The organism is Streptomyces misionensis (assembly GCF_007896895.1).
In the GTDB taxonomy this organism is placed as follows: domain Bacteria; phylum Actinomycetota; class Actinomycetes; order Streptomycetales; family Streptomycetaceae; genus Streptomyces; species Streptomyces misionensis_A.
The window spans coordinates 10002-66103 of the sequence record NZ_VOGW01000177.1; the positions used below are offsets into that span (position 1 = coordinate 10002).

Consider the following 56102-nt stretch of genomic DNA (forward strand, 5'->3'; position numbering starts at 1 on the left):
CCGACCCTCCCCGCCCTGTTGCCCCCCCCAGCCCCGCCCACCCCCGCCCCCCGCCCCCCCCCCCCGCCCCCCCCCCCCCGCCCGCCCCCCCCTCCCCCCCGCCCCCCCCCCCCGCCGCCCGCCCCCCCCCCGCCCGCGCCGCCGCAGACGGCCGCCGGCGCCCCGACGGACGCGGGGCCCGCGCTGTAGGGGCGCTCGGCCGGGCGGGGCCGCCGCCCGGCCGGTCAGGGGCGCCAGCCGCCGTCCGGGAAGCGGACGGTGAAGGCGCCCGCGGAGAAGGAGAGGCCGAAGGCGATCGCCAGCCCCTCCCCGGCCGGACGCGGGGTGTCCTCCGCGAACATCAACGGCACCGAACAGCCGAGGGTGTTGGCGTGGTCGCGCAGCACCCGGTACGACGACGCCGCCTTCGCGCCGTGCGGGTCGACGCCGAACCCGGCGCACAGCGAGTCCAGGATGCGGGTGCTGCCGGTGTGCATCAGCAGCACCGACGCGTCCGCCGCCGACGCCAGCGAGGAGCCCGCGAGGGCGGCCGCGGCGGTGGTGGTGGCGTAGTGGCCGCCGCGTGGGGTGACGTCGGGGGAGAGGGTGTAGAGGCGGCGGCCGTGGTCGGCGATGACCACGGGGATGTCGGAGCCGCCGTCGGGGACCGTGCCCAGCTCGGTGTCCTCGGGCAGGTCGTTGGTCAGGTTGGCGACCGGCCCGAACACCGGGCCCTCGCCCTCGTCGCCGAGGACCATGGCCACGGAGGCGTCGGCGAACAGGAACGAGTGCAGCGCGTCGACCGTGCGCTGCCGCTCGGCGGGCGCGGTCTCGGAGAAGTGCCGGTACAGGGTGCCGTCCAGCGGCGGGGACAGCGGCGTGATGGCCTCGGTGAACACCGCGAGCACCCGGCGGCCCGGGTTGGCGGTCAGGTACCAGCGGGCGGTGTCCACCACCTTGGCCATGGCCGAGCAGCCCATGTACTCGATCGCGAGGTTGGCGCAGTCGCGCGGGAGTTCGGGCATTTTGGCGATCACGTCGCACACCAGCGAGGGCAGCAGGCGGCCGGGGCTGGAGGTGACGCCGAGGACGAGCCCGATGCCGGCCGGGTCGGTGCCCGCCTTGCCGAGGGCGGCCCGCGCCGACGCGACGGCGAGGTCCGCGGTGAGGACGCCGGTCTCGGGTTCGGCGCCCTTGAAGACGACGTCGGGGTAGTTGACGAGGACCGAGTGCCGCTTGTCGATGCCCAGGGTGGTGAGCATGGCGGCGAGTCGGTCGGACATCAGGTGACGGCTGGAATCCAGGAGTTCGTCCGTGGTGAAGGCGGACGCGGGCAGTTCGGCGGCGATGCCCAGCAGGACCGGGTCGGCCTGCGCCGTGCGCGTCACCGGAGTTCCCCTTCCGTGCCGGTGGCGGCCAGCAGGGCGCCCGAGCGGATGAGCGCGACGACCTCGGCGATGTCGCCGTCCATCCGCCGGTCGGCGTCCACGAACGGCACCCGCGTGCGGACCAGGGCGTGGACGGCCCTGGTGCGCGGGGCCATCTCGGCGGTGCCGCGCAGATCGAGGGCCTGGCAGGCGGCCAGGATCTGGATCGCGGCGACCTCCTGGGTGAGTTCCACGATGCGGCGGGCGTCGCGGGCGGCTATCGGCGCCATGGACACCTTGTCCTGGTTGTGGGCCTCGGTGGAGCGGGAGAACACGGTCGCGGGCCCGGCGTGTTTGAGCGCCTCGGCGGTCAGCGCGGAGCAGGCGATCTGCATGCCCTTGAAGCCGTGGTGCAGGCCCTTCTCCCAGGCGTCGCCCGCGGTGTGGGGGATGAGGTTCTCGGTCAGGCCGTTGTTGTACTTGGCGTCGACCAGGAGCTGGAGCTGGCGGTCCAGCAGGTCGGCGACGGAGGCGACGGCGACCTTCAGCGCGTCCATGGCCTGCACGACATGGCCGGCGTAGAAGTTCCCGCCCGAGTGCACCCGGCCGTTCTCGGCGTCGAAGAGCGGATTGTCGGTGGAGGCGTTGATCTCCGTCTCCAGCCAGCCGTCCACCCACTCGATCGTGTCCCGCAGCACCCCGGCGACATGGGGGGCGCAGCGCAGCGAGTAGCGGTCCTGGATGGAGCGCTTGAGCTTCCCGTGGCCCTTGCCGTCGAGCGGGTCGTTGGAGCCGACGACCTGGTCGTGCGGGAGGGACAGGCCGGAGCCGTCGAGGAGCCGGCCGAGGTGGGCGGCCGAGGCGAGCTGCCCGCGGTGGGGGCGCTGCTCGTGGATGAAGGAGTCGAAGTGCCCGCGGTTGCCCAGGAGGGCCTCGCTGGCCAGGGCGGTGGCGAGATCGGCGACCCGCGCGAGCTGCGCGGCGTCCTGGGTGGCGAGGACGGCGAACGCGGCCGAGAAACTGGTGCCGTTGATCAGGCCGAGGCCGTCCTTGGCCTCGGGCACGACGGGCGTGAGCCCCAGCTCCGCCAGGACGTCGGCCGCGGGCCGGACCTCGCCCCGGTACTCGACCTCGCCCTCCCCGAACAGGGTGTTGGCGACGTAGCAGAGAGGAACGAGGTCGCCGGAGGCGCCGACCGAGCCGCGCTCGGGCACCCGGGGGAGGATGTCGTGGCGCAGGAAGTCCAGCAGCAGGCCGATGACGTCCGGCTGGACGCCGGAGTTGCCGCGGGCCAGGCAGTTGGCGCGGATGAGGAGGGTGGCGCGGACGACCTCGGCCGGCGCCAGCGGACCCGTGCCGTTGAGGTGGTAGGTGACCAGGTGCCGCTGGAGTTCGGCGGCCTTCTGCGGGGCGATCTGGTTGACCACGCTGTCGCCGAAGCCGGTGGTGACGCCGTAGATCGGCTGGCCGGTGGCGATGAGGTCCAGCTTGAGGTCGCGGGAGCGCTTGACCGCCTTCTGCGCGACATCGGTGTGGACGAGGCCGAGTGCACGGCCCGGGCGGGCGACGGCCGCCACGTCGTCCAGCGTGAGGGACTTTCCGTCGATGATGACGTCCTTCACAAGGGTGCCTTTCCGCTTGCGGACACGCTGATGAGTGCCAGGACTCAAGTGGGTGCGAACGACACTACGTTCGACCGTCGGCCGGGAGCCAACAGTGACTGCTTATCGGCCCGATAAGGGCCGGCGATCGCATCCGGCGGCGTCATCCGCATAAGGTTCCGTATGCGCACCCGCGCCTTTCAGCGGCCCACGGAGGCCTTCATTCCTCTTGCCGACAGGGAGAACAGGTGACGCTCGATCATGTGACGATCGTGGGAATCGGAGGCTCCACTCGGCCCGGCTCCTCCACCGAACAGGCGCTCCGGGCAGCCCTGAAGGAGATCGAGCGGCTCGGCGCCCGCACCGTGTGCCTGAGCGGGCACGACCTCGACCTGCCCCACTACACCCCGGACGACACCGGCCACCCCCGGCGGCGGCGCCTGGTGGACCTCATGGCCTCGGCCGACGGCCTGGTCATCGCCACCCCCGCGTACCACGGGGGCATGTCGGGCCTGGTGAAGAACGCCCTCGACCACGCAGAAGACCTCCGCCGGCGGCCGCAGCCGTACTTCAGCGCACGCCCCGTCGGCTGTCTCGCCACCGCCTACGGAGCCCAGGGGGCCGCCTCGGCGCTCGCCTCCCTGCGCGCCACCGTCCACGCGCTGCGCGGCTGGCCCACCCCGCTCGGGGTCGCCGTCGACAGCTCGCGCGTCCGCTTCGGCCCGGCCGGGGCGTGCCAGGACCCGCACACCCAGAGCCATTTGGAGATCATGGCCCGGCACATCACCGAATTCGCCGGGGTCAGGGTTCCCGGATATCGACAGGAAAAGGCATCATGACGGCCAGTGAATTCGCCCCTCCGGCACAGGAAGACAAGATCGGGGGGCCGTCCACCACCGAACTCGACGGCATGTCCGTCGAATACGTGTACTCCACCGGAAACCATTACCGGATGGAATTCGGAGCGGACACCCTCACCTTCCGCTTACTGGCGGGCTCCGCCCCGCCGCACACCGTCACCCTGCCCTACCGGGCCCGGCTGATCCGCTCCGGTCTGTATCTGGTGACCTGGACCGTCAAGCCCGGCATCCACGTCACCCTCCTCCTCGACCTCGCCGAGCGGACGATCCACGTCAGCGCGATGATGCCGCCCAACCAGTGGGAGTTCTTCGACATCGGGCGCCTGCTGTCCGTCGAGGGCCGGCCCGGGGAAGACGCCCGGTGAGCGACCAGGGAACCGGGAGCTGGCCGTACCGCCGCTCCCGTATCGACCCCACCGCTCCCGCGCTCGGCGGCGACGGGGACCCGATCGGCTACGGCGAACTCGCCGCCCGCGTCGACCGGCTCGCCTCCACGGGCATCCGGCACGGCGACCGGGTCGCCTACCTCGGCTGGAACCGGCCGGAGGCGTTCGAGCTGTTCTTCGCCGTCTGCCGCCTCGGCGCCGTGTTCGTGCCGGTCAGCCCGCGCCTGGCCTTCCCCGAACTCCTCGACGTCCTCAAGGACTGCGCCCCGGCCGCCCTGTTCCACGACGACGACCAGCGCACCACCGCCGAGGTCGCCTCGGGGGGCATCGCACTCGTCTGCGGCCCCGGCGGCCAGCACGCCATGACCGAGGCCGGGGACACCCCGCCGCGCCGCGACGTCACCCTGGAGGACCCCGCCGTCATCCTCTACACCAGCGGCACCACCGGCATGCCCAAGGGCGCCGTCCTCTCCCACGGCAGCCTGCTCTTCAACACCGTCAACCAACTCGCCCACGTCGACGTCCTGTCCACCGACCGGGCGCTGGTCATCGCCCCCCTCTTCCACGCCACCGGGCTCGGACAGGTCGGCCTGCCCACCCTGTTCAAGGGCGGCAGCCTGCTGGTCCAGCGGTTCTCGGCCGGCAAGGCGCTGAAGACCATCGAGGAGCGGCGGATCACCGCGTTCACGGCCGTGCCGACCATGCTGCGGATGATGAGCGCCGACCCCGCCTTCGAGAAGGCGGACCTGTCCGCGCTGCGCTACGTCGTCCACGGCGGCTCCCCGGCCGACCCGCGGGTGGTCGACGCCTGGCGGGCCAAGGGCGTCACCCTCCTCCAGGGCTACGGCATGACCGAGGCCGCCCCGGGCGTCACCCTCGCCACGGAGCGCACGGCGGCCGCCGAGCCCCGGTCCGCGGGCGTCCCGCACTTCTTCACCGACCTGAGCGTGCGCACCGCCCGGGGCGGGGCGGGCGAGCTGTGGGTGCGCGGCCCGCACCTGTTCACCGGCTACCACGGACAGCCCGAGGCGACCGCCGAGGCCATGGACGACGGCTGGTTCCGAACCGGCGACGCGGTGCGCCTGGAGAACGGCCAGGTGTACGTGGTCGACCGGGTCAAGGACATGTTCATCTCGGGCGGCGAGAACGTGTACCCGGCCGAGGTCGAGGCCCGTCTCGACGCCCTGGAAGGGGTCCGGGAGAGCGTCGTGGTCGGTGTGGACGACGCCGAGTGGGGGCAGGTCGGGGCCGCCTTCGTCGTCCTGGAGGAGGGCGCCCGGCTGACCGGGGAGCAGATCAGGGAGCGGCTGCGCGGCGAGCTGGCCGCGTTCAAGGTGCCCCGGTCGGTGCGCTTCGTGCCCCGGCTGCCGCGCACCCCCACCGGGAAGATCCGGCGCACCGACCTCGTCGCCCGGCTGGCGCGTGAGGCGCCGTCGGACACGTCGGACACCTGACCGGGGGGGGCCGTCCGTCGTGCGCCGGTCCCGCGCTCCGGGCGCGGGGCCGGCGCACTGTCTCAGGGACGGCGTCCCGCGACGGTCCAGTGCCTGTGCACCAGGGCCTGCCGCTCCACCTCGTCGGCGAGGGCGAGCGCCAGGTCCGGCAGGTCGATCCCGGCCGGCACGCCCTGGTCGAACAGCATGAAGTCGACGCCCAGGCGGTAGTCGCCCGTCCCCGGGCCGGGCCGGTACAGCCACGGCGGCGACAGGAACGACCAGCGCAGGTCGCGCCGGTGCTCGAACAGGTCCAGGGCGATCCGGCAGCCCTCCAGGAGCGGCACGCGGCTCCAGTTCCCGACCCGCTCCTCCAGCTCGGGATCGGTCGCCCCCGCAGGTATCGCGCCGCTCAGCTTGCGGCGGGCGGCCTCGTGGAAGAACGACTCCTTGGTGATCTCGCCCAGCCAGGTGAGGTGCTCGGCGGGCATCACGCCGAAGTACCAGGAGGGGAACCGGGGATCGTCGAACATCTGGAGCCCGGGCTCGACGTACAGGCTGGCCGCGCCGCCGACGTACATCAGGTAGCCGGCGCCGGAGCGGACATGCGCCTGGAGGATGCGCCGGGTGCCCTCGGCCTGCCGGTAGTAGACCTCCAGATCGACCTCGTGGCCGCCGGAGAAGCACGAGACGACGACGTCGTGCCCGCGCAGCCGCTCGGTGAGGGCCGGTACGTCGAACACGTCGCAGGCGGCCTCGGCGAGCTGCCCGGCGGGCCCGGCGAGCCGGCCGCGGGAGACCCCGGTGACCCGGTGCCCGCGGCGCAGCAGCACCTCGGTCAGGGCCCGGCCGGTCATCCCGGTGTGCCCGATCACGGCGACCTTCACGGCGCCTCCTCCCCGGCGGCCGGGAGGGACACGGCGAGGGCGGGGTTGACGGGGTTCGGCGGCTCGCCCCCCAGGGCGATGACCCCGGCCATCTGGAGCACGGCGTCCTGCGCGACGGCGTGCTGGCACATGGTGGTGACGTCCCGCAGCCAGCGGTCCAGCGGGCTCGTGCGGTAGACCGCCGAGCCGCCGACGAGGTCGTACAGCCGCTGGACGATCCGCCGGGCGGTCTGGAAGGCGTACGTGCGCGCCAGCGCGGTGCCGACGCGCGCGGCCCGCAGATCGCCGCCGCCGGAGTCGAGCAGCTCCCACTGGACGCGCAGCGTCTCGTAGACGCCGGCCCGGGCGGCGGCCAGCTCCATCTCGCTGCGGCCGATCGCCTCGTGCACCCGCGGATCGTCGAGCCAGGGGACGCCGGTCTCCCGGTCGCGGCGGCCGTCCGCGAGGCCGATGACATGGTCGAGGGCGGCGCGGGCCAGGCCGAGCGGGATGCCGGGCATCTTGCGCTGCACCGCGTCCGGGGTGCGCAGCAGGACGCGGTCCCGGCGGGGCCGGGCGAGCGTGAAGACGTGGTCGTTGGGGACGAACAGGTCCTCGGTCCGGTAGTCGTGGCTGCCGGAACCGGCCAGCCCGGTGGTGTGCCAGGTGTCGAGGACCTCGAACTGCTCGGGGCGGGCGGCGAAGACCCGCCACTGCCGGGGCTCGCCGGTCAGCGGGTCCGGCACGGGCCGCCCCCGCTCCTGGACCGTGCAGGAGGCCATGAGCACCTGGCAGTGGCTGACGCAGGAGGCGAACCGCCACCTGCCGCCGATCCGGTAGCCGCCGTCCGTCTTCTCGGCGGTGCCGGTCGGCAGCAGCGCCCCCGCGGTGATCGTGTCCAGGTCCGCGTACAGGGTGCGGGCCGTCGCGTCCGGCAGGTAGCCGGCGTAGATGCCGGAGTCCATGCCGATCATCGCGCACCAGGCGGCCGAGGCGTCGCCCTGGGCGAGGATCTCCAGCAGCCGCGCCTGCTGCGCGGAGGTGAGGTCGGGGCCGCCCCGGTCGGCGGGCATGGCCGCCCGCCACACCCCCGCCCCCCGGAGCAGCTCGACGACGTGGTCGGGCAGCCGGCGCCCCTCCTCGATCTCGTCGGCGGCCCGCCGCAGCCACGGCACGGTCCGCCGGGCCCGGTCGAGGACGTCGGCCGCCGAGGCGGGCGGGGTGTCCCAGGGCGGTGGTGCGGCGCTGTCCGTGCGGGTCTCGGTGACGGTCATGAGCGGTTCCCCCTGTGAGTCGTGCGGCGAGTCGTGCCGGGCTCAGTGCACGGTGGCGGCGCTCTGCGGCGCCTGCCCGCCGAGGACGGTGTTCTCGCCGTGGCGCTGCCACGGACGGGCGATGAGGACGAGGCACAGGAACGCGCACCCGAACCCGATGACCATCAGGGCGGCCATGGGCTTGTCGCTGCCGGTGCCCAGCGCGCCGACGACGGGCGCGGCGATGCCGCCGAAGAGGCACTGCCCGGCGCCGATGACGCCCGAGGCGGCGCCGCCGGCCCGGCGGCCGATCTCCTGGCCGATGGTCATGATGGAGGGGATGGTCAGCCCCATCGCGAACATGCACAGGAACATGAAGACCAGCGAGGTGGTCAGGGTGTTGCCCGCGGTCACGGCGACGATCGCGTGGCCGGCCGAGGCCACCAGGCCGACGGTGACGCCGATGGTGAGCAGCCGGTTCAGCCCGGCCTTGGCGGCGAGGTTGCCGACCATCGCGCCGCCGATCAGGATGCCGACCGCGGTGACCGCGAAGGACAGGCTGTACTTGGTCGCCGACAGCTTGTAGACGTCCTGGAAGACGAAGCTGGAGCCGGAGATGTACGAGAACAGGGCGACGTTGGCGAAGGAGAACACCAGTACGTAGCCGAGGAACGGGCGCTCGGCGAGCAGGCCCCGCATGGACCGGAACGCCGTCGCGACGCCGCCGGAGTGGCGCCGCTCGGGCGGGAGGGACTCCGGCAGGGCGGCGGCGACCGCGATCAGCAGGACCACGCTGAGGGCGGCCAGGACGACGAACAGGGCCCGCCAGGAGAAGACGTTGGTGATCAGACCGCCGAGCACGGGCGCGATGATCGGGGCCACGGCGAAGATGACCGACAGGATCGAGAACCGCTTCGCCGCCTCCTGGCCCCGGTACCAGTCGCCGACCACGGCGCGGGCGAGGACCATGCCGGCCGAGCCGGAGACGCCCTCCAGGACGCGGGCCGCATTCAGCAGTTCCGTGCTGGTGGCGACGGCACACAGCACCGAGAACACGGCGAACAGCGCGGAGCCCCACATCAGCAGCCTGCGGCGGCCGGTGGAGTCGCTGACCGGGCCGATCAGGAGCTGTCCGACCAGCATGCCCAGCAGGTAGGCCGTCAGGCTCAGCTGGATGCTGGAATCGGCGGCGTGCAGGTCGCGGCCCATGTCCGGGAACGCCGGTAAGAGCATGTCGGTGGCCAGGGGAGTGATCGCGGTCAGCGACGCCAGCAGCAGGATCACGGCCCCGCCCCGGGCCGGAGGCGTGCCGTGGAGCGGACGAGCTTGCATCCGACGAGCCTTTCGTGGTGTGGGTTGCCGGTCCCGCGGGCCGCCGGTTCTCGGTCGGCCCCGAGATAGTTACACTATGGTTCAGTGATTAACAATATGGAGGTCTCTGTGATCCCGTCCACCCCCAGCGACCAAGTCACCCTGTGGTGGCGGCAGGCCCGTCCGGATCTCGACACCCATTCCATGGATGTCTTCGGACGCCTGCGCCGCCTCCAGGTCCTGGTGGAACTGGAGGCCTCCACGACCCTCGCCGGAGTCCAGCTCACCTCGAGCGAACTCGACGTGATGGTCACCCTGCGGCACGCCGACACACCGCTCATCGCCCGCAACATCGCCGCCCTGCGCGGCTGTTCGCGCGCCGCGATGAGCAACATCCTCGCCAAGATGGAGAAGCGCGGCCTCGTCGTGCGGGAGCCCAACCCCGCCGACCGCCGCGCCGTCCTGGTGCGCCTCACCGACGCCGGGGAGCAGCTGACGGATACCGTCTTCCCCAAGCGCCTCGCCCTGGAGGCGGACCTTCTCTCCCAGCTTTCCGAAGCCGAGCAGCACCAGGTCGCCGACGCCCTGGACCTGCTCGTGAACGCGATGCTGCGCCGTTCACCGCTGCCTCCGGACCCGGAGGCGGTCTAGGTACGCAGACGGCGGCGCCCCCCTGGCGGGGTGCCGCCTCTGACGCAACAGCACAACGGGGGAAACACTGTGCGACGCGATCTCGACATACGTCCGTTACGCACGCTCGTCACCATCGTGGACGTCGGAGGCTTCCGCCGGGCCTCCCGGGTCCTCAGCATCTCCCAGCCCGCGGTCAGCCAGCACATCCGCCGCCTGGACGCCCTGATCGGGGAGCCCGTCTTCCGCGAGACCGGACCGAGCCTGGTCCTGTCCGCCGGCGGCGAGGAACTGCTGCGCTTCGCCCGTCAGCTCGTGCGCACCAACGACGAACTCGTCACCCGGCTGTCCGCCCACCGCTCCACCGGACGCCTGGCGCTCGGCGTCTGCGAGACCCTGGTCGGCGTGATCCCGACCCTGCTCGCCGAGCTGAAGGCCCATGTCTCCCTGGTGGACACGAGCGTGCTCGCGGGACCGGGCGACGAGCTGACCGACCAGCTCGCCGAGGGTGCCATCGACATGCTCCTCAAGGTCGGGGAGCCCGGCAAGGACGCGGACCGGGTCATCGGCGCCATCGAGTGCGCCTGGTTCGGCGAGAGGGCCCTGCTCGACGACGCCTCCCTGCCCCTCGCCGTCTTCGCGGGCCGCACCACGCCGCTGCGGCAGCTCGCCGAGGAGACCCTCACCTGCGCGTCCCGCCCCTGGCACGTGGTCTACAAGGGGGTCGGCGTGGAGGACGTCGTCGGCGTCTGCCGGTCCGGCGTCGGCGTCAGCCTGCTGTTCGCCGCGGCCGAGGACCGCTGGAACCTGCCCGTCGTCCCGCGTGGGCGGCTGCCCGAGCCCGCCCGGCATCTGCCGGTGATCGTCGCCGCGGGGCCGCGGCTCGCGCCCGGGCTCGCCGGCCAGGCGCGGGAGGCCGTCGAGGAGGCGATGGGCGACTACACCTGCACGGCCGCGGAACCGGGCCACATGGCCAGGCGGGCGTCCTGAAGCCGTACTAGAACAGCCTCAGCTTGTCGTCCTCGATGCCGCGCAGGGCGTCGTAGTCCATGATGTGGCAGTCGATGCCCCGGTCGGTGGCGAGCACCCGCGCCTGGGGCTTGATCTCCTGGGCGGCGAAGATCCCGCGGACCGGGGCGAGGTGCGGGTCGCGGTTCAACAGGTCGAGATACCGGGTGAGTTGCTCCACGCCGTCGATCTCGCCCCGGCGCTTGATCTCGATCGCGACCGTCTGCCCGCTCGCGTCCCGGCACAGGATGTCCACCGGGCCGATGGCCGTCATGTACTCGCGGCGGATGAGCGTGTAGCCCTCGCCGAGCGTCTCGATGCGGTCGGCGAGCAGCTCCTGGAGGTGCGCTTCCACGCCGTCCTTGATCAGACCGGGGTCCACGCCCAGTTCGTGCGAGGAGTCGTGGAGGATCTCCTCCATCGTGATGATCAGTTTCTCGCCCGCCTTGTTGACGACGGTCCACACGCCCTCGTCGGCGCCCGTGCCCTCCTTCAGCGTGCAGGGCGGCGACATCCAGTTGAGGGGCTTGTAGGCCCGGTCGTCGGCGTGGATGGAGACGCTGCCGTCCGCCTTGACCAGGATCAGGCGCGGCGCCGAGGGGAGGTGGGCGGTGAGCCGGCCGGCGTAGTCGACCGAGCACCGGGCAATGACGAGACGCATGGTCCGCAACGCTACTCGACACCCGTCGCCCCACGCGATTCGCAGGTCCCGCCGGTAGCGGATCGCCCCACTTGCCCCTGCTTTGTCCCTGGAAACTCTTGTTCGTCCTTGGCCGATTGTGGGCACAACCCGACCGTTCCATATACCCATTCTGGTGGTGTGGTCACCGACCGTTGCCTACCGTAGGAACGGGAGGTCGCGGTCCATGTACTCAGCGTGTTTGACGGCCGAACTCCCTTTGTCCGTCCGGCAACCCCTGTTCATCGGGGGTGCGAGAGGAGAACCCATGTCGCTCGACGTCTCACCGGCCCTACTCGAAGCGGCCGAGCGAGGCGAGGTCGACGAAGCAGAATTCGTCGACTGCGTCCGGACCTCCCTGCCCTACGCGTGGGAGATGATCAGCTCCCTGGTGGCCCAGCTGAAGGTGGACGGCGGGCCCTTCGCCGACAACCAGACGCCGCCGCCGGACGAGCAGGCGCGCGGCCAGTTGCTGCGTGCGCTCGCCAGTGACGCCATCCGCGGCGCGCTGCAACGGCACTTCGGTGTGCGGCTTGCCTTCCAGAACTGCCACCGGGTGGCGGTGTTCCCGCTGGACCCCTCGGTGGACGAGAGGCTGGCCCGGTTCACCTCGGTGCGGGCCCAGCTGCTCAACCAGTCGCCGGAACTCCGGGACTGCTGACCCGCGGCTCCGGCACGTCCGGGGCAGCGCGTCGCCTGCTTGCCGCTCCACCCGCGGGAGGTGCATCCGGTGCTGGGGCGGCAAGCCCCCCAGGCGGCTCGCCCCTTGTCCACGTCCGTCGGTCAGCGCAGCCCGGGCAGCACCTCGGCGCCCAGGCGGCGCAGCGTCTCCTCCGTCGCCGCGAGATCGCCCGAGCCCTCGACCAGCAGGGCGAAGCGGGAGATGCCCGTGCGCTCCGCCGTGGCCGCGAGCCGGTCGCCGGCCAGCCGCGGGGTGCCCACCGGGTGCAGCCCGCAGAGCAGTTCCGTGTAGGCGTGCGGATCGCGCATCACGCGCCTGCGGCCGTCGACCGTCACATGCGCGTCGAGCCCCTGTTTCAGCCAACCCGGCATCGCCTTCAGCAGGGTCTCCACCGCGTCCTGCCGGCGGTCGGCGAGCTGGCAGACCCCGGCCGCGACATGTCCGGCGTCCGCGATCTCCTCGGGTGGCCGGCCCGCCGCGCGGGCGCAGCGCCGCCACAGGGCGACCATCTCGGCTTTCTCCTCGTCCCCCGCGTGCATCCCGAGCAGCATCGGCAGCCCGCGCTCGGCGGCCAGCCGCACGGTCGCCGGGGAGGTGCAGGCGACGACGACCTCGGGGCCCGGGGCGTCGGTCAGCGCCTCGGCGGGGCGGGGTACGACCGGGACCTCGCGGAAGCTGAACCGCTCGCCGCAGGCCGCCACGGCCGGCTCGCGCAGCCAGCGCAGCAGCAGATCGAGCGACTCCGGGAACCCGTGTTCGTACGCGTCCAGTCCCTTGCCGAACACCTCCAGGTCCACCCAGGGGCCGCCGCGGCCCACCCCGAGGGTGAACCGCCCGCCGCTCGTCAGGTGCAGCAGCGCGGCCTGCTCGCCCAGGGCGACCGGGTGGGCGGTGGGCAGTACGCTGACCGCCGTGCCCACCCGGATGCGGCGGGTGCGGCCGAGCAGCAGGGCGGCCAGGGTGACGGCCGACGGACAGGTGCCGTACGGCACGAAGTGGTGCTCGGCCAGCCAGACCGAGTCGAGACCGGCCTCCTCGGCGACCTCCGCCGAGCGGACCGCCCGGTGCAGTGCCTCCCCCTGGCCCTGGCCCGGGAACTGGGCGCCCAGCACAAAGCTTCCTACGTACATCGCGTTTCCCGCTTCCTCGGCTCCGACCCGAGCTCCCCACCGGCATAACCGTCTGACACGTGCGCAGGACACGGCCCGGTGGGGTAATTGACGGATTGTCTGCAGAATCCGCCGTCCCACAGGGGGACTTGCGCCGGTTGGCACCCTTCGCGTACCCCGGTCGGCGGCGCGTAGGCTGGGCGCAGTCCTTGCTTGCCGCCGAGCCCCGAGAGGTGTCCCGTGTCCCCGCGCCGCAACCGACCGAAGGCCGCCGGCTCGTCCGGCCCCAGCGCCGAGGACGACCGCACCGGCCGGTACGGCGGCTTCCAGTCCACGGAGCGCTGGCAGGGCGAGGAGTGGAGCGTGCGCCATGTCGCGGGCGCGAGCGCCGAGGGCAAGACCTACCGCTGCCCCGGCTGCGACCAGCTGATCCCCTCCGCCGTCCCGCACGTGGTCGCCTGGCCCGACCACGCGGGCGTGGACGACCGCCGCCACTGGCACAAGGCCTGCTGGAACGCGAAGGACCGCCGCACCACGCGGGTGCAGCGGTCCCGTAACGCGCCGAGGTTCTAGCGTTCCGGCGGGCGGGGCTCAGACGTCCCGGGCGCGCAGCAGGGCGTACGCGCCGGCGCCGGCCACCGCGGTCAGCCCCAGCATGATCCACAGCGGGTCCCAGCCGGTGGGTCCGGAGCTGCTGATGGCGTTGTCGTAGAAGACGCTGAGCTGGCTCGGGAACGAGTACTCGAACAGGAAGTTGCGCACCGAGCGCAGCGAGTCCGTGGCCATGAACAGCGCGAGCACCAGCGGGGCGAGCACCAGGCCGATCATGATGGTGATGCCGCCCGCGGAGTGCCGGATCATGGAGCCGACCAGCAGCGCGAGCAGACCGAGCAGGGCGATGTAGAGGCTGACGCCGAGGGTGGCCTTGGCCCAGTCCCCGCCCGAGGGCGTGCGCGCGCCGCTGCCGGACAGCATGGACGCCTGGACCATGGCCACGAAGGTGGTCGACACCAGGGTCACGACGAAGGCGACCACGAAGAACACGATCGCCTTGGCGGCCAGCACCCGGCCCCGGCTCGGGCACGCCGTCATCGTCGTACGGATCATCCCGGTGCCGTACTCCGACGCGGTGGTCAGCACGCCCAGGGTGATGACGCACATATTGCCGACGAGCAGCCCGAAGAACCCGAAGGAGAGCGGGTTGGTGCCGTGCAGCGAGGCCTCGTCGGTGTTCTCGCTCACCAGCGCCCCGGCCAGCAGGCCGATGCCGACGACCAGGACCACGAAGACGCCGAGCGTCCAGATCGTGGAGCGGACGGACCTGATCTTCGTCCACTCGGAGGTCACCGCGTGCCCCAGGTGCGTGCGCACGACGGGGATCGGCGAGGTGTAGCCGGGGTACGAGCCGCCGTGCGCCGCCTGCCGGTCGGGCGCGGCGCTCGGCGTCGGTGCGCAGCTTCTCCGCCTCCAGGCGCAGCTGCTCGGCGCGGTGCTCGATCTCCGCGAGCCGCTTCTCCGCCTTCTGCTGACGGGAGGCCAGGTCGCGCTCGGACTGCTCGCGGCGCTTGGCGAGGTTCGTCTCGAAGTCGGCGGCGGCCTGCGCGGCCTTGGCGCGGGTCTCCTCGAAGAGGGCGTCCGCCTCCTCACGCTTGGACTGGGCGTCCTTCTGCGCGTCGGCGCGCAGCTGGGAGGCCTCGCCCTTGGCCTTCTCGACGATCCGGACGCCCTCGTCCTCGGCCTTGGCCTTGCGCTCGGCGGCGTAGGACTCGGCGTCGTTGCGGACCTGCTGGGCGGCCGACTCGGCCAGCTCGCGGTGCTGTTCCGCGGCGCGGCGGGCCTCCTCACGCAGCTCCTTGGCCTCTTCCTCGGCCAGGCGCAGGATCTTCTCGACCCGGGCGCCGAGACCCGCGTACGACGGCTCGGCGTCGCTGACCTGGGCCTGGGCGTTCTGCGTCTCGAGGTGCAGCTCCTCGATCCGCTTTTCCAGGGCGGTGATACGGGCGTTGGCCTGGTCACGTTGGGAGACGAGGTTGGAGATACGTTCGTCCACCTGAGCGCGGTCGTACCCACGCCGCACAAGCTCGAAGCCGTAGGGGGAAGTGTCGCTCATGGGGTTCCTGTCAAATGAGACCGGTGAGGTGATAGGGGGAATCCTAGGCGCCGAAGCGGTGTGTCATCGAGCGGATACGTGTTTGATCTGGAGAATGACACCTCTTTTGAGTGGCTGACCGCAGGAGGGCTTGCCAACGAGCAGGGCAAAGCCCCCAGTCGACACCCGAACACCCCTCGGATGCTAGCCGTCTGACGACTTGCCACCCGAACGGGGGGCTCCGACCGTCGCACCCGCCTTGACCGACGCGTCCTTGCCGGAACCCGGCGCCTCGAAGGACTCCAGCGCGTCCAGCACGTCCTGGACGCGGGAGATCTCGGCGTTGATGTCCTGCCGCCTGCGCACCAGGACCTCCAGCTCGCGCTTGCCCTCCTCGACCGAGGCCCGCGCCTCCCGGATCGCCTCCGCCTTCAGCTCCTCGGCCTCCTTGACCAGCCGCGCCTTCTTCTGCTCGGCCTCCTTCAGCAGGCCCTCCGCCTTCTTGACGGCCGCGATCCGCACCTTGCCCGCCTCGGAGTCGGCGTCCGAGAGGATCTCCTTCGCCTTCGCCTGGGCCTTCTCCAGCTGCTCCTCGGCGGCCTTGATGAGCGCGTCGCAGCGGTCGCCCGTGGACTTCATCGTCTCGGCGGCCTCGCGGCGGGCCCGCGCGTGCAGCTCCTCGATCTCGGCGGTGACCCGCTCGCGCAGCTCCTCCGCCCGCTCCCGGATCGCCGTGGCGTCCCGGCGGGCGCCCACCAGCAGCTCGTCCGCGTCCGTACGGGCCTTCTCCACCAGGGAGTTGCCCTCGATGGTCGCCTCCGAGACGATCCGCTCGGCCTCGCTGCGGGCCGCGCCCACCATGGTGTCGGCCTGCGCCTCCGCCTCCGCGGTGGTCTGCTGCGCCTGCTGCTGCGCCTCGGTGAGCAGCTTGTCGGCCTCCGCAGTGGTCTCGCCGATGAGCTTGTCGACCTGCTCGGCCGCCTCCGAACGCCGCTTGTTGGCGTCCTTGCGGGCCTCGTCCAGGGTCTGCTCGGCCTCCTCGCGGGCCGAGTTGAGCAGCCGTTCGGCCTCCGCCTGCGCCTCGGTCCTGGTCCGCTCGGCCTCGGTGCGCAGCTGCTCGGCGTGCGCCTGCGCGGAACCCACCGTCTCGGCGGCCTCGGCACGCAGCCGCTCCGCCTCCGTGGTGGCCTCCCCCACGAGCTGGTCCGCGCCGGCCCGCGCCTCCGCGCGCACCCGCTCGGCCTCGGCCGCGGTCTGTGCCCGCAGCCGCTCGGCCTCGGTGATCGCCTCGGTGCGCACCCGCTCGGCCTCCGCGGCCGTCTCCGTCTGGAGAAGCTCCGCCTCCTTGCGCGCCTCCGTGATGAGGGTGTCGGCCTGGGTCGCCGCGTCCGACCGGATGCGGTTGGCGTCCTCGCGGGCGTCCGCCCGGGTCCGCGCCGCCGCCTGGTCGGCCTCGGCCAGCGCGTCGGACGCCTCGGTGCGCACCCGCTGCGCGTACTCGCCCGCGTCGGAGCGCAGCCGCTCGGCCTCGGTCGCGGCCTCGGCGAGGGTGCGCTCGGCCAGTGCCTTGGCGGCCTCGGACTCCTCGTGCGCCTCCTGCCGGATGCGGCCGGCGTCCTCGCCCGCGTCCGAGCGCAGCCGCTCGGCCTCGGTCGCGGCCTCGGCGAGGGTGCGCTCGGCCAGCGCCTTGGCGGCCTCCGTCTCCTCCTGCGCCTCCTGCCGCAGCCGGCCGGCGTCCTCCGACGCCCGCTCCCGCTCGGCGTGGGCGTCGGCACGCAGCCGCCCGGCCTCCTCCTCGGCCTCCCGCTTCGTCCGCTCCGCCGCGTGCTCGGCGGCCGAACGCAGCCCGGCGATCTCCTCCTGCGCCTGCTCGTGCAGCCCGGCGACGGAGTCCCGCACCTGCTGCGCGTGCTGCTCGGCCGCGGACACCATCTCGCCGGCCCGGCGGTCGGCCTCCTCGACCAGGCGCACCGCCTCGGCCTGCGCGTCCTCCACCCGCTTGCGCGCCGAGGCCAGCAGCTCCTCGCTCTGCTCGCGGGCCCGCCGGCGCTCCTCGTCGGCCTCCTCGCGGGCAGCGCCGAGCAGCTCCTCGGCCTCGCGGCGGCGCCGGGCGGCCTCCTCCTGCGCGGCCGCCAGCGTCTCGGACGCCTCGGCGGCCAGCCGCTCGGCGGCGGCCTGCGCCTCCGCGCGCACCCGGTCGGCGCTCTCCTGCGCCTCCGTCTTCAGCCGCTCGGCCTCGGCCGCCGCCTCCGAACGCAGCCGTACGGCGACGGCCTCGCCCTCGGCACGGGAGGCGGACGCGTCCGCCGCCGCCTCGTCGCGCAGCCGTTCGGCCTCGGTCTCGGCCTGCTCCTGGAGCGCCCGGATCCGCTCGGCGGCCTCGGCGCGCAGCCGCTCGGCCTCCTCGGCGGCCTCCTTGCGGATCCGCCCGGCCTCCTCGCGGGCCTCGGTGAGCGCCTGCTCGGCCGACGCCAGCCGCTCCTGGGCCTCGCCCTGGAGCCGGGTCAGCTCCTCGGCCGCCTCCAGGCGCCGGGCCTCGACCGCCTTGTCGGTCTCCTCGCGCAGCTCGCGCGCGGCCTTCTCGGCGTCCGCGCGGACCGTCTCGGCCGCCTCGTCGGCCTCCGTGCGCAGCCGCTCGGCCTCGCCGCGGGCGCGCTCCAGGGTCTCCTCGGCCTGCCGGCGCAGCGAGGTGGCGCGCTCGATGGCCTCGGTGCGCACCTTCTCGCTGTCGGCGGTCGCCTTCTGCCGCAGCTCGTCGGCGTCCGCCTTGGCCTTGGCCAGCAGCTCCTCGGCGGACTTGGCCGCCTCCTCGATCTGCGTCACCGCCTCGCGGCGGGCCTCGGCACGGATCGACTCGCCCTCGGCCACCGCGTCGGACCGCAGCTGCTCGGCCTCGCCGCGCAGCCGCCGGGCCTCCTCCTGGAGCTCGACCGTCTTGGCGCGGTACTCCTCGGTGTCGTCCTTCGCCGCGCCCTTGAGCTGCTCGGCGATGTCGTGCGCCTCCGCGCGCAGCCGGTCCGCCTCTTCCTCGGCCTCCTTGCGGATCCGCTCGGCCTTCTCGGTGGCGGCCCGGGTGGTCTTCCGGGCCTCCTCCGACGCCTTGTTGAGGACCTCCTCGGCGGTCCTGGCCGCCTTGGACAGCTGGGTGGCGGTCTCCTCCGCGGTGACCGTACGGGCCTTCTCGACGGCCTCGGCGACGATCTTCTCGGCCTCGGCGCGGGCGTCGGCGACCAGCTGCTCGGCCTCCGAGCGGGTGCTCTCCGCCTCCTTGGTGGCCTCCTCGACCAGACGGGCGACCTGCTCCTTGGCGGTGCGGGTGCGCGTCTCGTTGGCGCTCTCCGCGCTCGCCAGGGTCTTGGCGGCGGCCTCCTCGGCCTGCGTGACCAGCTTCTCGGCCTCGGCCTGCGCCTTGCGCAGCGCCTCCTCCGCGTCCGCCATCCGCTGCTCGGCGGCCCGGCTCAGCTCGGCGGCCTGCCGGCGGGCGGCGTCCGACTCGGTGGCCGTGGTGGTGCGCAGCCGCTCGGCGTGGTCGGTGGCCTCCTGCGCCTGCGTGGAGGCCGCGTTCAGCAGCCGCTCCGCGTCCGCGCGGGCCCGGCGCAGGATCTGCTCGGCCTCCGCGCGGGCCTCCTCGGCCTCGCCGCGCAGCCGGTCCCGGGCCTCCCGGGTCAGCCGCTCCGCCTCGGCGCGGGCGGCGGCCATCGCCTGCTCGGCCTCCGCGCGCGACTCGTCCAGCAGCCGCCGGGCCTGCTGCTCGGTGCGGGCCCGCAGTTGCTCCGCCCACGCCACGTTCTCGTTGACGTGCGACTCGACGGTGGCCCTGCGCTCGGCCAGCTCCTGGTCGAGCTGCTGGCGCCGGGTCACGGCCTCCTGGTGCAGCTCCGCCTGGAGCCGCGCCGCCTGTTCGGCGTGCTCCTGGAGGATCCGCTGCGTCTGCGCGCGGGCCTGGCTCAGCTCCCGCTCGGCGTCCTGACGCAGCTGCTCGGCCTGCATCTGGGCGTTGCGGAGCAACTGCTCGGCCTGGTAGCCGATGTCGCCGCCGTCATAGGCGGGACGGGTCATCAGGGTGCGGCGCGCCTCGTGCAGCTTGGCGCGCAGCACCTCGACCTGGTAGCCGAGGTCCTCGGCGTGCTGGATCGCCTTCTCCCGCTCGGTCCTCAGCCGCTTCATCTCGGCCTCGAACCGAGAGAGGTGGTCGACGTCAGCCGCCGGCTCTCGCTCCTGGCTCTCGTAGCCCCGCACTGCGCGGTCCCATCCGTCCCCTGGTCAGCTTCTCCAACGAGCCACGTCCAACCGCCGAACGGGGCCCCCGGGGAAATGGTGTCAGATCAACGGCGGAGCACGGCCTGCTGCCCCGACGCACGTCCCCCGAAACCCGGACCCCGGCATGCGGCCGCCCCGCTTCCGGGACGACCGCCCCCAACCCTACCGGCCCTTATGTACGGGGGTCAGTGCTCGGAGGGCTCAACAGGCGCCGAAGTCACCAGTTCTGTGAGGACTCCGTGGCAGTCCTTGGGGTGCAGGAAGGTGATCCGCGACCCCATGGAACCGCGTCGCGGCTCGTCGTAGAGCACCCGGACGCCCTTGCCCCGGATCTCCTCGGAGTCGGTGTCGACGTCCGCCGTGCCGAAGGCGATGTGATGCACGCCCTCGCCGTTCTTCGCCAGCCACTTGCCCACCGCCGAGTCCTCGCGGGTCGGCTCCAGCAGCTGGAGGTAGGAGGCGCCGCCGTCCGACGTCTCGTTGATCTTGAGCATGGCCTCGCGCACGCCCTGCTCCTCGTTGACCTCGGTGTGGAACACCTCGAAGCCGTAGGTGGCCCGGTAGAACTCGACGGTGGCGTCGAGGTCGTGGCAGGCGATCCCGATGTGGTCGATTCGCGTCAGCATGGTTTCAGTGCAGCGCCACCGCGGTGGTTACGCAACGTGCGCGCGATCACACCGACAGAGCGATGACGGCACTGAGTGCCGCTCAGTACATTCGAAGTAAACCCTCGTTCACTCCTCGGCTCTGCGCAGCTGGAAGGGGATCGCACCTCATGTCTTCTGGAACGAACAGCTCGGTGATCGTCGCGGGCGCCCGTACGCCCATGGGACGACTGCTGGGCTCCCTGAAGTCCTTCTCCGGAGCCGAGCTGGGCGGCTTCGCGATCAAGGCCGCCCTCGACCGCGCCGGCATCGGCGGCGACCAGGTGCAGTACGTGATCATGGGCCAGGTGCTCCAGGCCGGAGCGGGCCAGATCCCGGCCCGCCAGGCCGCCGTCAAGGCCGGCATCCCGATGAGCGTCCCGGCCCTCACCGTCAACAAGGTGTGTCTCTCCGGCCTCGACGCCATCGCCCTGGCCGACCAGCTGATCCGCGCCGGCGAGTTCGACATCGTCGTGGCCGGCGGTCAGGAGTCCATGACCAACGCCCCGCACCTGCTGCCGAAGTCCCGCGAGGGCTTCAAGTACGGCGCCGTCGAGATGCTCGACGCCATGGCGTACGACGGGCTGACCGACGCCTTCGAGGGCATCGCCATGGGCGAGTCCACCGAGAAGCACAACACCCGCCTCGGCATCGGCCGCGCCGAGCAGGACGAGATCGCCGCGCTGTCCCACCAGCGGGCCGCCGCCGCGCAGAAGAACGGCCTGTTCGAGGCCGAGATCACCCCGGTGGAGATCCCGCAGCGCAAGGGCGACCCGATCCTGTTCAGCAAGGACGAGGGCATCCGCGCCGAGACCACCGTGGAGTCCCTGGCCAAGCTGCGCCCGGCCTTCGCCAAGGACGGCACCATCACCGCCGGCTCCTCCTCGCAGATCTCCGACGGCGCCGCCGCCGTGGTCGTGATGAGCAAGGCCAAGGCCGAGGAGCTGGGTCTGGAGTGGCTCGCCGAGATCGGCGCGCACGGCAATGTGGCCGGCCCGGACAACTCCCTGCAGTCCCAGCCGTCCAACGCCATCCTGCACGCCCTGAAGAAGGACGGCCTGGAGGTCTCCGACCTCGACCTCATCGAGATCAACGAGGCCTTCGCCGCCGTCGCCGTGCAGTCAATGAAGGACCTCGGCGTGTCCACGGAAAAGGTGAACGTCAACGGCGGCGCGATCGCGCTCGGCCACCCGATCGGCATGTCCGGCGCCCGGCTCGTGCTCCACTTGGCGCTGGAGCTCAAGCGCCGGGGCGGCGGCACCGGCGCGGCCGCGCTGTGCGGTGGCGGCGGCCAGGGCGACGCGCTGATCGTGCGGGTACCGAAGGCCTGAGGCCCCTGGTCGGGCCGGTGAAGCGAACGGAGCTGTGATGCAGGACGTCTCCTTGCTGGTGGCCCAGGCCAGGGAAGGCCGGCCGCGGGCCGTGGCCCGGCTGATCTCCCTGGTGGAAGGGGCGTCCCCGCAGCTCAGAGAGGTCATGGCGGCGCTGGCCCCGCTGACCGGCAACGCCTATGTGGTGGGCCTGACCGGCTCACCGGGCGTCGGCAAGTCGACCTCCACCGCCGCGCTCGTCGCGGCCTACCGCAAGCGGGGGAAGCGGGTCGGCGTCCTGGCCGTCGACCCGTCCTCGCCCTTCTCCGGCGGCGCCCTGCTCGGCGACCGCGTCCGGATGTCGGAGCACGCCTGCGACCCCGGTGTCTACATCCGCTCCATGGCCACCCGGGGCCACCTCGGCGGCCTCGCCTGGGCCGCCCCGCAGGCCGTCCGCGTGCTGGACGCGGCGGGCTGCGAGGTGATCCTGGTCGAGACGGTGGGCGTCGGCCAGTCCGAGGTGGAGATCGCCGCCCAGGCGGACACCAGCGTGGTGCTGCTCGCCCCCGGCATGGGCGACGGCATCCAGGCCGCCAAGGCGGGCATCCTGGAGATCGGCGACGTCTACGTCGTCAACAAGGCGGACCGGGACGGCGCCGACGCCACCGCCCGCGAGCTGGGCCACATGCTCGGCCTCGGCGAGGCCCGCGGGCCCGGCGACTGGCGGCCGCCGATCGTGAAGACGGTCGCCAGCCGCGCCGAGGGCGTGGACGAGGTGGTCGAGGCCCTGGAGAAGCACCGCGCGTGGATGGAGGAGCGCGGGGTGCTCGCCGAGCGCCGACGCGCCCGCGCGGCCCACGAGGTGGAGACCATCGCGGTCACGGCCCTGCGCCGGCGCATCGGCGACCTGCACGGCGACCGCCGCCTCAGCGCGCTCGCCGAGCGGATCACGGCGGGCGAACTCGACCCCTACCGCGCGGCGGACGAACTGATCGCGGGCCTGACGGAAGGCTGACCCTGGCCGACTCCGGATGCGACCCGGTAGGTTGACCCCCATGTTCCTCCTCTTGGCATAGGGCGCGCCCCGCGCGAGGCCGGTGACACCACGGCACTCGCGCACTTCGGCGTCCCCTTTTCCGCCTCCGCCAGAGGAACTCCAGCGTGTCCACGCCTGCTCCCGTGCGGCCCTCGTACGCCGCCGTCCTGCGCCTTCCGCACGTCCGCCGCACCTTCACCGCCGCCCTGGCCGCCCGGCTGTCCTACGGCACCGTGGGGCTCGCGGTGATGCTGTCCGTCACCCGGGCCACCGGCTCGTACGCCGTCTCCGGCGCGGTGATGTCCCTGTTCGGCGCCACCACCGTCTTCCTGACCCCGCTGCGCGCCGCCCTCAGCGACCGCCACGGCGCCCGCCGGGCCGTGCTGCCCATGGCGGTGCTGTACGGCGCCCTGCTGACCCTCCTGGCCGTCCTGACCTGGCGTCCCGGGGCGCCGGTGGCGCCGATCGCCGCGGTCGCCGCGCTGGCCGGCGCGTGCGCGCCGCCGCTGGGGCCGGTGATGCGGGCCGTATGGGCCGAACTCGCCCCCGACCAGCAGATGTTGCAGCGCGCCTACAGCCTGGACGGGGTAGCCGAGGAACTGCTGTTCGTCTCCGGACCCGTCCTGGTCGGTGTGCTGACCGGGTTCGCCCCGCCGGCCTCGGGGGTCGTGTTCAGCGCGCTGCTCGTGGTGGGCGGTGCGAGTGTCTTCCTGAGTTCCCCGGTGATTCCCGGCCCCCGTCCCGCCGCGCCGCGCGGCCGCCAAGGCGCCGTCACGGGGCTGGTGCCGCCGTTCGTCGTGGCGCTGGGCGCGGGGCTGGCCGTCAGCGCGGTGGAGCTGCTGACCATGGCGTTCGCCACGGAGCACGGCTACGACACCGGACTCGTTCCCTGGGTCCTGGGCGCGGTCTCGGCGGGCAGCGCGGTGGGCGGCCTGGTGAACGGCGCGGTGGCGTGGCGGACACCGGCCCGCACGCGGCTGGTGCTCTTCGCGGTGGCGCTGGGCTGCGTCATCGCGGTGGCGGGCCTGGCCCCGAGCCTGTGGCTGCTCACCACCGCGCTGGCCCTGGCCGGCGCGTTCATCGCCCCCACGCTGACGACGGCGTACCTGGCGGCGGACGAAGTGGCCGCGCCGGAGTCCCGCACCCAGGCCGGGGCCTGGGTCAACATGGGGGTGAACGGCGGCAGTTCGGCCGGGGCGCTGGCGGCGGGGCTGCTGATCGGCCGGCTGCCGCTGGGAGTCTGCTTCCTGGTGACGGGCGCGACGGCCCTCGCCTCCGCCGCCCTGGCCGCCGGCGGCCGGACCACCGGGGCGGAGCGGGCGCCGCGGCCCCTCACCGGGGCCGAGGAGCGCTCGCCCCGCTGAGCTGGGCTGCGACCGGAAAGGTTCACCGGCTCGCGGCAAACCCTTCCGGCCACAGCGCTAGGGACGTCCCCGCTGCCCCCGCAGGTGCTCGGCGATCGGCTTCAGGGCCTTGTCCAGTTCCAGCAGAGCCTCCGGCGAGAGCAGATCGATGAAGTGCCGCCGCACCGACGAGACGTGGTGCGGCGCCACCTTCTTCATCGTCTCCAGGCCGTGCTCGGTGAGCACGGCGTACAGCCCCCGCCGGTCGGACTCGCAGTTCTCGCGGCGCACGAGGTCCGCGTTCTCCATCCGCGTGATCTGGTGCGAGAGCCGGCTCTTGGACTGCAACGTCGCGGAGGCGAGGTCGCTCATCCGCATCCGTACGTCCTCCGACTCGGACAGGTTCACGAGGATCTCGTAATCGTTCATCGTCAGGCCGAACGGCTGCAGATCCTTCTCCAGCTGGTACGTCAACAGCCTGTTGACCTCCAGGTGGGTGCGCCAGGCGCACTGCTCCGCATCGGTCAGCCAGCGCGTGGCCGTCTCGGTCTCCATGAATGAAGTCTACCTAAGAAGTTGAATGGCGAACTACTTCGGGTGGTGTGACAGTGCGCACGCGTTCGACGTCACACTCCGCAGACTACCGCTCACAGCCCGAAGCGACGTTGGAGGTCTCCCAGCTGTCCGGGAAGGCGCGGTGCACCGCCCGGTTGCGGACCGTGTCCACCCGGTGCCGGTGCGCCACCGCCCGGAACCCCCGGCTCGGACGGGACGGCCCCCGTCTCCACCTCGGCCATCAGCGCCTCCGACGACTGCAGGAGCACGGTCCCCGCGCCCGCGAACTCGAACTGGTGCTCCTCGCCGGAAACCCCGCCCAGGCCCGTCATCGCACGTAGACCGCCCAGTACTCCGGTCAGGTACCCGTGGTCGTAGTGATGACACGGCGAGGGACAGTCGGCCCAGCCGACGAGCGCCTGGGGATCCACCCGCAGGGGAGGTTCCATGAACACCACCGGACCGTTGGATGCGGCCACGAACTTCCCGGTTCCCAGGAGCGTGAGGAAGCCCGGCACGATCGACTGCTTGAGCGAGAGACTTGGCTGAAAAGCGAGCAGATTGCCCGCGCGAATGGTCAGGTTCCCGTCGTCCAGGTCGTACGAGTTGACGTCGAAGGCCCGGTCGGCGAGCAGCATCTTGCCCGAGCCCTGCGCCACGACCCAGTCGCTCGCGTGCAGTGGCGAATGGAACGAGGTGCGGACGAGGTGGTCGAGTCGTCCGTGTCCGACGCCGTTGAACTCGATCGCCCCGTAATAGGCGATCATCTTCCCTTTCTGGAGGAACCACTGCCCGTCCTTGAGTTCGACGCAGAACGTGTAGCTGTTCACGTTGTCGTCCGCGGGCAGGGTCATCGGGTCGTACACCACCGGACCCCCGGGCACGGGGGTGCCGTACGCGCTCATAGCTTCTCCTCCGAGGCCTGGACGTACACCGTGCCGTTGCCGCTCAGCTCCAGCTGGAAGGCCTCGCCGGAGCCGCGGCCCACCATCTCGCGCCAGCCCAGCGCGGTGGACAGCCTGTTGCGGACCTCGCCGTGGTGGGCGACGTAGGCCTGCGGGTCCACATGGACCGGGCGCTGCGGGGTGATCGGCAGCTCGAAGACGCCTCCGTGCGCCATCACGGCCACCGAGCCCTGCCCCTGGAGGGTGGTGGTGAACAGTCCCTGGCCGGTGACCTGGCCCCGGACCAGGCCCATGACGCCGCCCTGGGAGCCCATGAACATCGTGCCCTGGCGCAGGGTGCCCTCGAAGGCGAGCAGGCGGTCGGCCTCCACGTGGAGGGTGTCGCCGGTGAGGTGGATGACATGGACGTGATGGCCGCCGTGCCCGAAGAAGACCGTGCCGCTGCCCTCGACGGTCATCAGCGGGGTCGCCTCGCCCGTCACCCGGCGCCCGAGCATCGACATCACCCCGCCCTGGCCGCCCTGGATGTTGGGCGTGAACGACACGTCCCCCTTGTAGGCGAGCATCGCCCCGCGCTGGCTGAACAGCCGCTGCCCGGGCAGCACGGTCGCCTCGACCATCTTGGAGTTGAGTTCCCGGAAGGCCATCTACAGATCCCCCGCGATCGTGTTCCGCTCGCTCGGTTGCACATACACCAGTCCGTCCCCCTCGAAGCGGATCTGGAAGGCCTCGCCGCCGCCCTCCCCGAGAAAGGTGCGGAACGTCACACCGGACTGGAAGGACTGCCGGACATTGCCCTGGTGGGCGATGTACGCCCCCGGATCGACCGTCAGCGGGTACTGGGGGCTGACCCGCAGCGCCACCGCCGGCCCGTCGGACATGATCGCCGCCTGCCCGTGCCCCTCCACCGTGGTGGTGAACAGACCGTTGCCCTGGGAGGCGCCGCGCAGCCCGGTGAACGCGGTGCCCGTGCGCAGCGCGGCGTCCGTCACCAGCAGGCTGCTCGACTCGACGTACAGCTTGTCGCCCCGCAGGGCCACCAGATTGATCTCGGTCGCCCGGTCGGCGAACCAGCAGGTCCCGTGCCCTTTCACCTCCATCACCGCCATCTGCTCGCCGGTGAGGCGCCGCGTCACCATGCCGCGCAGCCCCTCGCCGCCGCCCGTGAGCTTCTTGAACGACATCTGCCCGTCGTACGCGACCATCGAGCCGTTCTTCGCCTTCACGGCGTCCCCGGTCATGTCGACGGCGAGCACTCTGGTGCCCTGCAATCGGAACATCGCCACGCTGGGAACGTATCGGCCCGACGGGTGGGCCGAACAGCACCCACAGGTGGACTCGCACCCTGAGCGGACCCCTGAGGGCACCGTTTGCCACAATGGCGGGACGCTTGTGCGTACGTTCACAAATCGGCAGCCACTCCTCGCAACTCCCACCGAAGGTGACCCGTGGACATCAAGACCGCCACCGCCCTCCGCCGCCTCCGCCTGGTCTCCGCACCCGAGGCCGTGTCCTTCATCGTCCTGCTCGTCTGCTCGGTGCTGAAGCGGACCACGGACTTCAACGCGGTGCCCGTGATGGGCGCGATCCATGGTGTCCTTTTCGTCCTGTACGTTCTCTTCTGGGCCGATGCCTGGAACAAGGCCAAGTGGAGCCTGGGCACCGCGGCCCTCTACTTCGTCCTCTCCGTGCTGCCCACCGGCGGCTTCTTCGCGGAGCGCAAGCTGCGCCGCGAGGCCGAGGACGCCGTGATCGCGGCCCGCGCCCGCAAGGAAGGAGTCGTGAACGCATGATCGTCGCCTTCTCCGTGACGCCCCTCGGCGTCGGCGAGGACGTGGGGGAGTACGTCGCCGAGGCCGTGCGCGTGGTCCGCGAGTCGGGCCTGCCGAACCGCACCGACGCCATGTTCACCTCGATCGAGGGCGAGAGCTGGGAGGAGGTCATGGACGTCGTGCGGCGCGCCGTCGCCGCCGTCGAGGAGCGCGCCCCGCGCGTCTCGCTCGTCCTCAAGGCGGACATCCGGCCCGGCGTCACCGACGGCCTGACCTCCAAGGTGGAGACCGTGGAGCGGCACCTCGCCGGCTGACCCCTTCGAGCGACCGCTCACAAGGAGTATCTTCTTGTCGAAGATCCTTTGAGCGTTCGCTCAAACGGCGGCCTGACGTGGGGGAACACATGGGTCTCTATACGGAGACACACATACGCGCCGACCTGGACGAGCTGTGGGCGCACACCCAGGACCCCGCCCGGCACCGGCGCTGGGACCTGCTCGTCACCGAGCTGCACCACCTCCCGCACGTCCAGGGCGAGCCGCGCCCGTTCCGCTTCACCGCGCGCCTGCCCCCCTTCCTCGCCCTCAGCGGCACCGGCGTCTCGGCCGGAGAGAAGGAGCGCCCCGACGGCACCCGCACCTCGGCCCTCTGCTTCTCCTCCACCCACCCCCTCGGCCTGATCGCCGAGGGCGCCGGCTACTGGCGCTACGTCCCCGACGCCCAGGGCGTCCGCTTCCTCGCCGGCTACGGCTACCGCCCGCGCGGCAAGATCCTCGGCGCCGCCGCCGACCGCCTGCTGGTCCGCCCGCTGCTCGGCTGGGCCACCGCCTGGTCCTTCGACCGGCTCCGGCTCTGGCTGGAGCGCGGCATCACCCCCGAGCGCGCCCTGCGCAACTGGCTCGCCGAACTCGCCGTGCGCGCCCTGCTGCTCACGATCTGCCTGGCCGGACTCGGCGGTCTGGAGCCGCTGCTCGGCCTGTTCGGCCCGTTCTCCGCCGCCATGGCCTACCTGTGCCCGGTGCTGCTGCTCGCCGCCGTCTGCGTCGCCCTGTTCAAGTCCCCGCTGGAGGGCACCCCGGCCGCCCGCCGCTGTCTGCGCGCCCCCGCCACCCAGACCCCGGCGCCGCGCCTGCTGCGCGCCCTCCAGAACCGCACGGAGACCCCCGTATGAGCCCCGAGACGGCCAAGGCCGGCCAGACCAAGACCAGGCTGCTGGAGGGCGCCCTGCGCACGCTCACCGAGCAGGGCATCGCCAAGACCTCGGCCCGTACCGTGGCCGCCGCGGCCGGCGTCAACCAGGCGCTGGTCTTCTACCACTTCGGCACCGTGGACGAGCTGCTCGCCGCCGCCTGCCGGTACGGCGCGGAGCAGGCCGTCGCCCGTTACCGGGAGCGGCTCGCCGCGGTCACCTCGCTGTCCGAGCTGCTCGCCGTCGGCCGGGAGATCCACGAAGGCGAGCGGGACGGCGGCCATGTCGCCCTCCTCGGTCAGCTCCTCGCGGGCGCCCCGACCCACCCGGCGCTCGGACCCGCGACCGCGGCGGGGCTACGGCTGTGGATCGCCGAGATCGAACAGGTGCTCACCCGGTTGCTCGCCGCGACCCCGTTCGCCGAATTCGTCGACCCCGCCGGGCTCGCGCGCGCGGTGGCCGCGTCCTTCGTGGGGATCGAGCTGTACGAGGGCGCCGACGAGGCGGGGGCGCGGGCGGCGCTGGACGCGCTGGACCAGCTCGCCTCGCTGGTGGCCGCGGTGGAGGAGCTGGGGCCGGTGGCGCAGCGGGCGGTGCGGCACCGGCTGCGGAAGGCGGGGCGGTGAGCGTCCCGGGACGCGTGGTGATCGTCCGGCATCCGAAAGGCGAGACGGAGCTGACCGGCATATGACCGGCCGGTAGGGTCTGATGACGTGCCCAAGCCACTCAGCCTCCCGTTCGACCCCATCGCCCGCGCCGACGAGCTGTGGCAGCAGCGCTGGGGAAACGTGCCGTCCATGGCCGCGATCACCTCGATCATGCGGGCCCAGCAGATCCTGCTCGCCGAGGTGGACGCGGTGGTCAAGCCGTACGGGCTGACGTTCGCCCGCTACGAGGCGCTGGTGCTGCTCACCTTCTCCAAGGCCGGTGAACTGCCGATGTCCAAGATCGGCGAGCGGCTGATGGTGCATCCCACGTCCGTGACGAACACCGTGGACCGGCTGGTGAAGTCCGGCCTGGTGGCGAAGCGGCCCAATCCCAACGACGGGCGCGGCACCCTCGCCGTGATCACCGAGAAGGGCCGCGAGGTGGTCGACGCGGCCACCCGCGACCTGATGGCCATGGACTTCGGCCTCGGGGTGTACGACGCGGAGGAGTGCCGGGAGATCTTCGCGATGTTCCGCCCGCTGCGGGTCGCGGCGCTCGACTTCGACGAGGGGTGACCCCGGCCAAGATCTCCCGGAACGGGTGGTTACGCTCGACTCCATGAAGAAGAGCGTGCTGACCCGCTACCGCGTCATGGCCTACACCACGGGTGTCCTGCTGGTGCTGCTGTGCCTGAGCATGATCGCGAAGTACGGGCTGGACATCAGCGGCGCGGCCGACCTGACCCGCGTCGTCGCCATCGCCCACGGCTGGCTGTACGTCGTCTACCTGGTCTTCGCCTTCGACCTGGGGTCCAAGGCGAAGTGGCCGGTCGGCAAGCAGCTGTGGGTGCTGCTCGCGGGCACGATCCCCACCGCCGCGTTCTTCGTGGAGCGGAAGATCAGCCGGGAGCTGGACGGCAAGGTCGCCGACCGCGCCCCGGCCGTCGCCGAGGCGTAGTCCCCACCGGGGCGGCCCTTCGCCGGGCTCTCACCGCCGTACGGGTGCCGTACGGCGGTCTGCCGTCGACAGATACTAGGACGTCCAAGTAAATTCGACGGTATGGACGCTCACGCCATCGAGGAGGGCCGCCGGCGCTGGCAGGCCCGCTACGACGCCGCGCGCAAGCGTGACGCGGACTTCTCCACCCTCTCCGGGGACCCCGTGGAGCCGGTGTACGGGCCCCGGCCCGGTGACACGTACGAGGGATTCGAGCGGATCGGCTGGCCGGGGGAGTACCCCTTCACCCGCGGTCTGCATCCGACCGGCTACCGCGGCCGGGCCTGGACCATCCGGCAGTTCGCCGGGTTCGGCAACGCCGAGCAGACCAACGAGCGGTACAAGATGATCCTCGCCGCGGGCGGCGGCGGGCTCTCCGTGGCGTTCGACATGCCCACGCTGATGGGCCGCGACTCCGACGACCCCCGCTCGCTCGGCGAGGTCGGCCACTGCGGGGTCGCGATCGACTCGGCCGCCGACATGGAGGTCCTGTTCCGGGACATCCCGCTCGGCGAGGTCACCACGTCGATGACGATCAGCGGACCCGCCGTGCCCCTCTTCTGCATGTACCTGGTCGCCGCCGAGCGGCAGGGCGTGGACCCGGCGGTGCTCGACGGCACGCTCCAGACCGACATCTTCAAGGAGTACATCGCCCAGAAGGAATGGCTCTTCGGGCCGGAGCCGCATCTGCGGCTGATCGGCGACCTCATGGAGTACTGCGCGGCCCGCGTCCCCGCCTACAAGCCGCTGTCCGTCTCCGGGTACCACATCCGCGAGGCCGGGGCGACGGCCGCGCAGGAGCTGGCGTACACGCTGGCGGACGGCTTCGGGTACGTCGAGCTGGGGCTGAGCCGCGGGCTGGACGTCGACGTCTTCGCGCCCGGTCTCTCCTTCTTCTTCGACGCCCACGTCGACTTCTTCGAGGAGATCGCCAAGTTCCGCGCGGCGCGCCGGATCTGGGCGCGCTGGATGCGGGACGTGTACGGCGCGCGGAGCGAGAAGGCGCAGTGGCTGCGGTTCCACACGCAGACGGCCGGGGTCTCGCTCACCGCGCAGCAGCCGTACAACAACGTGGTGCGCACCGCGGTGGAGGCGCTGGCCGCGGTGCTCGGCGGGACCAACTCGCTGCACACCAACGCCCTGGACGAGACGCTGGCACTGCCCGGCGAGCAGGCCGCGGAGATCGCGCTGCGCACCCAGCAGGTGCTGATGGAGGAGACCGGCGTCGCCAACGTGGCGGACCCGCTCGGTGGTTCGTGGTACGTCGAGCGGCTGACGGACCGGATCGAGGCGGCGGCGGAGGAGATCTTCGAGCGGATCAGGGAGCGGGGGCTGCGGGCGCATCCGGACGGGCGCCACCCGATCGGGCCGATGACCTCCGGCATCCTGCGCGGGATCGAGGACGGCTGGTTCACCGGGGAGATCGCCGAGTCGGCCTTCCGTCATCAACGGGCCGTGGAGAAGGGCGAGAAGAGGATCGTGGGCGTCAACGTCCACACCGGCTCCGTCACCGGCGACCTGGAGATCCTGCGGGTGGGCCACGAGGTGGAGCGGGACCAGGTGAAGATCCTCGGCGAGCGCCGCGCGCAACGGGACGGCGCCGCCGTGCGCACCGCCCTGGACGGGCTGCTCGCCGCCGCCCGGGACGGCTCCGGCCTGATCGAGCCCATGCTGGCCGCGGTGCGCGCCGAGGCGACCCTGGGCGAGATCTGCGGGGTGCTGCGCGAGGAGTGGGGGGTCTACACGGAGCCCGCGGGATTCTGACCGGGTTCAGGACGGGGCGGCCAGGCCCAGCAGCAGGACCCGGATGAAGCTGCGCACCCAGTCCTCGTCGGCGGGTTTGCCGCTCACCAGGGTGCGGTGCACCACCGCGCCCGCCACCACGTCGAAGGTGAGGTCGACGGTGCGGGCCGCCTCCTCGGCGTCCTCGGGTTCCGGCGGCAGTTCACCGCGTTCGGCGGCCCGGGCCCGGCCCTCCAGGACCAGCCGTTTCTGGCGTTCCACGATGGAGGTGCGGATGCGTTCGCGCAGCGGGTCGTCGCGGGTGGACTCGGCCACGACCGCCATCAGGCCGCTCCGGCACTCGGGGCGGTCCAGGAGCGCCGCGAACTGGAGGACGACGCCCTCGATGTCGGCGGCCAGACTGCCCCGGTCGGGCAGGCGCAGTTCGTCGAAGAGTTCCGCGACGGCGTCGACGACCAGTTCGTTCTTGCCGGCCCAGCGGCGGTAGAGGGTGGTCTTGGCAACCCCGGCGCGGGTCGCGACGTCCTGCAGAGTGAGCTTGGACCAGCCCAGTTCGACCAGCGCCTGCCTGGTCGCGGCCAGGATCGCGGCGTCCGCGGCGGCGCTGCGCGGGCGCCCGGGACGGCCGGCGGGGGTGCGACTCTGCATCCCATGACCATAACCGGCGGGTTCTGCGGGGCCGTGAGGGAGATCACCGGAAAGAGGTGTCGCCCGCCCGCCCACAGCCATTACGCTACGGGTCGTAGCGGAAAGCTCGCGAGGGACGTTCGCGGGCGGGACGACTCGGCGCGGGTGGGGACCCGGCGCCGGACATCGACGCTTTTTTCTTCAGACGCGGTATCGGGGGAGGATAGACGCATGCAGCCACGGAACATGTCCATGAGCGGCGTGGTCGACCTCGCCGCGGTGAAGGCGGCCCAGGAGGCCAAGGCCAAGGCCGAGCAGACGCGCGCCGAAGCCGCCCGGCAGGGCGGCACGGGTGCCGTCTCCCCGGCCGATCTCGTCATCGACGTCGACGAAGCCGGCTTTGAACGCGAGATCCTCCAGCGCTCCGCAGAGGTGCCGGTCGTCATCGACTTCTGGGCCGAGTGGTGTCAGCCCTGCAAGCAGCTGAGCCCGGTCCTGGAGCGGCTGGCCGTCGAGTACAACGGGCGCTTCCTGCTCGCCAAGATCGACGTCGACGCCAACCAGATGCTGATGCAGCAGTTCGGGGTGCAGGGCATCCCGGCGGTGTTCGCCGTCGTCGCCGGTCAGGCCCTGCCGCTGTTCCAGGGGGCGGCGAGCGAGGAGCAGATCCGGGGAACCCTCGACCAGCTGGTGCAGGTGGCCGAGCAGCGCTTCGGGCTGACCGGTCTGACCGTCGACCCGGACGCGGAGCCGGGCGGCGCGGCCGGTGCCGAGGCGCCGGAGGGGCCGTACGACGCGGCCCTGAACGCCGCCGCGCTGGCGCTGGACGCCGGCGACCTGGACGGCGCGGTGCGCGCGTACCAGAACGTACTGGCCGACGACCCGGGCCACCCCGAGGCCAAACTCGGCCTCGCGCAGGCCGAGTTGCTGCGCCGGGTGCAGCACATGGACCCGCAGAAGGTCCGTCGCGAGGCGGCCGAGAAGCCGAAGGACGCCGAGGCGCAGATCGCCGCCGCGGACCTGGATCTGGTGGGCGGTCATGTCGAGGACGCCTTCGGGCGGTTGATCGAGACGGTGCAGCGCACGGTGGGTGACGACCGGGACGCGGTGCGACGCCGACTGCTCGAACTGTTCGAGGTCGTGGGCCCCGAGGACCCGCGGGTGGTCGGTGCCCGCCGGGCGCTGGCGCGGGCGCTTTTCTGACCAGTCCGTAAACGCCACGGCCTGTGACGCCGGGGTGAAAGGTTTGCCGACAAGGCGTTGAGGCCGCTCCGCTTTACCAAATCTTGGTAATCGGGGCGGCTGTTACTCCGAGTAAATCAAGGCCGTTGATCTGTCTGGTTTCGTACAGGGATCAACGGCTTTGTTCTGCCCTGGGATGCGACCGAGTGTCGCGCTCCGAGATCACGCGGACGTTTCTCGGTTATCCGGCCGTTACTAGCCAGTAACGAACCCCCTTGTGCAGGCGGCCAATTTGCACCACGATCGGCGACGCTCGGTCCATTCCCGTACCCCGGCATCCGGTCGGGGCGAGGGAGACTCTGGGTCCCCACCGAGCAGAGCCGGCGGCAGTGGCGCCGGGTCTTGGGCAGGGGGGTCTTCGCCGGCCGGCGAAGCCTGTCCAGCAAGGTTGTGCGTGATGTGCGTCAGGCGCGACCAGTGGTTGTCGCTCGGGGGTGATCGCCGGTGATTCGGGCGCGGTACGCGCCGCCGAGCGCGGGCGCTCTCCTTCCCGAGGACGTAGCACTTCTCCCATCCCTGCCCGGCTGAGCCGCCGACCGTGGGCGAGACCGGGCCAGGAGATGTACGTCCGAGAAGGAGGAAATATGGAGTCCCAGGTGCGTGGCGGGACCAGATGGAAGCGGTTCGCTGTGGTCATGGTGCCCAGCGTGGCCGCCACTGCGTGCATAGGTGTCGCCCTCGCGCAGGGCGCGCTCGCCGCCTCGTTCAGCGTGTCCGGTCAGTCCTTCAAGGTGACCGCGGACAAGCTGGTCGGTCAGGGCTTCGAGCAGTACGGCGCGCTCGACAACGGCTACACCCTCAGCGGTGATCAGACCGCCCACCCGGTGGCGGTCTCGGCCTTCAACTCGGCCGAGATCACCAACATGTGCCAGTCGGTCGTCACGCCGAACATCCCGGTGCTGGGTTCGGTGAGCCTCGTGCTGAAGGCGGGCGCGAACAAGCCGGTCGAGGCCAGTCAGCTGTACATCGACCTCGATGACCTCAGCGCCGACGCCACCTTCAAGAACATCGACATCGGTGTTGCGGCCAAGGACGCCGGCAAGGGTCCTGGCATGAAGGGCGGCAAGGAGCAGGCCAACCCGTTCGGCTTCGCGCAGCAGGCCGACTCGGCCACGCTGACCGGCGTGAAGCAGACGGCGTGGGCGACCACGGCCGGCACCTTCAAGCTCAGCGGTCTGCACATGTCCGTCTCGGCGGGCACGCACGAGTGCTACTAGGCACTCGATGACGGGCGGGGGAGCCGACGGCGCCCCCGCCCGCGCCAGTTGGACCGCGTTTTCACACGCGGCACACATCACCACCACAGCAACGCTGCACCAGGGAGCTGTTTTCCATGAGCGCCGAGACCCCTGCCGCCGACCCCGGCCAGTTCACCCGCCGGAGGCAGCAGTTCCGCGCCTGGCGGGGCACGCGTCCGTTCTGGGCCGGTGTGCTCGTCATCTTCGGCGGCTTTCTCATCCTGTACTTCCCGTACGCACACCTCCAGCTGGGCCATCTCTCGATGACGATGGGGACTCCCGGCGGCTCCAGTTCCCTGATCATCGGTGTGCTGCTCATCGTTCTCGGCATCACCCTCTGGGTCCAGCAGCACATCCGGGTCTTCGCGGGCATCGCGGCGATCCTGCTGGCGCTGGTGTCCATTCCGCTGTCCAACATCGGCGGCTTCATCGTCGGCTTCCTGTCCGCGCTGATCGGCGGGGCGATGGCCGTGGCCTGGGCGCCCGGCGCGCCGCCGCAGCCGCAGCCGCCGGCCGGGGCGGTCCCCGGCGCGGGCGGCGCCCCCGAGGCCGCACCGCTGCCGGACCAGCGCATGGGCGAGCCGACCGACCTGTCAGGAACGAGCCCGGCCAACGGGGCGAACGGGAGGCACAGTGCCGGCTGACGAGGTGACGCGCGGGAGCGATACGGAGGAGCCCCGCGCCAGAACCGGACCGCGCCACGCGGCCCCCAGAAAGCCGCTGTTCACCAGATTCCACATGCCGGCCGGCAAGGCGATAGCCACCGTGGCGATGCCGACGGCCGTGCTCATGGGCATGGGCTTCACCTCCACGCTCGCCATCGCGGCGGGCGGCGGCGACGGCCCGTCCCCGTCGACCTCGGCCAAGAGCCTGACGGCCGACGAGTACAAGGACTGCGTGAAGGCGCTGGACGACGCCAAGGACCCGTCGGCCTCGCCCTCGCCGTCCGCCTCGGCGGACCGGTCCGAGACGCCGACGCCCTCGTCCTCGGCGAGCGCCGACGCCGGGAAGGACTCCGGCAAGGACACGGGCAAGGACACGTCCGGATCGCCGTCCTCCGACTCCGGCTCCGCCGGCTCGGGTTCGGCCGGCTCGGGCTCGGCCGATTCAGGTTCGGCCGATTCAGGTTCGGCCGATCCGGGTTCGGCCGGGAAGACCGAGCAGAAGCCGGCCGGGACCTCCGGGTCCGCCGGCTCGGACTCCGGTGCGACGACGCCCGGTACGACGGCGGGCCAGAGCGGCGGCGGGCTGCTGGGCACCATCGGCGACACGCTCGGGAACATCCTCACCGGCGGCGCCAAGGACACCCCCACGGCGTCCGCGAGCCCCACGCCCACGGCGACCCCGTCGGCCTCGGCCTCGGCCTCGAAGCCCGCCGGCACCGTCAAGGACACCACGTCCAAGACCGTCAAGACGGTCGGGGACACGGTGAAGAACACCACCGACAAGGTCTCCAAGGCGGCCGACGACGCGGGCAGGACGGTCAAGGACACGGCCGGGTCGGCCACCGCGAGCCCGACCGCCGGCGCCGACCCGTCCGCGAGTGCGACCCCTTCGGCGCAGGACTGCCCGGTGGCCACCACCGACGAGGGCGGCGTCGACAACCAGGTGCCGGTGGCGGACGACCCCTGGTACCTCAGCGCCAGCTCGCTGCTGCTGAAGGGCGCCGACTACCAGGGCATCGTCGAGGTCAGGGCGGCGAACGGCACCACCAAGAAGGCGCTGAAGTACGTGGTCTCCGACGGCACCGACATCGGCGACCTGCACCAGACGGTGGAGGACAAGCTCACCGGCAAGACGTACCACGTCCAGGCCGCCAAGGGCTCGACGTCGACGATCCGCGACGGCAAGACGGTGATGTACACCGAGAAGATCTCGGGCAATCTGTTCGGGCTGATCCCCATGACGTTCAGCCCCGACAGCCCGCCCCCGCTGAACCTGCCGCTGATCTACTTCACCAATGTGAAGGTGACCCAGGCGGCCCAGTTCGGCGGCACCCTGCACGTGCCCGGGATGCACGTGTACACGACCGGCTGACCGGTCCCCAGGTCCCGTCCGGGAGCCGCAACACAGCAGAGGGCGCCCCCCGTTCGCGGGGGGCGCCCTCAGCGCCGTGCGAAGCCTGCGGGGTACGTCAGTTGTCGCTGCCCAGGTGGTGGACCCGGATCAGGTTGGTGGTGCCGGGGACACCGGGGGGCGAACCGGCGGTGATCACCACGGTGGCGCCCGTCTCGAAGCGGCCCAGCTTGGCCAGCTCCTGGTCCACCTGCTCGACCATGTCGTCGGTGGTGTTCACGAACGGCACCACGTGCGGCTCCACGCCCCAGCTCAGCGTGAGCTGGTTGCGGGTGGCCTCCTCGGTGGTGAAGGCGAGGATCGGCTGGGCGGCGCGGTAGCGGGACAGCCGGCGCGCGGTGTCGCCGGACTGGGTGAAGGCCACCAGGCCCCGGCCGCCGAGGAAGTCGGCGATCTCGCAGGCCGCGCGGGCCACCGAACCGCCCTGGGTGCGCGGCTTCTTGCCCGGCACCAGCGGCTGGAGGCCCTTGGAGAGCAGCTCCTGCTCGGCGGCCTGGACGATCTTCGACATCGTCTTGACCGTCTCGATCGGGTAGGCGCCCACCGAGGACTCGGCGGACAGCATCACCGCGTCGGCGCCGTCCAGGATCGCGTTGGCCACGTCGGAGGCCTCGGCGCGGGTCGGACGGGAGTTGGTGATCATCGACTCCATCATCTGGGTCGCCACGATCACGGGCTTGGCGTTGCGCCGGCACAGCTCGATCAGGCGCTTCTGCACCATGGGGACCTTCTCGAGCGGGTACTCCACCGCGAGGTCGCCGCGGGCCACCATCACGGCGTCGAAAGCCGCGACGACGTCCTGCATGTTCTCCACCGCCTGCGGCTTCTCCACCTTGGCGATGACCGGGACCCGGCGGCCCTCCTCGTCCATGACGCGGTGCACGTCCTGGACGTCCTTGGCGTCGCGCACGAAGGACAGGGCGACCAGGTCGCAGCCCATGCGCAGCGCGAAGCGCAGGTCCTCGACGTCCTTCTCGCTCAGCGCGGGCACGTTGACGGCCGCGCCGGGCAGGTTGATGCCCTTGTGGTCGGAGACGACACCGCCCTCGATGACGATGGTGCGGACCCGGGGGCCCTCCACGTCCACGACCTTCAGCTCGACGTTGCCGTCGTTGATCAGGACCTGGTCGCCGCGCGAGACGTCGCCCGGCAGCCCCTTGTACGTCGTCCCGCAGATGTGCTTGTCACCGGGCACGTCCTCGGTGGTGATGACGAACTCGTCACCGCGCTCCAGCTCGACCGGGCCCTCGGCGAAGGTCTCCAGCCGGATCTTCGGGCCCTGGAGGTCGGCGAGGACGCCGATGGGCCGGCCGGTCTCCTTGGAGGCGGCCCGGACGCGGTCGTACCGCGCCTGGTGCTCGGCGTGGGAGCCGTGGCTGAAGTTGAAGCGGGCCACGTTCATGCCGGCCTCGATCAGGGCGACGAGCATCTCGTGGGAGTCGACCGCGGGGCCGAGAGTACAGACGATTTTCGAACGGCGCATGGGGCGATCCTATCGGTTTGTTTCGCTACGGAATATTCCGTCTGGCGGAAGATACAAATGAGAGGCGTCCTGCTCAGGTGCTGCTCAATTGCTCTTTCCGACCAGCGCATAGGTCTGCGTCGCGATCTCCAGTTCTTCATCCGTCGGCACCACGGCCACGGCCACCCGCGCGGACGCCGGTGAAATCAGCCGAGCCGGCCCGCCGCGCGCGGCGTTCAGCTCCGGGTCGACCGCCGCGCCCAGCCCCTCCAGGCCCGCGATCGCCGCCTCCCGCACGGGCGCCGCGTTCTCGCCGACCCCGGCGGTGAAGACGATCGCGTCCACCTTCCCGAGGACGGCGAAATAGGCGCCGATGTACTTCTTGAGCCGGTGAATGTAAATGTCGAAGGCGAGAGCGGCTTCTTCGTCGCCCTCGTCGATCCGGCGGCGGATCTCGCGCATGTCGTTGTCCCCGCACAGACCGAACAGTCCGCTCCTCTTGTTGAGAAGAGTGTCGATCTCGTCCATGGACATTCCGCCAACCCGGGCCAAATGGAAGATGACGGCCGGATCCAGATCACCGGATCGCGTACCCATCACCAGGCCCTCCAAAGGCGTCAGTCCCATGGAGGTGTCCACGCACCGGCCCCGCTCCACGGCCGAGGCGGAGGCGCCGTTGCCCAGGTGGAGCACGATCACGTTCACCTCGGACGGGTCCTTGCCCAGCAGCCGCGCGGCCTCGCGCGAGACGTAGGCGTGCGAGGTGCCGTGGAAGCCGTAGCGGCGCACCCGGTAGCGGTCGGCGATCCTCGGGTCGATCGCGTAGCGCGCCGCCGACTCCGGCATGGTGGTGTGGAACGCGGTGTCGAACACGGCGACCTGCGGCAGGTCGGGACGGAGCGCCCGGGCGGTGCGGATGCCGGTCAGATTGGCGGGGTTGTGCAGCGGGGCGACCGGGATCAGCCGCTCGATCTCGGTGAGCACGCCGTCGTCGACGACCGTGGGCTCGGTGAAGAACATCCCGCCGTGCACCACCCGGTGCCCGATCGCGAGCAGGTCCGGCGAGTCGAGGCCCACGCCGTCCCGGGCCAGCTCCCCGGCGACCGCCTTGAGCGCCGCGTCGTGGTCGGCGATCGGGCCGTTCTGCTCCCGCCGCTCGCCGCTCGGGACGCAGGTGTGTTCCATCCGGGAGGTCTGCTCGCCGATCCGCTCGACCAGCCCGACGGCGAGCCGGCTCGCGTCCCGCATGTCGAGCAGCTGGTACTTCAGCGACGAGGAACCGGAGTTGAGGACGAGGACACGGGTCGCGGTCACGGTACGGGCACGCTCTCTGCTCGGTCGGCGGATGTCTGGGCCTGGATGGCGGTGATGGCCACGGTCGTCACGATGTCCTGCACCAGGGCGCCCCGGGACAGGTCGTTGACCGGCTTGCGCAGCCCCTGGAGGACCGGTCCGACGGCGATCGCGCCGGCCGAGCGCTGCACGGCCTTGTAGGTGTTGTTGCCGGTGTTGAGGTCGGGGAAGATCAGCACGGTGGCCTGCCCGGCGACCTCGGAGCCCGGCAGCTTGGTGGCGGCGACGGACGGCTCCACCGCCGCGTCGTACTGGATCGGCCCCTCGATCTTCAGGTCGGGCCGGCGGGCCCGCACCAGCTCGGTGGCCGTGCGCACCTTGTCGACGTCGGCGCCCGAGCCGGAGGTGCCCGTGGAGTACGACAGCATCGCGATCCGCGGCTCCACCCCGAACCGGGCCGCGGTGGCGGCCGACTGGACGGCGATGTCCGCCAGCTGCTCGGCGTCCGGGTCCGGGTTGACCGCGCAGTCGCCGTAGACCAGCACCTTGTCGGCCAGGCACATGAAGAACACCGAGGAGACGATCGAGGCCTCCGGGCGGGTCTTGATGATCTCGAAGGCCGGGCGGATGGTGGCCGCGGTGGAGTGCACCGAACCGGAGACCATGCCGTCGGCCAGGCCCTCCTCGACCATCAGGGTGCCGAAGTAGTTCACGTCCGTGACCACGTCGTACGCCAGCTCCACCGTCACGCCCTTGTGGGCGCGCAGCGCCGCGTACTTCTCCGCGAAGGCGTCGCGCAGCTCGGAGGTGGCCGGGTCGATCAGCCGGGTGTCGCCGAGGTCGATGCCGAGATCCGCGGCCTTCTTGCGGATCTGGTCGGCGGGCCCCAGCAGGGTCAGGTCGCACACGCCCCGGCGCATCAGCACCTCGGCCGCGTGCAGCACCCGCTCCTCGGTGCCCTCCGGCAGCACCACCCGGCGCCGGTCGGCGCGGGCCCGCTCCAGCAGCTTGTGCTCGAACATCATCGGGGTGACCCGGTCGCCGCTCGACGCGGCGACCCGGCCGGCCAGGTCCACCGTGTCGACGTGGCGCTCGAACAGGCCCAGCGCGGTCTCCGCCTTGCGCGGGGTGGCCGCCGTCATCCGGCCCTCCAGCGAGAACAGCCGCTCGGCGGTCGGGAAGCTGTTGCCGCGCACGGACAGCACCGGGGTGCCGGGGGCGAGCCGGGCGGCCAGGGTGAGGATCTCCTCGCTCGGCACCTCGTCCAGGGTGAGCAGCACACCGGCTATCGGCGGGGTGCCGGCGCTGTGCGCGGCCAGCGCGCCGACGACCAGGTCGGCGCGGTCCCCGGGGGTGACGACCATGCAGCCCGGCGTCAGCGCGGGCAGGAACCGCGGCAGCATCGCACCGCCGAAGACGAAGTCGAGGGTGTCCCGGGCGAGCCCGGAGTCGTCGCCGAGCAGCACCCGGGCGTCGAGGGCCTGGGCGATCTGGGCGACGGTCGGCGCGGACAGCGCGGGCTCGTCGGGCAGCACGTAGCAGGGCACCGGCAGCCGGGAGGACAGCCGCGCGGCGATGTCGTCGCGGTCCTCGCGGGCCACCCGGTTGGCGACCATCGCGAGCACGTCGCAGCCGAGGCCGTGGTAGGCGCGGTAGGCGTTGCGGACCTCCGCGCGCACCGACTCGGCGGTGTGGCCGCGGCCGCCGACCACCGGGAGCACCAGGGCGCCGAACTCGTTGGCGAGGCGGGCGTTGAGGGCCAGCTCGTCGGGGAGCTGGGTGGCGGCGAAGTCGGTGCCGAGGACGAGGACCACGTCGTAGTCGCGGGCCAGCCGGTTGAAGCGGTCGACGAGCGTGGAGACCAGCTCGTCGGTGCCCCGCTCGGCCTGGAGCGCGGACGCCTCCCGGTAGTCCAGGCCGACCACGGTCGCCGGGTCCTGGGAGAGGCGGTAGCGCGCCCGCAGCAGGTCGAACATCCGGTCGGGTCCGTCGTGCACGAGTGGACGGAAGACGCCCACCCGGTCGGCCTGCCGGGTCAGGAGTTCCATGACCCCCAGCTCCACGACCTGACGGCCGTCGCCCCGGTCGATGCCGGTCACGTACACGCTGCGCGTCACGTGTCCACTCCGTTTCTCCTGTCGGCACAAAGCCGGCACAAAAGGGTCGGCACAAAAATCGCCCACCAAGGTGAGCAGAACCCTCTTGACAGTACCCCTCGGCCGGGATAAGGCGCCCGTCAGGATCCCTGTCCTTCCCGGCGGACGTGAAACAATCGGAGACGGCGCACGCACGGACCACAGCGAGCAGGAGACACAGCACGATGCGCATCGGAGTACTCACCGCAGGCGGCGACTGCCCCGGCCTCAACGCCGTGATCCGTTCGGTCGTGCACCGGGCGGTGACGCAGTACGACGACGAGATCATCGGTTTCGAGGACGGCTACCGGGGTCTGCTCGACCGTCACTACCGGACCCTCGACCTGGACGCGGTCGGCGGCATCCTGGCCCTCGGCGGCACCATCCTCGGCTCGTCCCGCCTGGAGCGCGACCGGCTCCGGGAGGCCTGTGAGCGGGCCACCGACATGGTCGAGGAGTTCGGCATCGACGCGCTGATCCCGATCGGCGGCGAGGGCACCCTGACGGCGGCCCGGATGCTCTCCGACGCGGGCCTGCCGGTCGTCGGCGTGCCCAAGACGATCGACAACGACATCTCCTCCACCGACCGCACCTTCGGCTTCGACACCGCCGTCGGGGTCGCCACCGAGGCGATGGACCGGCTGAAGACCACCGCCGAGTCCCACCAGCGGGTGATGGTGGTCGAGGTCATGGGGCGGCACGCCGGCTGGATCGCCCTGGAGTCCGGCATGGCCGCCGGCGCCCACGGCATCTGCCTGCCCGAGCGGCCCTTCGACCCGGCCGACCTGGTCAAGATGGTCGAGGAGCGCTTCGCCCGCGGCAAGAAGTTCGCCGTCATCTGCGTCGCCGAGGGCGCCCACCCGGCCGAGGGCACCATGGACTACGGCAAGGGCGAGATCGACCAGTACGGCCACGAGCGCTTCCAGGGCATCGGCACCGCGCTGGCGTACGAGCTGGAGCGGCGCCTCGGCAAGGAGGCCAAGCCGGTCATCCTCGGCCATGTGCAGCGCGGCGGCGTGCCCACCGCTTACGACCGCGTCCTCGCCACCCGCTTCGGCTGGCACGCCGTGGAGGCCGCCCACCGGGGCGACTTCGGCAAGATGACCGCCCTGCGCGGCACCGACGTCCTGATGGTCCCGCTGGCGGAGGCGGTCACCGAGCTGAAGACGGTCCCGAAGAGCCGGATGGAGGAGGCGGAGTCGGTCTTCTGACCGGCCCGCGCCGCCGGGGGTGCCTTCCCCCGGCGGTTCCCCGGCGTCACCCCTTGACCGCGCCGCCCAGTGCGAAGCCGTTGCCGAGGCGGCGGGCGACCAGGGCGTAGAGCAGGATCACCGGGGTCGAGTAGACGACGGAGAAGGCGGCCAGCTGCCCGTAGGCGACCATGCCGCGGTTGCCGAAGAAGTCGTTGACGCTGACCGAGGCGGGCATCCGGTCCGGGCTGAGCAGCAGCATGAAGGGGACGAAGAAGTTGCCCCACATCATCACGAACGAGAACACCGTGACGACGGCGAGGCCCGGACCCATCAGGGGCAGCACGATCCGCAGCAGCGACTGGAGCGGGGAGGCCCCGTCGGTCCAGGCCGCCTCCTCCAGCTCCCTCGGCACGCCGTCCATGAAGTTCTTCATCAGCCAGATGGCGAACGGCAGCTGGGTGGCGGCGAAGAACAGGATCGTGCCCTGGAAGGTGTCGATCAGGTTCACCCGGACGAACAGTGCGTAGACCGGCACCATGATCGCCGTGATGGGCAGGCTGGTGGCGAACAGGATCGTCAGCAGGAACGGCCGGTTGAGCCGGGAGCGGAACCGGGAGAGCGGATAGGCGGCCAGCGCGGCGCAGGCGACGGTCAGGGCGGTGGCGAACCCGCACAGGATCAGGCTGTTGAGCAGCGGGGTGTAGGTGATCTCCGGGGTCAGGACCGCCCGGAAGTTGCCCAGGGTGAGCGCGTGCGGGAGCCGTACCCGCAGACCGGCGCGCGGGTCCACGCTCGACAGGACCACCCAGGCCAGCGGCAGCGCGAACGCGGCGGCCACCAGCAGCAGACAGGCGTCCGCGGCGAGCCTTCGGGCGGGGCGGGAGCGGGCCATCAGACCTCCGTCCGCAGCAGCCGCAGGTACACGACCGAGAACAGGGAGCCGACCAGCAGCAGGAGCAGGGCGACCGCGGTGCCGTAGCCGATCATGCTGTTCTGGAAGGCCTGTTCGTACATGAACAGCGGCAGGGTCTGGCTCCTGTTGCCCGGGCCGCCCCGGGTCATCACCCAGATCAGCCCGAACACCGAGAGGGTCTGGAGGGTGTTGAGCATGAGGTTGGTGCCGATGGAACGGCGGATCATCGGCAGGGTGACGTGCCACAGCCGCCGCCAGCCGCCCGCCCCGTCCACCTCGGCGGCCTCCGTGATCTCGGCCGGGATCTCGTCCAGCGCGGCCGAGTAGACCAGCATCGAGAACGCGGTCCCGCGCCACACGTTGGCGAACGACACCGCGAGGATCGGCAGCGTGTACAGCCAGTTCTGGCGCGGCAGGTGGAGCCAGCCGAGGACGGCGTCCAAGGTGCCCTCGCGCCGGAAGAACGCGTACAGCAGGAACCCCGCCACCACCTCCGGCAGCACCCACGCGGTGACCACCACCGCGCCGGCCACCGCCCGCACCGGCCGTGACGCCCGCTTCATCAGCGCGGCCAGCGCGAGCCCCAGGGTGTTCTGCCCGACGATCGAGGACAGCACGGTGAACACCAGCGTCAGCCACACGGCGTTGCGGAAGTCGGCGTCCGTGAAGGCCCGGCGGAAGTTGGCGAACCCGACGAAGGAGGAGTGCGCCTGGCCGGTCAGTTGCAGGTCGGTGAAGGCGATGAGGACGCAGTAGGCGATGGGTCCGGCGAGGAAGAGCAGCAGCAGGACGACGGCGGGCGCGAGCGGGAGGGCCCGGGTGAGCCGCTGCCTCACCTGCGGACCACCACCTGGCCGTCGGTGACGTCCTTGAGCGCGGCGTCGTAGTCACCCGCCGCCCGCGCCACCGACCGGTCGCCGGTCGTCACGCTCTCCATCGCCTCCTGGATGGCCGTCGACACCTTCGGGTACGCGGGGAACGCTGGCCGGTAGTGGGTCGTGGCCACCAGCTCGGTGAAGAACCTGATCCCGGGCTGGGCGCCGATGTAGGCGGGGTCGGCGGCGACGTCCTCGCGCACGGCGATGCCGGAGTTGGCGATGTACCACCTGCGCGCGTTGTCCTTGGTCTGGAGCGTCCTGACGAAGTCGAAGGCGAGGCCGGGGTGGGCGGCGCGGGCCGGCACGGACCAGGCCCAGCCGCCGGACATGCTCACCTTGCCGGGCGCCTGCCCGTGCTGGGTCGGCATGTGGGCGAGCCCCAACTCCTTGGACCAGCCGGGCCATTCGTGGCCGCTGCCGGGCAGCCAGTCCTGCGGCAGCCAGGAGCCGTCCAGGTCGATGCCGAGCTTGCCCTGGGGGAGGAGTTCACCGCGCACGGTGGTGGCGTGGTTGGGGTCGAGGGCGTCGGAGACGTCCGGGCCGAGCTTCTCCGCGAAGACCGTCCGCAGGAAGGCGAGCGAGTCCCGGAACCCCCGGCTGCCGGTGATCCACTTCTTGCTCGTGGCGTCGTACAACGGGTCGCTCTTCCCGTCGTTCGTACCGTAGAGCAGCTCCTCGAAGCCCTGCATGGCGGCCTGTTCGCCCGCCGCCTTGCCGGTGTAGACGTTGAGCGGGGTGACACCGGGGACCTTCCGCTTGATGGTGCGGGCGGCGGCGAGGATGTCGTCCCAGGTCCTCGGCTGCCAGTCGGTGGGCAGCCCCGCCGCGCGGAACACCCGCTTGTCGTACCAGAGTCCGCGGGTGTCGGTGCCGTCCGGGACGCCGTACGTCCTGCCGTCCGCCCCCTTGACCGCGGCCGTCGCCGTGTCGATGAAGCGCCCCCAGTCCGGCCATGTGCGCAGATACGCGTCGAGGGGCTTCAAGTAGCCGCTGGTGATGTCGGAGTTGATGAGGAAGGTGTCCTCGTAGACCAGGTCCGGGGCGGTGCGCGGGGAGCGCAGCATCTGCTGGAGCTTGGTGTAGTACTCCGAGTCCGGCGCCTTGATCGGCACCAACTCGACCTTCTTGCCCGGGTGTTCGCGCTCGAACTGCTTCTTGATCCCGGCGAGGTAGGTGTCCATCACCTTGACGGAGTTGTCGGTGGACTGCTTGTACGACACCTTCAGCGTGTTCGGTCCGGAGTCGGAACCGGTGCCGCACGCGCTGAGGGCGCAGGCGGCGAGGACGGTGGTGAGGAGGGCGGAGAGAGCGGCGGTGGGGCGCACGGGCATGACCTCCTGCGGGCACACGTGGAAAGTGGCCTGGTGGTAGCCGTGAAGGTAAGAGCGGCGGTCCGGCCGGGTCAATGCGTGTGCACGGTAAGGAAGTTCGCGATCTCTCCCGGCTCAGTGCCGCTGCGGCACCCAGCGGTACACCAGCTCCGGCCGTCCCACCTGGCCGTACAGCGGGCTGCGCGCGGCCCGGCCGGTGTCCACCAGGTGCTCCAGGTAGCGGCGCGCGGTAATCCGGGAGATGCCCACCACCTCGGCGACCCCGGCCGCGGTCAGACCGTCGGCCGCCTCGCGCAGCGCGCCGGTCACCCGCTCCAGGGTGGGCCCGCTGAGCCCCTTGGGCAGCGCGGCCGGCGCCGGGGCCCGCAGCACCGCGAGCGCCCGGTCCACCTCGTCCTGCCCGCTCGCCTCGCCCGCCGCGCCCCGGAACTCGGCGTAGCGCACCAGCCGGTCCCGCAGGGTGGCGAAGGTGAACGGCTTGAGCACGTACTGCACCACGCCCAGCGAGACGCCCTCGCGCACCATCGCCAGATCCCGGGCCGAGGTCACCGCGATCACGTCCGCGTGGTGCCCCGAGGCGCGCAGCGAGCGGGCGAACTGGAGGCCGTGCACATCGGGCAGGTGCAGATCGAGCAGGAGCAGGTCCACCGCCGTGCGGTCCAGGACGCGCCGGGCCTCGGCGCCCGTGCGGGCCTTGGCGACCGCGACGAAGCCCGGCACCCGGCCCACGTACAGCTCGTGCGCGTCGGCGGCGACGGGATCGTCCTCCACCACGAGCACTCTGATCGGTCTGCCGTCGCTCACGCCGCACCGCCCTTGGCAGGGGCGGGCGCCGGGCGCAGCGGCAGCCGCGCCTCGAAGACCGCGCCCCCGTCCGCCGACGCGTCGGAGACCGTCAGCGTGCCCTCGCGCCGGGTGACCGCCTGGCGCACCAGGGCGAGCCCGAGGCCGCGCCCGCCGGGCCCGGCCGGTTTGGTGGAGAAGCCGCGCTCGAACACCAGGTCGGCGTGGCCGGGGTCGACGCCGGGGCCGGTGTCGGTGACCCGGAGCACCAGTTCGGCCGCCGAGGCGTACGCCGTCACGGTCACCCGCGCCCGCGCGCTGCCCCGCGCCGCGTCCACCGCGTTGTCGATCAGGTTGCCGAGGATGGTCACCAGGTCCCGGGCGGGCAGGTCGTCGGGCAGCAGGCCGTCGTCCAGGCGGCTGTCGGAGGACACCACCAGCTCCACGCCCCGCTCGTTGGCCTGGGAGGTCTTGCCCAGCAGCAGTGCCGCGAGCACCGGCTCGCTCACCGCCGCCACCACCTGGTCGGTCAGCGCCTGCGCCAGCTCCAGCTCGGCGGTGGCGAACTCCACGGCCTCCTCGGCCCGGCCCAGCTCGATCAGCGACACCACGGTGTGCAGCCGGTTCGCCGCCTCGTGGGCCTGCGAGCGCAGCGCCTGGGTGAAGCCCCGCTCGGTGTCCAGCTCGCCCATCAGCGACTGGAGTTCGGTGACATCGCGCAGGGTGACGACCGTACCGCGGTGCTCGCCGCCGGAGACGGGAGAGGTGTTGACCACCAGCACCCGGGAGGCGGTCAGGTGCACCTCGTCCACCCGGGGGCGCGAGGACAGCAGCGCGCCGGTCAGCGGGGCGGGCAGGCCGAGTCCGGCGACCGAGCGGCCCACCACGTCCTCGCCCACGCCCAGCAGTTCCCGCCCGCCGTCGTTGATCAGCGCCACCCGGTACCGTCCGTCCAGCATCAGCAGCCCCTCGCGGACCGCGTGCAGCGCCGCCTGGTGGTAGTCGTGCATCCGGCTCAGCTCGGTGGCGTTCATGTTGTGGGTGTGGCGGCGCAGCCGGGCGTTGACGACGTACGTGCCGACCGCGCCCAGCAGCAGCGCCCCGCCGGCCACCCCGAGCAGCGCCGTGACCTGGTCCTGGAGGCGCTCGCTGATCCGGTCCACGGTGATGCCGGCGCTGACCAGGCCGACGATCCGGCCGCCGTCCGTCACGGGGGTCACCGCGCGCACGGAGGGGCCGAGGGTGCCGGTGTAGGTCTCGGTGAAGGTGCGGCCCCGCCGGGCGGGGGCGGTGGTGCCGAGGAAGCGTTTGCCGATCTGGCGGCGGTCCGGGTGGGTCCAGCGGATGCCGTCCGGATTCATGATCGTGACGAAGTCGACGTTGGCGTCCCGGGTGACCTTCAGGGCGTACGGCTCCAGGGCCGCGGTCGGGTCCGGGGTGCGGATCGCGTCACGGACCGTGGGGGTGTCGGCGATCGAACGGGCCACCGCGGTGGCCTGCCGGGCGGCCGCGTCCTCGGCCTGCCGTCGGTCGCTGACGTAGGTGAACAGCGCGTATCCGGCCACGACCACCGCTATCAGCACGGCCTGCATGGCGAACAGCTGGCCCGCCAGGCTGCGGGGACGGGTCAGGGACGGAAGACGCATGCCAGCCAGTGTGCCCCCCGGTCGTGGCGTGAACTAAATGAACGCAAGCGTGACCGCCCTCACAGGCCGGGAGATAGTCACCGCGTTCCCCAGCACCATCCCGGACGTGAGCCGCACGCCGGTCGTGCACCGACGAAGACGTCAAGGAGGGCAGCCGTGGCCGCCACCACTCCCGATACGGCACCTGCCGCACCCCGCGCCAAGCGGGACCGGACCCATTACCTGTACATCGCCGTCATCGTGGCGGTCGTGCTCGGCATCGCGGTCGGTCTGATCTGGCCGGACGCCGCGGTGAAGCTCCAGCCGCTGGGCACCGGGTTCGTCAACCTGATCAAGATGATGATCTCGCCGATCATCTTCTGCACCATCGTGCTCGGCATCGGGTCCGTGCGGAAGGCCGCCAAGGTGGGCGCCGTCGGCGGCATAGCCCTCGGCTACTTCCTCGTGATGTCGCTGGTCGCCCTCGCCATCGGGCTCGTCGTCGGCAATGTGCTGCACCCGGGCTCCGGGCTCCACCTGACGAACGCGCTCAAGCAGACGGGGCAGGCGCAGGTCGGCCAGGACGCGCTGCCGCCCGTGGACTTCGTGCTGTCGATCATCCCCAAGACGTTCGTGTCCGCCTTCACCGAGGGCCAGGTCCTCCAGACGCTGCTGGTCGCCCTGCTCGCCGGGTTCGCCCTCCAGGCCATGGGCGCGGCCGGGCAGCCGGTGCTGCGCGGCGTCGAGCACCTCCAGCGGCTGGTCTTCCGCATCCTGTCCATGGTGATGTGGGCGGCGCCCCTCGGCGCGTTCGGCGCGATCGCGGCGGTCACCGGCTCGGCCGGCCTGGACGCGCTCAAGAGCCTCGCCGTGCTGATGCTCGGCTTCTACATCACCTGTGTCCTCTTCGTCTTCGTGGTGCTCGGCGCCGTGCTGCGCCTGGTGGCCGGGGTCAACGTCTTCTCCCTGTGCAAGTACCTGGCGCGGGAGTTCCTGCTGATCCTGTCCACGTCCTCCTCCGAGTCCGCGCTGCCCCGGCTGATCGCGAAGATGGAGCACCTGGGCGTGAGCAAGCCGGTCGTCGGCATCACCGTGCCGACCGGGTACTCCTTCAACCTCGACGGCACGATGATCTACATGACCATGGCGTCGCTGTTCATCGCGGACGCGCTGGGCACCCCGATGTCGGTGGGCGAGCAGATCCCGCTGCTGCTGTTCCTGCTGCTGGCGTCCAAGGGCGCGGCCGGTGTGAGTGGGGCGGGCCTCGCCACCCTGGCCGGCGGCCTCCAGTCGCACAAGCCCGCGCTGGTGGACGGCGTCGGCCTGATCGTCGGCATCGACCGGTTCATGAGCGAGGCGCGGGCGCTGACCAACTTCGCGGGCAACGCGATCGCCACCGTGCTGGTGGGGACGTGGACCAAGGAGATCGACAAGGCGCGGGTGCGGCAGGTGCTCGCCGGCGAGCTGCCGTTCGACGAGACGACGCTCGACGTGCAGGCGAGTACGGTCGCCGAGGTCCCCGAGCCCCGCAAGGAGCGGCTGGCCAAGGCCTGAGCCCCCTGTTCTCCGGATGTCCGGCCCCGCCTGAACCGGGGCCGGGCATCCGGCGTTTCGGCGTCAGGAGCCGGAACTCACCTCGGCCACCAGGGCGGTGGCCGACTCGGCGGGCACGCCGGCCGCGGTCAGGACGGTGACCGTGGCGCAACGGCCCGCCTCCCGCGCCGGCAGCAGACCGTCGTTGACGGCCTCCATCACCGCGAACAGGGTCTGCTCGTGCACGTAGGCCAGTGCCGGCGCGGGCAGCGGCGAGGTGAACACCCCTTCGTCCAGGCCCTGCTGGAGCACCCTGATCTTGGCCGCGCGCACCGGGGCGAGCCGCTCGCGGATGCCCTGGACGGTGACCGTACGCTGGGCGAGCGCGATCAGCAGCCGGTAGCGGTCCGCGGTCGCCCAGAGCGCCAGCACCGAGCGGGCCAGGGCCCTCGCCGGGTCGTCCGCCCCCGTGCGCGCCGCCGCGTCCGCGTCCGCCAGGGCCTGCACGGCCTCGTCGGTGAGGGTGCTGATCAGCGCCTCGCGGCTCGGGAAGTGGCCGTAGACGGTCCGTCGTACGACTCCGGCGGCGCGCGCGATCTGGTCCATGGAGGCATCCGGGTCGCGCAGCAGCTCGGCGAGGGCGACGTCGAGGATGCGGCGCCGGTTCGCGTCGGCGCGGCTGGGGTTACCCGTGGTCATGGCAGTCATTCTGCACGTCCTCTCGCGAGTTGCACAGCACTGTGCAACGGCGTACATTGCACATCGTTGTGCAATTGCACGCTGCTGTGCAAGTCCCGACGCGAATCCGAGGAAGGCAAACCGCTGCCATGCGACTCGTCATGACCGAACCGGTCGAGAAGATGGAGCGCCCGTACGCCCGGCGCTGGTGGGCGCTGCTGGTGCTCTGCCTGAGCCTGCTGATCATCGTGATGGCCAACACCGCCCTCACGGTCGCGGCGCCCGACATGACGAAGGACCTCGGGCTCTCCAGCGCCGACCTCCAGTGGGTGATCGACGGCTACACCGTCCCCTACGCGGCGCTGATGCTGCTGCTCGGGGCGATCGGCGACAAGTACAGCCGGCGCGGGGCGCTCGTGCTCGGCCTGCTCGTCTTCGGCGGCGGCGCCGTCTTCGGCTACCTCGCCGACAGCGCCGCGACCGTGATCGCCGCCCGCGCGGTGATGGGCGTCGGCGCGGCGCTGATCATGCCGGCCACGCTGTCGCTGCTCGCGGCGACCTTCCCGCGGGCCGAACGGGCCAAGGCGATCACGCTGTGGACCGCCACCGCCGGCCTCGCCATCGCCGCCGGACCGGTGGTCGCCGGCGCCCTGCTGCGCAACCACGGCTGGTCCTCGACGTTCCTGATCAACGTGCCGATCGCGGCCGTGGCCCTGGTCGCCGCCTTCGTCCTGGTCCCGCCGTCCAAGGCCGGCCACCACGACCGCATCGACTACGTGGGCGGCCTGCTGTCCGTGCTCTGGACCGGCGCGCTCGTCTACATGATCATCCAGGGCCCGCACTTCGGCTGGGGCGCCAAGGCCGTCACGGCCGCCGTGATCGCGGGCGCCGGACTGATCGCGTTCGTGCTGTGGGAGCTGCGCCACCCGCGTCCGATCCTGGACGTCCGCCGCTTCGCGCACCGCCGCTTCGCCGGCTCCAACCTGGCCGTCGCCCTGTTCTTCCTGGCCGTCTTCGGCGCGTTCTACTTCCTCACCCAGCACCTCCAGTTCGTCCTCGGCTACGACGCCCTCCAGACCGGCGTGCGGATGCTGCCGCTGGCCGGCGCGGTCTTCGTCGGCTCCGCCCTGACCGGCTGGCTCACCCCGCGCACCGGCATGAAGTGGACGGTCAGCGCGGGCATGGTCCTCGGCACGGTGGCGCTGGCCCTGCTCACCCGGGTGGACGCGGGCTCCACGTACGGCGACTTCCTGGCCCCGCTGATCATCCTCGGCCTCGCCATCGGCCTCGCCCTCTCGCCCTGCACCGACGCGATCATGGGCGCCTTCCCGGAGTCCGAGCTGGGCGTCGGCGGCGCGGTCAACGACACCTCGCTGGAACTGGGCGGCTCGCTCGGCATCGCCATCCTCGGCTCGCTGCTCGCGACGTCGTACGGCAACCACCTCGGCGACGCCACGGCCGGCAGCAAGCTCCCGCCGAGCGCCCTCGACACCGCCCGGGACTCGGTCGGCGCCGGGTACGCCGTCGCGCAGGGCATCGCCGACAAGGCGCACCAGGTCGCCGCGCAGGCCGCCCACGCGAGCAGCCCCCAGCAGGCCGCCCAGCTCAAGCAGCAGGCCGGTGAACTCGCGGCGGGCGCCCGCCAGATGGCCGACGCGGTCGGCTCGTCCTTCTCCGACGCCGTCGCCCACACCAGCCTCGTCGGCGCGGTCGTGCTCGGCGTCGGCACGGTCCTGGTCGCCCTCCTGCTGCCGCGCCGCGCCGGCGCGGAGGCGGCGGAGGTGAAGGAGACGGAGAAGGAGCCGGCGGACACCTCGGCTCGCTGAGGTCTTCTCACCCGCATCGATTAACGTGCCGTTCCGGACCGACCGGAACGGCACGCCGGTGCGTGGCGTCAGGAAGAGCATGGAGGCACGGGGGATGAAGATCGACTGGGACCGGCGCACCTGCGCCCGCAAGGGGCACGTGACCTACGCGCCCGACGACCCCCGGCTGCGGGTGCGGCTGCACGCGCGGACCGGGCTCGGGGACGTCTGGCGCTGTCTGCGCTGCGGAGACTTCGTGCTCGGCGAGCCGCAGGGCTCGGGGCCCGCCGAGGACGCGCCGCTGGTGCCGCGCGGCAAGGTGCTGCGGGACCTGTTCATCCTGCGCTTCCTCGCGGTCGAGCGGGCCGTGCGCGGGGTGTTCATCGTGCTGGTCGCGGTGGCGGTGTGGAAGTTCAGCAACAGCCAGGACGCGGTACGGCGGCTGTTCAACGAGTACCTGACCGTCCTGCGCCCGGTCTTCCGCCACTTCCACTACGACCTCGACCACTCGCCCGTGGTCGGCTCCATACAGAAGGCCTTCGGCTACCGGCACTCCACGCTGCTCCTGGTCGCCGGCGTGCTCCTCGCCTACGCCCTGATCGAACTGGTCGAGGCGGTCGGCCTGTGGCGCGCCAAGCGCTGGGCGGAATACCTCACGGTCGTCGCCACGGCCGCGTTCCTCCCGCTGGAGATCTACGAGCTGACGGAGAAGATCAGCTACCTCAAGATCGCCACCCTCACCCTCAACATCCTCGCCGTCCTCTACATCGCCCTCGCCAAACGCCTGTTCGGCCTGCGCGGCGGCCGCCGCAAATTCGACGAGGAACGCCACAGCGCGTCCCTGCTGGAGGTGGAGGAGTCGGCGGGGGTGCTGGTCTGACGTCCGGCCGCTTGCCTTGACCCCGGCGTCAACGCCTACCGTCACGGACATGCGAATCGGCGAGCTGGCCGCCCGGGCCGGGACCACGACGCGTGCCCTGCGTTACTACGAGGCGCGCGGGCTGCTTCCGGCGCGGCGCGACGAGAAGGGCCATCGGAGTTACGACGAGGACGACCTCCGACTCCTGCGGCAGATCCGGGTGCTCCAGGACTTCGGGTTCGAGCTGGAGGAGACGCGGCCGTTCGTGGAGTGTCTGCGGGCGGGGCATCCGCAGGGCGACGCGTGTCCCGCGTCGCTCGTGGTCTACCGGCGCAAGCTCGCGGAGCTGGACGCGCTGATCGGGCAGCTGACGGCGGTGCGGGAGACGGTCGCGGGGCAGTTGCGCCGGGCCGAGCGGGCCCGGGACGAGCTGGCCGCCGAGGCATCGGCTCCGGGGGGTCCGGAGCCCGTGTGCGAACTGGGAGGGCAGCGGTTGTGAGTGTGACGAGCGGGTTGACCGAGGTGACCGACGCCGACTTCGAGACGGAGGTGCTCGGCGCCGAGCTGCCGGTGCTGGTGCAGTTCACGGCCGAGTGGTGCGGGCCGTGCCGGCAGCTGGCGCCGGTGCTGAGGGACATCGCCGCCGAGGAGGGCGACCGGCTGAAGGTCGTACAGGTGGACGTGGACCGCAGTCCGCGGACCACCATGGCCCACGGGGTGCTGGCGACGCCCACGCTCATGGTCTTCCGCGGCGGCGAGCCGGTGCGGTCGATGGTGGGGGCGCGGGCGAAGCGGCGGCTGCTCGCGGAGCTGGCCGACGCGCTGTAAAGCGGGCCGAGAGACGGAGAAATCCCCCGGGCAATTGCGCCCGGGGGATTTCTTTGCGTATATTCGGTGGTTCGTGACTTCCTGGTCGCAGGGTCACGAAAAGCTTTGTGGGCACAGTATATCCGGGCGGGAGCGGAATTGTCAAACACCGAATTTCCAGACGATGAATTGCGCCGCGAACAGGAATTCATCGACGGACTGTACGCGCGCGTGGACGTGCTGCGCGGTGAGGCCGAGGCCTCGGTCGGGGACGCGCTCGCGCAGGGCGACAAGCCCATGCAGGCCCGGCTGGAGCGGGACATCCTGGTCGCCGAGCGGTCCGGGCTGCTCGCCGCGCTGAACGCCGTGGACGGATCGCTGTGCTTCGGCCGCATCGATCTCGCCGACGGCGCGAGCCACCACATCGGGCGGATCGGGCTGCGGAAGGACGACGCCGAGCACACCCCGGTGCTGGTCGACTGGCGGGCCGCGGTCGCCCGGCCGTTCTACCTGGCCACCGGGCACACCCCGATGGGGCTGCGGCGGCGCCGCCACATCGCCACCGAGGGCCGCACCGTCACCGCCCTGCACGACGAGATCCTGGACCTCGGCGACGCCACCCGCACCGGGCACGAGGACCACAACGGCGACGCCGTGCTGCTGGCCGCGCTGAACTCGGCGCGCACCGGCCGGATGGGCGACATCGTGCGGACCATCCAGGCCGACCAGGACCGCATCATCCGGGCACCGCACCGGGGCGTGCTGGTGGTCGAGGGCGGCCCCGGCACCGGCAAGACCGCCGTGGCCCTGCACCGGGCGGCGTACCTGCTCTACGAGCACCGGGAGCTGCTGGCCCGCCGGGCCGTGCTGATCGTCGGGCCCAACCCGGCCTTCCTCGGCTACATCGGCGAGGTGCTGCCCTCCCTCGGCGAGACCGGTGTGCTGCTGGCCACGGTCGGCGAGCTGTTCCCCGGGGTGAAGGCCACCGCCGCCGACACCCCGGAGGCGGCCGCCGTCAAGGGCGGCGCCGCGATGGCCGACGTGCTCGCCGCGGTGGTCCGCGACCGGCAGGCGCTGCCCGACCCGGTCATCGCGATCGAGCACGACCGCGAGGTGCTGATGCTGGACGACGGCCTGGTGAGCGTCGCCCGCGAGCGCACCCGGGCCGCGAAGCTGCCGCACAACGCGGCCCGCGAGCACTTCGAGGGCCACATCCTCAACACCCTCACCGAGCTGTACGCCGAGCGGGTCGGCACCGACCCGTACGACGGCGGCAGCCTGCTGGACGCCGCCGACATCACCCAGATCCGCGACGAACTCGCGGAGAACCCCGAGGTCTGGGACGCCATCGACCGGCTGTGGCCCCGCATCACCCCGCAGCGGCTGGTCGCCGACTTCCTGGCCGAGCCCGAGGGGTACCTCTCCGACGAGGACGCCGCCGCGATCCGCCGCCCGGTGACCCGCGCGTGGACCGTCGCCGACGTGCCGCTGCTCGACGAGGCCGCCGAACTCCTCGGCGAGGACGACCGGCCGGCCCGCTCCCGCGCGGAGCAGGAGCGCGAGACGCAGATCGCGTACGCGCAGGGCGTGCTGGACGTGTCGTACGCCTCGCGGACCTACGAGTTCGACGACAAGGAGGACGAGGAGTCGGAGGTGCTGTCCGCGCACGACATCATCGACGCCGAGCGGTTCGCCGAGCGGCAGGAGGAGGGCGACCACCGCAGCGCGGCCGAGCGGGCCGCCGCCGACCGGACCTGGGCGTTCGGGCACATCATCGTGGACGAGGCGCAGGAGCTGTCGCCGATGGCCTGGCGGCTGCTGATGCGGCGCTGCCCGACCCGCTCCATGACCCTGGTCGGCGACCCCGCGCAGACCGCGGAGGCGGCCGGTGTCGGTTCCTGGGCGAAGATCCTCGCCCCGTACGTCGAGGACCGCTACGAGCACACGCGCCTCGGCGTCAACTACCGCAC

Annotated in this window: 52 protein-coding genes and 1 pseudogene (1 of these 53 only partly in view); 28 read left to right on the forward strand and 25 right to left on the reverse strand. The window is 71.9% G+C overall.

The window, feature by feature from the left end:
* Positions 1-224: 224 nt before the first annotated feature.
* Together FRZ03_RS29280 and FRZ03_RS29285 are read right to left on the reverse strand one after the other, a co-directional pair.
* The gene (locus tag FRZ03_RS29280; protein ID WP_186785681.1) at positions 225-1367 is read right to left on the reverse strand and encodes a beta-ketoacyl-[acyl-carrier-protein] synthase family protein; all 1143 of its coding nucleotides are present in this window, start codon (positions 1365-1367) and stop codon (positions 225-227) included.
* The gene (locus FRZ03_RS29285; RefSeq protein ID WP_186785682.1) at positions 1364-2968 is read right to left on the reverse strand and encodes an HAL/PAL/TAL family ammonia-lyase; all 1605 of its coding nucleotides are present in this window, start codon (positions 2966-2968) and stop codon (positions 1364-1366) included. The genes FRZ03_RS29280 and FRZ03_RS29285 overlap by 4 nt, the downstream gene beginning before the upstream one ends.
* A 227-nt stretch (positions 2969-3195) precedes the next feature.
* Between FRZ03_RS29285 and FRZ03_RS29290 the strand changes: the two genes are divergently transcribed.
* From FRZ03_RS29290 to FRZ03_RS29300, 3 genes are read left to right on the forward strand one after another with little or no spacing between them, the layout of a single operon-like run.
* Positions 3196-3786, forward strand: coding sequence for an NADPH-dependent FMN reductase (locus tag FRZ03_RS29290; protein ID WP_146468104.1), 591 nt, complete (start codon positions 3196-3198; stop codon positions 3784-3786).
* Positions 3783-4172: a MoaF-related domain-containing protein gene (locus tag FRZ03_RS29295; protein ID WP_146468105.1), complete on the forward strand. Its 390-nt coding sequence runs from the start codon at positions 3783-3785 to the stop codon at positions 4170-4172. The genes FRZ03_RS29290 and FRZ03_RS29295 overlap by 4 nt, the downstream gene beginning before the upstream one ends.
* Positions 4169-5647, forward strand: coding sequence for an AMP-binding protein (locus FRZ03_RS29300; protein WP_146468106.1), 1479 nt, complete (start codon positions 4169-4171; stop codon positions 5645-5647). Before FRZ03_RS29295 ends, FRZ03_RS29300 begins: the two co-directional genes overlap by 4 nt.
* Positions 5648-5709: 62 nt before the next feature.
* Here the strand turns inward: FRZ03_RS29300 and FRZ03_RS29305 are convergent, their stop codons facing one another.
* Genes FRZ03_RS29305 through FRZ03_RS29315 form a run of 3 tightly spaced genes read right to left on the reverse strand, consistent with a single transcriptional unit; the run spans position 5710 to position 9077 of the window.
* Complete coding sequence (locus tag FRZ03_RS29305) at positions 5710-6513, reverse strand: NAD(P)-dependent oxidoreductase (RefSeq protein WP_146468107.1); 804 nt, start codon at positions 6511-6513, stop codon at positions 5710-5712.
* Positions 6510-7766: an acyl-CoA dehydrogenase family protein gene (locus FRZ03_RS29310; RefSeq protein WP_146468108.1), complete on the reverse strand. Its 1257-nt coding sequence runs from the start codon at positions 7764-7766 to the stop codon at positions 6510-6512. The genes FRZ03_RS29305 and FRZ03_RS29310 overlap by 4 nt, the downstream gene beginning before the upstream one ends.
* Before the next feature lie 42 nt (positions 7767-7808).
* Positions 7809-9077, reverse strand: a complete 1269-nt coding sequence (locus tag FRZ03_RS29315; RefSeq protein ID WP_146468109.1) for a multidrug effflux MFS transporter — start codon at positions 9075-9077, stop codon at positions 7809-7811.
* Positions 9078-9185: 108 nt separating this feature from the next.
* On the opposite strand from FRZ03_RS29315, the gene FRZ03_RS29320 reads away from it, so the two are divergent.
* Together FRZ03_RS29320 and FRZ03_RS29325 are read left to right on the forward strand one after the other, a co-directional pair.
* Positions 9186-9707: a MarR family winged helix-turn-helix transcriptional regulator gene (locus tag FRZ03_RS29320; RefSeq protein WP_186785683.1), complete on the forward strand. Its 522-nt coding sequence runs from the start codon at positions 9186-9188 to the stop codon at positions 9705-9707.
* 69 nt (positions 9708-9776) lie between these two features.
* Positions 9777-10676, forward strand: a complete 900-nt coding sequence (locus FRZ03_RS29325; RefSeq protein WP_186785684.1) for a LysR family transcriptional regulator — start codon at positions 9777-9779, stop codon at positions 10674-10676.
* A 7-nt stretch (positions 10677-10683) separates the two neighbouring features.
* Here FRZ03_RS29325 and nucS read toward each other — a convergent pair whose 3' ends face one another.
* Positions 10684-11355 (reverse strand): endonuclease NucS, encoded by a 672-nt coding sequence (nucS, locus tag FRZ03_RS29330; RefSeq protein ID WP_146468112.1) that lies wholly within the window; start codon positions 11353-11355, stop codon positions 10684-10686.
* Positions 11356-11641: 286 nt separating this feature from the next.
* On the opposite strand from nucS, the gene FRZ03_RS29335 reads away from it, so the two are divergent.
* On the forward strand, positions 11642-12034 hold the full coding sequence (locus FRZ03_RS29335) for an SCO5389 family protein (RefSeq protein ID WP_070027781.1): 393 nt from the start codon (positions 11642-11644) through the stop codon (positions 12032-12034).
* Positions 12035-12156: 122 nt separating this feature from the next.
* Here FRZ03_RS29335 and FRZ03_RS29340 read toward each other — a convergent pair whose 3' ends face one another.
* Entirely contained in the window at positions 12157-13185 is a 1029-nt protein-coding gene (locus FRZ03_RS29340) for an LLM class flavin-dependent oxidoreductase (protein WP_146468113.1), read from the reverse strand.
* 219 nt (positions 13186-13404) lie between these two features.
* Here FRZ03_RS29340 and FRZ03_RS29345 point away from each other — a divergent pair, with 219 nt between their 5' ends.
* Positions 13405-13737 (forward strand): ATP/GTP-binding protein, encoded by a 333-nt coding sequence (locus FRZ03_RS29345; RefSeq protein WP_146468114.1) that lies wholly within the window; start codon positions 13405-13407, stop codon positions 13735-13737.
* Positions 13738-13755: 18 nt separating this feature from the next.
* On the opposite strand, the gene FRZ03_RS29350 is transcribed toward FRZ03_RS29345, so the two are convergent.
* The 4 genes and pseudogenes from FRZ03_RS29350 to mce form a co-directional block, all read right to left on the reverse strand.
* Positions 13756-14544: an ABC transporter permease gene (locus FRZ03_RS29350; RefSeq protein WP_146468207.1), complete on the reverse strand. Its 789-nt coding sequence runs from the start codon at positions 14542-14544 to the stop codon at positions 13756-13758.
* A 46-nt stretch (positions 14545-14590) separates the two neighbouring features.
* Positions 14591-15274 (reverse strand): annotated as a pseudogene (locus tag FRZ03_RS29355) (cellulose-binding protein); the annotation flags it as partial.
* Positions 15275-15457: 183 nt separating this feature from the next.
* Positions 15458-19492, reverse strand: coding sequence for a polarized growth protein Scy (scy, locus tag FRZ03_RS29360; protein ID WP_146468115.1), 4035 nt, complete (start codon positions 19490-19492; stop codon positions 15458-15460).
* A 206-nt stretch (positions 19493-19698) separates the two neighbouring features.
* Complete coding sequence (gene mce, locus FRZ03_RS29365; RefSeq protein ID WP_146468116.1) at positions 19699-20139, reverse strand: methylmalonyl-CoA epimerase; 441 nt, start codon at positions 20137-20139, stop codon at positions 19699-19701.
* A 149-nt stretch (positions 20140-20288) separates the two neighbouring features.
* On the opposite strand from mce, the gene FRZ03_RS29370 reads away from it, so the two are divergent.
* The 3 genes from FRZ03_RS29370 (at position 20289) to FRZ03_RS29380 (ending at position 23867) form a co-directional block, all read left to right on the forward strand.
* Positions 20289-21488 (forward strand): acetyl-CoA C-acetyltransferase, encoded by a 1200-nt coding sequence (locus tag FRZ03_RS29370; RefSeq protein WP_146468117.1) that lies wholly within the window; start codon positions 20289-20291, stop codon positions 21486-21488.
* Between the two features lie 37 nt (positions 21489-21525).
* The gene (gene meaB / locus FRZ03_RS29375) at positions 21526-22482 is read left to right on the forward strand and encodes a methylmalonyl Co-A mutase-associated GTPase MeaB (protein WP_146468118.1); all 957 of its coding nucleotides are present in this window, start codon (positions 21526-21528) and stop codon (positions 22480-22482) included.
* 146 nt (positions 22483-22628) lie between these two features.
* Positions 22629-23867: an MFS transporter gene (locus FRZ03_RS29380; RefSeq protein WP_146468119.1), complete on the forward strand. Its 1239-nt coding sequence runs from the start codon at positions 22629-22631 to the stop codon at positions 23865-23867.
* A gap of 57 nt (positions 23868-23924) precedes the next feature.
* Here the strand turns inward: FRZ03_RS29380 and FRZ03_RS29385 are convergent, their stop codons facing one another.
* The 4 genes from FRZ03_RS29385 to FRZ03_RS29400 all read right to left on the reverse strand — a co-directional run bounded on the left by FRZ03_RS29385 (position 23925) and on the right by FRZ03_RS29400 (position 26586).
* Positions 23925-24401, reverse strand: a complete 477-nt coding sequence (locus FRZ03_RS29385) for a MarR family winged helix-turn-helix transcriptional regulator (RefSeq protein WP_070027743.1) — start codon at positions 24399-24401, stop codon at positions 23925-23927.
* Between the two features lie 92 nt (positions 24402-24493).
* Entirely contained in the window at positions 24494-25306 is an 813-nt protein-coding gene (locus tag FRZ03_RS29390) for an AIM24 family protein (RefSeq protein WP_146468120.1), read from the reverse strand.
* Positions 25303-25953, reverse strand: coding sequence for an AIM24 family protein (locus tag FRZ03_RS29395; RefSeq protein WP_146468121.1), 651 nt, complete (start codon positions 25951-25953; stop codon positions 25303-25305). The genes FRZ03_RS29390 and FRZ03_RS29395 overlap by 4 nt, the downstream gene beginning before the upstream one ends.
* Positions 25954-26586 (reverse strand): AIM24 family protein, encoded by a 633-nt coding sequence (locus FRZ03_RS29400; protein ID WP_146468208.1) that lies wholly within the window; start codon positions 26584-26586, stop codon positions 25954-25956.
* A 168-nt stretch (positions 26587-26754) separates the two neighbouring features.
* Between FRZ03_RS29400 and FRZ03_RS29405 the strand changes: the two genes are divergently transcribed.
* The 7 genes from FRZ03_RS29405 to FRZ03_RS29435 all read left to right on the forward strand — a co-directional run bounded on the left by FRZ03_RS29405 (position 26755) and on the right by FRZ03_RS29435 (position 31675).
* On the forward strand, positions 26755-27099 hold the full coding sequence (locus tag FRZ03_RS29405; protein WP_070027747.1) for a DUF3817 domain-containing protein: 345 nt from the start codon (positions 26755-26757) through the stop codon (positions 27097-27099).
* Positions 27096-27392, forward strand: coding sequence for an MTH1187 family thiamine-binding protein (locus FRZ03_RS29410; RefSeq protein ID WP_146468122.1), 297 nt, complete (start codon positions 27096-27098; stop codon positions 27390-27392). Before FRZ03_RS29405 ends, FRZ03_RS29410 begins: the two co-directional genes overlap by 4 nt.
* Positions 27393-27481: 89 nt before the next feature.
* Positions 27482-28249 carry a hypothetical protein gene (locus tag FRZ03_RS29415; protein WP_146468123.1) on the forward strand — a complete coding sequence of 256 codons (768 nt, stop codon included), beginning with the start codon at positions 27482-27484 and terminating at the stop codon, positions 28247-28249.
* Complete coding sequence (locus FRZ03_RS29420; protein WP_146468124.1) at positions 28246-28893, forward strand: TetR/AcrR family transcriptional regulator; 648 nt, start codon at positions 28246-28248, stop codon at positions 28891-28893. Before FRZ03_RS29415 ends, FRZ03_RS29420 begins: the two co-directional genes overlap by 4 nt.
* An 87-nt stretch (positions 28894-28980) precedes the next feature.
* Positions 28981-29490 (forward strand): MarR family winged helix-turn-helix transcriptional regulator, encoded by a 510-nt coding sequence (locus tag FRZ03_RS29425; protein WP_146468125.1) that lies wholly within the window; start codon positions 28981-28983, stop codon positions 29488-29490.
* Positions 29491-29533: 43 nt separating this feature from the next.
* Positions 29534-29872 carry a DUF3817 domain-containing protein gene (locus FRZ03_RS29430; protein WP_146468126.1) on the forward strand — a complete coding sequence of 113 codons (339 nt, stop codon included), beginning with the start codon at positions 29534-29536 and terminating at the stop codon, positions 29870-29872.
* 102 nt (positions 29873-29974) lie between these two features.
* A complete protein-coding gene (locus FRZ03_RS29435; protein ID WP_146468127.1) occupies positions 29975-31675 on the forward strand; it encodes an acyl-CoA mutase large subunit family protein in 1701 nt (566 codons plus the stop codon).
* 6 nt (positions 31676-31681) lie between these two features.
* Here FRZ03_RS29435 and FRZ03_RS29440 read toward each other — a convergent pair whose 3' ends face one another.
* Positions 31682-32302 carry a TetR/AcrR family transcriptional regulator gene (locus tag FRZ03_RS29440; RefSeq protein WP_146468128.1) on the reverse strand — a complete coding sequence of 207 codons (621 nt, stop codon included), beginning with the start codon at positions 32300-32302 and terminating at the stop codon, positions 31682-31684.
* Positions 32303-32512: 210 nt separating this feature from the next.
* Here FRZ03_RS29440 and FRZ03_RS29445 point away from each other — a divergent pair, with 210 nt between their 5' ends.
* From FRZ03_RS29445 to FRZ03_RS29460, 4 genes are all read left to right on the forward strand, one after another.
* Positions 32513-33484, forward strand: coding sequence for a tetratricopeptide repeat protein (locus tag FRZ03_RS29445; RefSeq protein WP_146468129.1), 972 nt, complete (start codon positions 32513-32515; stop codon positions 33482-33484).
* 623 nt (positions 33485-34107) lie between these two features.
* Positions 34108-34740, forward strand: a complete 633-nt coding sequence (locus FRZ03_RS29450) for a DUF6230 family protein (protein WP_146468130.1) — start codon at positions 34108-34110, stop codon at positions 34738-34740.
* 116 nt (positions 34741-34856) lie between these two features.
* Positions 34857-35405 carry a DUF6114 domain-containing protein gene (locus FRZ03_RS29455; protein ID WP_146468131.1) on the forward strand — a complete coding sequence of 183 codons (549 nt, stop codon included), beginning with the start codon at positions 34857-34859 and terminating at the stop codon, positions 35403-35405.
* Complete coding sequence (locus FRZ03_RS29460) at positions 35395-36798, forward strand: hypothetical protein (protein WP_186785685.1); 1404 nt, start codon at positions 35395-35397, stop codon at positions 36796-36798. Before FRZ03_RS29455 ends, FRZ03_RS29460 begins: the two co-directional genes overlap by 11 nt.
* Before the next feature lie 97 nt (positions 36799-36895).
* On the opposite strand, the gene pyk is transcribed toward FRZ03_RS29460, so the two are convergent.
* The 3 genes from pyk to pta all read right to left on the reverse strand — a co-directional run bounded on the left by pyk (position 36896) and on the right by pta (position 41709).
* Positions 36896-38320 carry a pyruvate kinase gene (pyk, locus tag FRZ03_RS29465; RefSeq protein WP_146468133.1) on the reverse strand — a complete coding sequence of 475 codons (1425 nt, stop codon included), beginning with the start codon at positions 38318-38320 and terminating at the stop codon, positions 36896-36898.
* A gap of 84 nt (positions 38321-38404) precedes the next feature.
* Positions 38405-39613 carry an acetate kinase gene (locus FRZ03_RS29470; protein ID WP_146468134.1) on the reverse strand — a complete coding sequence of 403 codons (1209 nt, stop codon included), beginning with the start codon at positions 39611-39613 and terminating at the stop codon, positions 38405-38407.
* The gene (pta, locus tag FRZ03_RS29475; RefSeq protein ID WP_146468135.1) at positions 39610-41709 is read right to left on the reverse strand and encodes a phosphate acetyltransferase; all 2100 of its coding nucleotides are present in this window, start codon (positions 41707-41709) and stop codon (positions 39610-39612) included. Before pta ends, FRZ03_RS29470 begins: the two co-directional genes overlap by 4 nt.
* Before the next feature lie 203 nt (positions 41710-41912).
* On the opposite strand from pta, the gene FRZ03_RS29480 reads away from it, so the two are divergent.
* Entirely contained in the window at positions 41913-42938 is a 1026-nt protein-coding gene (locus FRZ03_RS29480; protein WP_146468136.1) for an ATP-dependent 6-phosphofructokinase, read from the forward strand.
* Positions 42939-42984: 46 nt separating this feature from the next.
* Here FRZ03_RS29480 and FRZ03_RS29485 read toward each other — a convergent pair whose 3' ends face one another.
* From FRZ03_RS29485 to FRZ03_RS29505, 5 genes are all read right to left on the reverse strand, one after another.
* Complete coding sequence (locus FRZ03_RS29485) at positions 42985-43812, reverse strand: carbohydrate ABC transporter permease (RefSeq protein ID WP_146468137.1); 828 nt, start codon at positions 43810-43812, stop codon at positions 42985-42987.
* Positions 43812-44669 carry a carbohydrate ABC transporter permease gene (locus tag FRZ03_RS29490; protein WP_146468138.1) on the reverse strand — a complete coding sequence of 286 codons (858 nt, stop codon included), beginning with the start codon at positions 44667-44669 and terminating at the stop codon, positions 43812-43814. The genes FRZ03_RS29485 and FRZ03_RS29490 overlap by 1 nt, the downstream gene beginning before the upstream one ends.
* Positions 44666-46042, reverse strand: coding sequence for an extracellular solute-binding protein (locus tag FRZ03_RS29495; RefSeq protein WP_146468139.1), 1377 nt, complete (start codon positions 46040-46042; stop codon positions 44666-44668). The genes FRZ03_RS29490 and FRZ03_RS29495 overlap by 4 nt, the downstream gene beginning before the upstream one ends.
* 114 nt (positions 46043-46156) lie before the next feature.
* Positions 46157-46846, reverse strand: a complete 690-nt coding sequence (locus FRZ03_RS29500) for a response regulator (protein ID WP_146468140.1) — start codon at positions 46844-46846, stop codon at positions 46157-46159.
* Positions 46843-48471, reverse strand: coding sequence for a sensor histidine kinase (locus FRZ03_RS29505; RefSeq protein ID WP_146468141.1), 1629 nt, complete (start codon positions 48469-48471; stop codon positions 46843-46845). The genes FRZ03_RS29500 and FRZ03_RS29505 overlap by 4 nt, the downstream gene beginning before the upstream one ends.
* Before the next feature lie 156 nt (positions 48472-48627).
* Between FRZ03_RS29505 and FRZ03_RS29510 the strand changes: the two genes are divergently transcribed.
* Positions 48628-50004, forward strand: coding sequence for a cation:dicarboxylate symporter family transporter (locus tag FRZ03_RS29510; protein WP_146468142.1), 1377 nt, complete (start codon positions 48628-48630; stop codon positions 50002-50004).
* Between the two features lie 63 nt (positions 50005-50067).
* On the opposite strand, the gene FRZ03_RS29515 is transcribed toward FRZ03_RS29510, so the two are convergent.
* Entirely contained in the window at positions 50068-50691 is a 624-nt protein-coding gene (locus FRZ03_RS29515) for a TetR/AcrR family transcriptional regulator (protein WP_146468143.1), read from the reverse strand.
* A 119-nt stretch (positions 50692-50810) separates the two neighbouring features.
* Here FRZ03_RS29515 and FRZ03_RS29520 point away from each other — a divergent pair, with 119 nt between their 5' ends.
* The 5 genes from FRZ03_RS29520 to FRZ03_RS29540 form a co-directional block, all read left to right on the forward strand.
* Positions 50811-52487, forward strand: a complete 1677-nt coding sequence (locus FRZ03_RS29520) for an MFS transporter (protein WP_146468144.1) — start codon at positions 50811-50813, stop codon at positions 52485-52487.
* 94 nt (positions 52488-52581) lie between these two features.
* Positions 52582-53346: a DUF2127 domain-containing protein gene (locus FRZ03_RS29525; RefSeq protein WP_146468145.1), complete on the forward strand. Its 765-nt coding sequence runs from the start codon at positions 52582-52584 to the stop codon at positions 53344-53346.
* A gap of 49 nt (positions 53347-53395) precedes the next feature.
* Positions 53396-53824: a MerR family transcriptional regulator gene (locus tag FRZ03_RS29530; protein WP_146468146.1), complete on the forward strand. Its 429-nt coding sequence runs from the start codon at positions 53396-53398 to the stop codon at positions 53822-53824.
* Positions 53821-54153 (forward strand): thioredoxin family protein, encoded by a 333-nt coding sequence (locus FRZ03_RS29535; RefSeq protein ID WP_315902673.1) that lies wholly within the window; start codon positions 53821-53823, stop codon positions 54151-54153. The genes FRZ03_RS29530 and FRZ03_RS29535 overlap by 4 nt, the downstream gene beginning before the upstream one ends.
* A 120-nt stretch (positions 54154-54273) precedes the next feature.
* A protein-coding gene (locus tag FRZ03_RS29540; protein ID WP_146468210.1) for a HelD family protein crosses the window boundary here: on the forward strand, positions 54274-56102 show its 5' portion. It continues 445 nt past the right edge of the window; 1829 of the gene's 2274 nt are visible here — the first part of the coding sequence; its start codon is at positions 54274-54276; its stop codon lies beyond the right edge, outside the window.

Bases quoted from the DNA above. Each gene is read 5' to 3' on its own strand.
- FRZ03_RS29390 (WP_146468120.1), bottom strand. From the start codon at position 25,306: ATGAGCGCGTACGGCACCCCCGTGCCCGGGGGTCCGGTGGTGTACGAC.
- meaB (WP_146468118.1), top strand. From the start codon at position 21,526: ATGCAGGACGTCTCCTTGCTGGTGGCCCAGGCCAGGGAAGGCCGGCCG.
- FRZ03_RS29385 (WP_070027743.1), bottom strand. From the start codon at position 24,401: ATGGAGACCGAGACGGCCACGCGCTGGCTGACCGATGCGGAGCAGTGC.
- FRZ03_RS29335 (WP_070027781.1), top strand. From the start codon at position 11,642: ATGTCGCTCGACGTCTCACCGGCCCTACTCGAAGCGGCCGAGCGAGGC.
- FRZ03_RS29420 (WP_146468124.1), top strand. From the start codon at position 28,246: ATGAGCCCCGAGACGGCCAAGGCCGGCCAGACCAAGACCAGGCTGCTG.
- FRZ03_RS29440 (WP_146468128.1), bottom strand. From the start codon at position 32,302: ATGCAGAGTCGCACCCCCGCCGGCCGTCCCGGGCGCCCGCGCAGCGCC.
- FRZ03_RS29435 (WP_146468127.1), top strand. From the start codon at position 29,975: ATGGACGCTCACGCCATCGAGGAGGGCCGCCGGCGCTGGCAGGCCCGC.
- nucS (WP_146468112.1), bottom strand. From the start codon at position 11,355: ATGCGTCTCGTCATTGCCCGGTGCTCGGTCGACTACGCCGGCCGGCTC.
- FRZ03_RS29450 (WP_146468130.1), top strand. From the start codon at position 34,108: ATGGAGTCCCAGGTGCGTGGCGGGACCAGATGGAAGCGGTTCGCTGTG.
- FRZ03_RS29485 (WP_146468137.1), bottom strand. From the start codon at position 43,812: ATGGCCCGCTCCCGCCCCGCCCGAAGGCTCGCCGCGGACGCCTGTCTG.
- FRZ03_RS29295 (WP_146468105.1), top strand. From the start codon at position 3,783: ATGACGGCCAGTGAATTCGCCCCTCCGGCACAGGAAGACAAGATCGGG.
- FRZ03_RS29340 (WP_146468113.1), bottom strand. From the start codon at position 13,185: ATGTACGTAGGAAGCTTTGTGCTGGGCGCCCAGTTCCCGGGCCAGGGC.
- FRZ03_RS29370 (WP_146468117.1), top strand. From the start codon at position 20,289: ATGTCTTCTGGAACGAACAGCTCGGTGATCGTCGCGGGCGCCCGTACG.
- pyk (WP_146468133.1), bottom strand. From the start codon at position 38,320: ATGCGCCGTTCGAAAATCGTCTGTACTCTCGGCCCCGCGGTCGACTCC.
- FRZ03_RS29310 (WP_146468108.1), bottom strand. From the start codon at position 7,766: ATGACCGTCACCGAGACCCGCACGGACAGCGCCGCACCACCGCCCTGG.
- FRZ03_RS29520 (WP_146468144.1), top strand. From the start codon at position 50,811: ATGCGACTCGTCATGACCGAACCGGTCGAGAAGATGGAGCGCCCGTAC.
- FRZ03_RS29515 (WP_146468143.1), bottom strand. From the start codon at position 50,691: ATGACTGCCATGACCACGGGTAACCCCAGCCGCGCCGACGCGAACCGG.
- FRZ03_RS29445 (WP_146468129.1), top strand. From the start codon at position 32,513: ATGCAGCCACGGAACATGTCCATGAGCGGCGTGGTCGACCTCGCCGCG.
- FRZ03_RS29530 (WP_146468146.1), top strand. From the start codon at position 53,396: ATGCGAATCGGCGAGCTGGCCGCCCGGGCCGGGACCACGACGCGTGCC.
- FRZ03_RS29400 (WP_146468208.1), bottom strand. From the start codon at position 26,586: ATGTTCCGATTGCAGGGCACCAGAGTGCTCGCCGTCGACATGACCGGG.
- FRZ03_RS29430 (WP_146468126.1), top strand. From the start codon at position 29,534: ATGAAGAAGAGCGTGCTGACCCGCTACCGCGTCATGGCCTACACCACG.
- FRZ03_RS29410 (WP_146468122.1), top strand. From the start codon at position 27,096: ATGATCGTCGCCTTCTCCGTGACGCCCCTCGGCGTCGGCGAGGACGTG.
- FRZ03_RS29505 (WP_146468141.1), bottom strand. From the start codon at position 48,471: ATGCGTCTTCCGTCCCTGACCCGTCCCCGCAGCCTGGCGGGCCAGCTG.
- FRZ03_RS29495 (WP_146468139.1), bottom strand. From the start codon at position 46,042: ATGCCCGTGCGCCCCACCGCCGCTCTCTCCGCCCTCCTCACCACCGTC.
- FRZ03_RS29315 (WP_146468109.1), bottom strand. From the start codon at position 9,077: ATGCAAGCTCGTCCGCTCCACGGCACGCCTCCGGCCCGGGGCGGGGCC.
- FRZ03_RS29455 (WP_146468131.1), top strand. From the start codon at position 34,857: ATGAGCGCCGAGACCCCTGCCGCCGACCCCGGCCAGTTCACCCGCCGG.
- FRZ03_RS29415 (WP_146468123.1), top strand. From the start codon at position 27,482: ATGGGTCTCTATACGGAGACACACATACGCGCCGACCTGGACGAGCTG.
- FRZ03_RS29480 (WP_146468136.1), top strand. From the start codon at position 41,913: ATGCGCATCGGAGTACTCACCGCAGGCGGCGACTGCCCCGGCCTCAAC.
- FRZ03_RS29395 (WP_146468121.1), bottom strand. From the start codon at position 25,953: ATGGCCTTCCGGGAACTCAACTCCAAGATGGTCGAGGCGACCGTGCTG.
- mce (WP_146468116.1), bottom strand. From the start codon at position 20,139: ATGCTGACGCGAATCGACCACATCGGGATCGCCTGCCACGACCTCGAC.
- FRZ03_RS29525 (WP_146468145.1), top strand. From the start codon at position 52,582: ATGAAGATCGACTGGGACCGGCGCACCTGCGCCCGCAAGGGGCACGTG.